The organism is Geodermatophilus chilensis (assembly GCF_002802985.1).
Lineage (GTDB): Bacteria > Actinomycetota > Actinomycetes > Mycobacteriales > Geodermatophilaceae > Geodermatophilus > Geodermatophilus chilensis.
In genome coordinates this window covers 1-56,870 of the sequence record NZ_NVPT01000003.1, presented here as the reverse complement: position 1 = coordinate 56,870, position 56,870 = coordinate 1, and the positions used below count along the sequence as shown (strand labels likewise).

The window sequence follows — 56,870 nt, the reverse complement described above, 5'->3', positions numbered from 1 at the left end:
GGCCAGGTCGTCGTCCGGTACCACAAGCGGCACCTGCCCAACTACGGCGTCTTCGACGAGGCCCGCTACTTCGTGCCCGGCACCGAGCTGCCGGTCGTGCGGCTGCACGGCGTGGACGTGGCGCTGACCGTGTGCGAGGACCTCTGGGTCGAGGGCGGGCCGTGCGGCGTCGCCGGGCAGGCCGGGGTCGACCTGGTGCTCTCCCCCAACGCCTCGCCCTACGAGCGGGCCAAGGACGACCTGCGGCTGCCGCTGGTCCGCCGCCGGGCGGCCGAGGCGCGGGCCACCGTCGTCTACTGCAACCAGGTCGGCGGCCAGGACGAGCTGGTCTTCGACGGCGACTCGATGGCCGTGTCCGCGGACGGCGAGCTGCTCGGCCGGGCGCCGCAGTTCGTCGAGCACCTGATGTGCGTGGACCTCTCGATCGACCCGTCGTCGGTGCCCGAGCGGCGCGAGGGCCGGATCGGGCCGATGACGGTGACCCGGCACGTGCTCTCCGAGGAGCCGGTGCCGGCGTTCGAGCCGCGGCCGGCGTCGGTGGCCGAGCCGCTGTCGGACCCCGAGGAGGTCTGGCGGGCGCTGGTGCTGGGCCTGCGGGACTTCATCGACAAGAACGGCATGCCCTCGGTGGTGCTGGGCCTCTCCGGCGGCATCGACTCCGCCGTGTGCGCCGCCCTCGCCGTCGACGCGCTGGGCGCCGACCGGGTGTACGGCGTCGGGCTGCCGTCGAAGTACTCCAGCGAGCACTCGCTGGCCGACGCCGAGGACCTCGCGCGGCGCACCGGGCTGCACTACTCCGTCGTCCCGATCGCGCCGATGGTCGACGCCTACCACTCGTCGGTGGAGCTCAGCGGGGTCGCCGCGGAGAACCTGCAGGCGCGTGTACGCGGCACACTGCTCATGGGGCTGTCCAACCAGCACGGGCACCTCGTGCTGACGACGGGCAACAAGAGCGAGATCGCCGTCGGCTACTCGACCCTCTACGGCGACTCGGCCGGCGGGTTCGCGCCGATCAAGGACGTGCCGAAGACGCTGGTCTGGGCGCTGGCCCGCTGGCGCAACGACTACGCCCGGGGCCGCGGCGAGACCGAGCCGATCCCGCAGAACTCGATCGACAAGCCGCCGTCGGCCGAGCTCGCCCCCGGCCAGGTCGACACCGACTCGCTGCCCTCCTACGAGGAGCTCGACGCGGTGGTCGCCGACTACGTCGACCGCGACCTCGGGATGGCCGAGCTGCTGGAGCGCGGCCACGACCCCGAGGTGGTGGCCCGGGTGCTGCGGCTGGTGGACGCCGCGGAGTTCAAGCGCCGGCAGTCCGCACCCGGCACCAAGATCAGCCTCAAGGCGTTCGGCCGCGACCGGCGCCTCCCGATCACCAACCGCTGGCGGGAGACCCTGCCCAGCGTCCGCGAAGGAGCGGCAGCGCACCCATGAGCGAACCGGTTCTCTACGGCGGGACGTCCACCGCCCGGGTGCGCGTGCACCACCTGCAACAGGCCAAGGAGCGCGGCGAGAAGTGGGCGATGCTCACCGCCTACGACACCTTCAGCGCGGCGATCTTCGAGGAGGCCGGCATCCCGGTGATGCTGGTCGGCGACTCCTCGGGCAACGTGGTCCTCGGGCACACCTCCACCGTCCCGGTGACCGTCGAGGACCTGCTGGTGATGACCAAGGCGGTCACCCGCTCGACCAAGCGCTCGCTCATCGTGGCCGACCTGCCGTTCGGCAGCTACGAGTCCGCGCCGCAGCAGGCGTTCGACACCGCCGTCCGGATGATGAAGGAGGGCGGCGCGCAGGCGGTCAAGCTCGAGGGCGGGGAGCGGGTCGCACCGCAGATCCGGCTGCTGCACGACTCCGGCATCCCGGTCATGGCGCACATCGGGTTCACGCCCCAGAGCGAGCACGCCCTCGGCGGCTTCCGGGTGCAGGGGCGCGGGGCCGGGGCGGAGAAGCTGCTCGCCGATGCGCATGCCGTCCAGGAGGCCGGGGCGTTCGCCGTCGTCCTGGAGATGGTGCCCGCGCCGCTCGCGGCCCAGGTGACGAAGGAGCTGGCCATCCCCACCGTCGGCATCGGCGCCGGGGCGGACTGCGACGCCCAGGTGCTGGTCTGGCCGGACATGGCCGGGCTGACCGGCGGCCGGGTGCCGCGCTTCGTCAAGAAGTACGCCGACCTGCGGGGTGAGCTGCTGCGGGCGGCACGCGAGTACGCCGACGAGGTCCGCGGCGGCGTCTTCCCCGGTCCCGAGCACTCTTTCGACTGATCGTCCTCCGGACGATCGACCGCGGCCAACGGCCGTCCCCCTGCCGCGTGGAGCCGCTTCGTCCCTCCTCGCGGAGGCCTCCGGCCCCCACTCGTCGGGACACCCGTCGAGTGGGACCCGGAGCTCGCTCAGACGTCGGTGACGCGGATGCCGGCGTGCGCCTTGTACCGGCGGTTGACCGACACCAGGTTGATGGTCAGCGCCTCGACCTGGCGGGCGTTGCGCAGCCGGCCGGCGTAGATGCCGCGCATGCCCGGCAGCCGGCCGGCCAGCGCCTGCACGGTGTCGGTGGCCTCGCGGACGTCGCCGACCACCATCACGTCGCCGTCCAGGGTGGGCCTGGAGAGGTCCTCGAGCAGCCGCGCCGACAGGTGGTGGAAGGCGCCGACCACGTGCGAGTCGGGCAGCAGCGCCGCGGCCTGCTGGGCCACCGAGCCCTCGGGGACGTCGAGCACGTAGGCACCGAGCTCGTCGAAGGCCATGGGGACGACGCAGTCGACGACGACCTTCCCGGCCAGCGGGGTGGCGAGCTCCGCGAGGGTGTCGGCGTGCCCGGCGTACGGGACGGCGACGATGACGACGTCGGCCGCCCCGGCGACGTCGACGTTGGAACCGCCGGTGACCGAGACCTCGACGTTCCCGGCCGCGGCGGTGGCGCGCTCGGCGACCTGCGCGGCGACCTCACCGGCCCGCTCGGCGTCCCGCGAGCCCAGCAGCACGCGCTGCCCGGCCGCCGCCAGCCGGACGGCCAGCCCGCGGCCCTGCGGACCGGTGCCGCCCAGCACGCCGACGACCAGCTCCTCCACCGAGCGTCCGTCCGACACGTCCCACCTCCTGCGCCGCCGGACCGCCCGGCGTCCCGCAGGGATCATGCCCGGGCGCGCAGGCGGCCCCGTCCCGAGGCTCGCCGCGAGCTTGCGAGCGGTGAGAGGGACGGGGTCCTTTTCAGTCGCCGTCCCGCCAGGCGCGGTCCTCGGCGGTCAGCCGCTCTTCCCGCTCGGCCACCGACTGCAGCGCGTGCTCGGCCTCCTCGCGGGTGGCGTACGGGCCCAGGCGGTGCCGCTCGGCGCAGCCGTCCCGGTCCTCCACGGTGTGGTGCTTGAGGCAGTAGAACCACGGCCCCTGCGCCATGTCGTCCTCCCGGTGCGTGGCCTTCCGACGTCCCGCCCGACGGTAGGCCCAGGTGGGCAGGACGAGACAGTGCAGGCCCCTACCGGGGCCGGGCCGGGCCCCCGCCGGGGCCGCGCCCGCCGAACCAGTAGATGACCTGCAGGTCGGTCATGGTGCAGCCGCTGTTGCAGTCGAACGTCGTCGGCGCCTCCTGGAGGCCGCCGTCCGGCCCCCGGTCGATCTGCCAGCCGACCGCCGCACGGTCGCCGCAGGTGGGGCAGTCCGTCCAGGTGATGCGTTCGTCGGGCACGCCCGTCCTCGCTCCGTACGGCCCCGCAGGGCTGTCCGGGACCGCAACCGGTCCCGGGCGGCTCAACGAGGGAGGCCACGGGAGGGTTGTGCGCTCCCGGCGTGTCGAGCGCGTGGCGGCCGCGGCCCCGGGTCAGACGTCGACCATCACCTGGTCGTGCCGGGCGTAGAAGGCGGTCATCTCCTCCGGGGAGAGGGTCCGGCCGCTGCGGCGCAGCTCGGCCATCTCGGCGAAGAACTGCTCGCGCGCGATGCCGGGTGCGAAGAGGACGAGGAAGTCGGCCGGCTCGTCGCCGTCGTTGCGGAAGCCGTGCACGCCGCGCTCGTGCACCAGCGCGAAGTCGCCGGCCGAGCACGGCCGCCAGGCGCCGTCGGCGTAGACGGTGAGTCGGCCGGACAGCACGTAGAACGACTCGGAGAACGTCTGGTGGACGTGCGGCGCGGCCCCGGGGCTGCGTGGCGCGAGGCGGTACTCGACCAGACCGAAGCGACCCGCCGTCTGCGAGCCGGGCGCGACCATGCGCAGCGCGCTGGTCGGTCCCGCTCCCACCATCGAGTGCTCGGCGAGGGAGCGGACGACGGCCGTGCCGGGCTCGGGGTGGGACACGGCCGCCACCCTGGCACCGACGTGCGAGGACGTCGACCCGTCCCGCCACTGGGACGTCCGGTGACGACCAGGCAACGGGACTCCCTGGGAGACCGCTGGGTGCGGCATGCTGCCCCCCGTGACGGGGTGGCGACGTGAGGGCACCGACACACGGCCGGGGGCGCTGGCGGCGGACCTCGCCGCCGGCCGCGGGGTGGAGCGGCAGGTGGCCGCCCTGACCCTCGCCGGGCTGCTGTTCCTCGGCGGGGCGATGGGGCTGGTCAACCTCTTCGTGGACGGCGTGCTGCGCGAGGGCGCCTCCAGCTCTGTGTACGGCGGCACGATGGCCCTGCTCGTGGCGCTGGGCGGCTGGCTGGCGGTGTTCCGGCGGGTCGGCCGGTGGGAGACCTTCGGCCTGGTGCTGCTCGGCGACCTCGTCTACGTGGTCGTCGCGATGTGCATCGAGGACCCGGTCCGCTACGCAACACCGCTCATGCTGCTGTTCCCGGCGTTCATCGCCGCCTGGTTCCTCGGCCCATGGATGCTCGCGGTCAACATGCTCGCCACCGTGCTGGCCTGCCTGCTGGCGATGTGGGGCAGCTACGACAGCCCGCTCGGGCTCGCCGTCCAGGTGGGCGTCAACTCCGGCGTGCTCAACGCGGCGTCCGCGGGCGTCTACGTGCTGCGCCGCCGGGTGCAGCGGCTGCTGGAGGCCACGCAGACGCTGTCCCACCAGGACCCGCTCACCGGGCTGGCCAACCGCCGCTTCCTGGTCGAGCAGGCCCCGCGGGTGTGGCGGCAGGCCCGCCGCGAGGGCTCGCGGGTGGCCGCGATGGTGCTGGACCTCGACCACTTCAAGCAGCTCAACGACGCCCACGGGCACGCCGCCGGCGACGCCGTGCTGCGGGCGGTGGCGTCGTCGCTGGCGGCCACGGTTCGGCCCACCGACGTGCTCGCGCGCACCGGCGGTGAGGAGATGATCGTGCTCGGCCTGGTCAGCGACCCGGCCGAGGCCCACCAGCTCGCCGAGCGGCTGCGCGCGGCGGTGCGGACCAGCCGCACGGACGACGGCCACTCGGTGACCGCGTCGATCGGCATCGCGCTGGCCCGGCCGGTGGACGGCGAGGAGGCCGCCGACGCGATGTGGCGGCTGGTCGACCGCGCCGACGGTGCCATGTACGAGGCCAAGCAGGCCGGCCGCGACCGGGTGGCCGCGGTGCTGCCGCGGCAGCGCTCGGGCCGGTTCGCCGACAGCAGCCCGCCGGCCGGCCGATCGAGCGCCTGAAAGAGGACCGCTCTCCCCCCGCCACTCGCATGCTCGCGGCGGGACCCTGCAGGGAGGCCGGCGGGACCCGGGACGAGGCCAGCGGCGGGGCCCTGCAGAGGGGCCGCACCGCTCGACCGGTGAGCACGCCGGTTCTCTGCTCCACTCTTCCCATGACGCTCGTCGCGCCGGACCCGACCCGGACGGTGCCGCTGCCGCTCCGCGAGCAGGCCGACGTCCGCGACCGATGGCTGACCCAGCGGCTGCTGGACCTGCTGCCCGGGCTGATGGACCGCGCCGGCATCGACCTGTGGCTGGTCGTCGGCCGCGAGTACAACGAGGACCCGGTGCTGGCCTCGCTGCTGCCGGCCACCTGGCTCTCGGCCCGCCGCCGCACGATCCTCGTGCTGCACCGCAGCGACGACGGCGTCACCCCGGCCGCGGTCTCCCGCTACCCGGTGGGCCAGTTCCTGCCCGCCTGGTCCCCCGAGGACGGCGGGCGGCCCCCGGCCGAGGAAACCCAGTGGGCCGAGGTGCGGCGCATCCTGGAGCAGGCCGCGCCGCGCCGGATCGGCATCGACGTCTCCGCCGACTTCGCCCTCGCCGACGGGCTGTCGCACACCGAGCACCGGCAGCTCACCGAGGCGCTGGGGCCGTGGGCCGACCGGCTGGTGTCGGCCGAGGAGCTGGTCGTCGGCTGGCTGGAGACGCGGCTGCCCGAGGAGATCGCCGTGCTCGACGGGCTCAACCACCGGGTGCGCGAGGTGATCGAGGAGGCCTTCTCCCCCGCCGTCCTGACCGCCGGCGTCTCCACCGCCACCGACCTGGCGTGGTGGATCCGCCAGCGGCTGGCCGACCTGGGCCTCGACCCGTGGTTCCACCCCGTGGTCGACGTGCAGCGCGCCGGGGTGGCGCCATTGCGCGAGCGGGGGGCGCTGCTGCCCGTGGTCCCCTACGACGTGCCGGTGGAGCCCGGCGACCTGGTGCACTGCGACGTCGGCCTGTCCAGCCTGGGCCTGAAGACCGACAACCAGCGCAACGGCTACGTGCTGCGCCGCGGCGAGACCGAGGCGCCGGCCGGGCTGCGCGATGCGCTGGCCGTGGGCAACCGGCTGCAGGACCTCACCACGGCCGAACTGGTGACCGGCCGCACCGGCAACGAGGTGCTGGCCGCGGCCCGCTGCGCCGCCGCGGCCGAGGGCATCGACGGCGACATCTACTCGCACCCGGTCGGCGTGCACGGCCACGGGGCGGGGCCGGCGATCGGCCGGTGGGACGACCAGGGCGGCGTCCCCGGTGCCGGTGACCGGGTGCTGCACCCCGACACCGTCTACGCCCTCGAGCTGTGCGTGCGGGTGCCGGTGCCCGAGTGGGGCGGCCAGCCGGTGCGCATGGCGCTGGAGGAGGGCGTGGCGCTCACCGACGACGGCGTGGCCTACCTGGGCGAGCGGCAGACCGAGCTGTTGCTCATCCCCGGCGCCGGATAGCCCGGAGCAGCAGCTCGCCCGGGCGGGCCACGGCGCCGGCGACCCGGGTGACCGGGCTGCTGGTGAGCACCTGGCCGGCGAAGGCGCCGCGCACCCGGCCGGGTCCGGGCGTCGGGGTGTCGAGGATGTCGGTGCCGTCGTCGGGCCGGTCGGTGGTCTGCAGCCGGCGACCGGTCACCGACAGCAGCGCGTCGGTGAGGGCCGGGCTGAACCGCTGCCCGGCGATGAAGCCCAGCGCGGCGTCGCCGACCGGCACCTCCCGTCGCGGGTGCACCGACGCCCGCACGACCGCCTCGGCGACCAGCTCCGGCGCGTACACCGGCGGGGGCGGCTTGGGCATCGAGCCGAGCTTGGTGCGGGCGTGCTCGAAGAACGGCGTGGCGATGCCGGCGGGCAGGATCTGGCACACCTCGACCGGCGACCCCTCCTCGGCCAGCTCCATCCGCAACGCGTCGTAGAAGGCGCGCAGCGCGAACTTGCTCGCCGAGTAGGGCGCGTGCAGCGGGACGGCCCGGTAGCCCTCCACCGAGCCGATGCCGATCAGCACACCGCCGCCGGCCCGCTCCAGCGCCGGGACGGCGGCCTGCGCGGCGGCCACGTGGCCGAGGTAGTTGACCTCGGTGACCCGGCGGAACTCGTCGAGGTCGATCTGCTTCACCGACCCCCAGATGCCCACCCCCGGCACGGTGACGAAGGTGTCGATCCGGCCGAAGCGCGCCTCGGCGGCGTCGACCAGCGCGCGCACGGCGGCCTGGTCGGTGATGTCGGTGGGGACGGCGACCGCCTCGGCGCCCTCCCGGGTGAGCTCCTCGACGAGCGTGCCGAGGGCCTCCTCACCGCGGGAGGCGACGACGATCCGGGTGCAGCCCTGCCGGGCGAACTCCAGCGCCGTCGCCCGCCCGATGCCGCTGGAGGCACCGAGGACGACGACGACCTGCTCGCTGACGGGACGTCGGGTGTCGGCCATGACGCATGGGCTACCCGCGACCCGCCGCAGCGGAACGCCACCGGCTCACTTCCGGCGCGCCTCGGCGGTGGCCCTGTCGTTGGCCTTCTGGATCGCGTCGACCAGCTCGTCCTTGTCCATCTTCGACCGGCCACTGATGTCCAGCCGCTTGGCGACGTCCATCAGGTGCTCCTTGGTGGCGTTGGCGTCGACGCCGCCCCTGGTCTCGCGGTCGGTGTCCCGGCCGCCCTCGGCCTGCGGGTCGCTCGGGCCCTTGTGGTCTTTCGGCTCCCAGTGGTCGCCGACCTTCTCGTGCGTGTGCTTGACCGCGGCCCACGCGACCTGGTTGGCGCGCTGCTCGTCGTCGTAGGAGTCCATCGCCGAGTCGTGGGTCTTGGCGAAGGTGCGCTGCGCCTTCTCGTCCGAGCGCTCCAGGGTGCTGGGGATCTCGCTCTTCTTCGCGTCCCCGCTCTTCGTCGTCTTCGGCATGCCGCTGCCCTACCCGGGATCAGCCGGTCAGGAACGGGACCAACGCCGCGACCAGCTCATCCGGGGCCTCCTCGGCCATGTGGTGGCCGCTGTCGACGCGACCCCCGCCACGCAGGTCGCTCGTCCAGTCCGCCCAGATCTGCAGCGGGTCGCCGTGCAGCTCCTCGAGGTCGTCGTGGGCCGACCAGAGCACCAGCGTCGGGCAGGCGACCCGCCGGCCGGCGGCCCGGTCGGCCTCCTCGGCGGCGCGGTCGACGGTGAGGCCGGCGCGGTAGTCCTCGAGCATGGCGTGCACCGTGGCGGGGTCGGCGATCGCGCGGCGGAAGTCGGCGTGGTTCTCCTCCCCCATGACCTCGGCCTTCCCGGATGCCAGCGCGCCGTACCAGGCGTCGGGGTCGGCGCCGATGGCCCGCTCGGGCTTGTCGGGCTGGGCGAAGAAGAACCAGTGCCACCAGGCGGCGGCGAACCGGGCGTCGGCGCGGTCGAGGTGCTCGACGATCGGGATGCAGTCGAGGACGGCGAGGTGCGTGACGGCACCGGGGTGGTCGAGGGCCGTGCGCAGCGCGACGTAGCTGCCGCGGTCGTGCCCGACGACGGCGAACCGCTCGTGCCCGAGGCCCCGCATCAGCGCGACCACGTCGCCGGCCATCGCGCGCTTGCAGTACGGCCCGTGGTCGTCGGTGGTCGGCGGCTTCGACGAGCGGCCGTAGCCGCGCAGGTCCGGGCAGACGACGGTGTGCCCGGCCGCCGCCAGCAGCGGCGCCACGCGATGCCAGGTGGTGTGCGTGCGCGGGTGCCCGTGCAGCAGCACCACCGGCGGGCCCGAGCCGCCCACCCGCACCCGGAGCTCGACGCCGTCGCCGACGTCGGCCCGTCGTTCCGCGAAGCCGGGGAAGAACGTCACCTCAGGAAGCGGGTCCAGTGGGCGCGCTCGCCGTCGGTCATGGCGCGGCTGGTGTCGGTGGCGAAGTCGAACAGCACCAGCACGACGTCGGCCCGGATGGCCACGGCGTCGTCCTGGACCAGCTCCTGCCGGACGGTGAGCGACTTCGTGCCCAGCCGGGTCACCCAGCTGCGCACGCACAGCCGTTCGCCGGTGCGGTAGTACAGCTGGCGGAGGTAGTCGACCTCGAGCCGCGCCAGGATGATCCCGCGGTCGCCCGGCCCGCCTGCGGTCATGGCGAGCCGGGCGTCCTCGATGAGGCTCAGGGCCCGGGCGTGGTTGACGTGGCCCAGTGAGTCCGGGTCCGACCAGCGCAGCTGGACCTCGTGCTCGTGGGCCGCACCGGGTCGGGCCGACGTGCTCAGGGCAGGTCCGCGGTGTCCTCGGAGCGCCGGTGCGCACCCTGGGCGTCGTCCGGGTCCGGGTGGATCGTGCGCTCCTCGGACTCGGCGAGGATGAGCTCGGCCGCCTTCTCCTCCAGGCCGGCGTCCTGCTCCTCGGGGAGCACCGGGTTCGACCGGGTCTCGACGTTGTGGTGGGTGACATTGGCCCAGGCCTCGGGGCTGGGCTCCTTCTGGGTCGTCATCTCAGAACCGCTGCTGCTCGGTGCCGATGCCCAGGGCGCGGGCGACGTCCTGCACGTTGTCGAACTGCTGGCCCGACGGCAGCCGGCGCAGGTCGGACAGCACGCGGTCGGGGGCGTTGGCCTCCTGCGCCTTGGCGACGAGGGTGTCGCGGTCGGCCGGCCACACCTCCTTGCCGAGGGCCTCGGCAAGCGCGGCGCGGTGCTCGACGTCGCCGGGCGACGTGCCGGGTGCGGTGGCGGGCTGGTGCGGGTCGGTCACGGGGTCTCCGATCGATCGGGGGTCGGGGTCACTGGGGGGTCGGCGTGGAGTCGTCGGTGTAGCGCAGGATCGCGGCGACCGGGATGTCACCGGGCATCGCCGAGCGGGGGACGACGACCATGCCGGCGTCACTGGCCACCGCGGCGGCGACGAGGGCGCGCTCGGCGGGCACCGAGTGCACCTGCTGCACGCCGAGTGCGTCCATGTCGCCCTGCTCGGTGCCGAGCAGCAGCGGGTCGGGGCCGACCAGCAGCTTTTCGTCGTCCGGCTGGTCGGCGAGCACCAGCGTCTCGACCTGGCTCTTGCGCAGCGCCTCGACGACCGGAGCGGTGCCGGTCACGGCCAGCCCGTGCGCGGCGGCGGCCTGCACCTTCTCGACGGTGTCGGCCTCTTCGTGCGCCTCGTGCTCGGCGACCAGCTCGGCGGCACGCCGGTCGACCGCCTCGCGGTCGGCGCCGGCCGCGCGGCCGCCCTCCTCCATCGTGACGACGAGGTCCTTCCAGGCGTCACCGGCCCGGTCGGCCAGGATGTTCCGGGCCCTGATGTCGCCGGCGACGAGCACGAAGCGCGGGGCGAACCGGCGGGCGTAGGAGGCGATGCGCTCGGCCACCCGGTCGGCGTTGTCCTCCCACTGGCCCTCGGCGCTGTTCTGCCAGTGGTCGTGGGCCCAGCCGCCGACCTTCACCTTGCGGATGTGCCAGGTCTCGCCCTTGACCGTCTCCTCCTCGGCGTCCTGCCCGGGCAGCCCGACGTAGGTGATGTCCCCGCCGGTGCGGTCGACGAGGACGACGACGTGCGGCACCCGGCCGGGCATCTGGCGCAGCACCGGCATCAGGTCCGGCGTGGGCGAGTACTCGGCGACCTCCTGGCGCGGCTGGTCGACCAGTGGCTGGTCCAGGACCACCGAGCCGTCGGCCGCCACGACGAGGGCCCGGCCGCGGAGCGTGGCGATCTCGCCGCCCTCGTTGGCCTCGAGCAGGCGGCTGCGGACGGCCTCGACGACGGCCTCCGGCGCGCCCTGGCCCTCGAGCCGCTCGGCGAGGGCACGGACGCGCAGCTCGAGCTCGGTGTCGGCGTTCTCGGTGGTGTGCGTGACGTCGGCGCACACCGTGGCGTAGGGCCCGGAGGCGCTGAAGACCGGCGCCAGGAAGGACACGTCCATGGGGGTGGGACCACTCCTCGATCGCTGGGGGCTGGGTGGCGGGGCCCGCAACCCGGGCTGACCCGCCTCCGCCGCCTACCCACCGACCGTGCCCTCACACCCCGGTGTCGATGGACCGCGGCAGGGGTAGGCGGTCGGGCATGACCGAGCACGACCGACTGCCGCTGCCCGACTACGACCACCTCCCCGTGGAGGGGCTGGCATCGCGGATCCGCACACTGGACGCCGCGGGCCTGCAGACGCTGCTGGAGTACGAGCGCGCGCACGCCGACCGGGTGCAGGTGGTGACGATCATGGAGAACCGCCTGGCCGCGCTGCGCGACGGCGCCCAGCCCTCCGGCGGCGACCCCGCGGCCCCGGCCGCCGACGACCCAACGCACGCCGCGGGCGGATCGAAGGTCTCCGAGGCGACGACCGGCCCGAAGATCAACCCGCCGTCCCAGGGCGACCCGACCAACCCGGCCCAGCCCCGCAGCGGCAGCTGACGCCACCCGCTCGGCGAGATCGGCGGTCTCGTGGCCATCAGCTGCTGATCGCCACGAGACCGCCGATCTCGCCACTGCTCACCCCCCGCTGAAGGCGTCGACGATGTCGAGGGCGGCCGGGCCCAGCAGCACGATGAACAGCGTCGGCAGGATGCACAGGATCAGCGGGAAGATCACCTTGACGGGGATCTGCATCGCCTTCTCCTCGGCCCGTTGCCGGCGCTTGAGCCGCATCTCGGCCGCCTGGGTGCGCAGCACGTCGGCGATCGAGACGCCGTACGCGTCGGCCTGCACCACCGCGCGGATGAACCGGCGCAGGTCGGGCACCGCCGTCCGCTCGGCCAGCGCCAGGTAGGCCTCGCGGCGGGGCTGGCCGACGGCGACGTCCTGCAGCGTGCGCACCAGCTCCTCGGCGAGCGGGCCGCGGCCGTTGCGCCCGGCCCGGGCCATCGCCGCCTCGAAGCCCAGCCCGGCCTCCACCGCGATCGTCATCTGGTCGAGGGTGTCGGCGAGCTCCAGCGCGATCGCCTGCTGCCGCTCCTGCCCGCGGCTGTACAGCAGCAGCTCCGGGACGACGTAGGCCACCCCGGTCACGACGACGGCCACGAGCACGGTCAGCGGGCCGGGGCTCGCCGACACCACCAGCACCCCGAGCGCCGCGGCGACCAGGGCGAGCACCAGCTTGGCCGCGACCAGCCGGGGCACCGGCCACTCCGCCGGGCGTCCCGCCGCGCCGGCCAGCCGGTTGAGCCGGGCGACCGTGCCGGCCGGGGTCAGGGCGCGGGCCAGCCGTGGCAGCAGGCGGGGCCGCGGGCGGGCGGGAGCCGCGCCGGGCAGCTCCAGGCCGCGGGTCAGGTTGGCCCGGGCGCGGGTGGCGGCGTCCTGCGGGCGGGCCAGCAGCGCCCACCCCAGCAGCGGGACGGCGAGGGCGACGGCCAGCACGGCCGCGAGCGCGGGGGTCGGTGGCATCAGAACCGGATCGCCACGGTCTTCTTGAGCCACAGCCCGCCGACGGTGAGCAGCACGACGACCGTCGCGATCATCAGGTAACCGGCGAGGCCCTCGGTGAAGCCGGCGAGGTAGGCCGGGTTGGTCACCGACAGGAACCCGACGATGCCGAACGGCAGGGCCATCAGCACGACCGCCGACAGCTTGCCCTCGGCCGACAGCGCCTTGACCTGGCGGCGGATCGCGTTGCGCTCGCGGATGGTGTGCCCGACGGTGTCGAGCACCTCGGCCAGGTTGCCGCCGACCTCGCGGTGGATGGCGATCGCCTGGGCGACCCAGCGGAAGTCGTCGCTGGCCACCCGGTCGGCCACCTCGTCGAGGGCGTCGCCGAGGTCGCGGCCGACCCGGGTCTCGTTGACGATGCGGGCGAACTCCTCCGCCGTCGGCGACGCCGCCTCGGTCGAGACCGCGTCGACCGCGCGCAGCAGGCTGTGCCCGGCGCGCAGGCTCGAGGCCATCAGCTGCAGCGAGTCGTCGAGCTGGTCGGCGAAGGCCGCCTGCCGCCGTCCGCGCCGGAGCCCCAGCGCCACCTTCGCGCCCAGCGGGACGAGCACCGTGAACAGCAGCGCGAGCAGCACCCCGCCGAGCAGGAGGCCGAGCCCGCCGAGGACGACGGCGCCCAGGCCCACCAGCAGGACGACGTCCGGCAGTGCCGTCGCCACGCCCGCCCGCTCCAGCGCGGCCGCGCCGCGGGCCACCAGCCCGCGCCGGGCGAGCACCCGCTCGACCGCGGCACCCGCGGCGGCCGACGCCCCGGCCAGCGCGGACGCCGGCGGGACCACCGTGGGGTCGAGCCGGGACAGCGGCACCGGCCGCGGCCCCGCCGGGACGACGACGAGGGCGAGCACCAGCAGCGCGCCGGTGACCGCGAGCAGGCCCGCGACGAGCAGCATCAGGCCCACCCCCGCCGCGGCTCGACGGTGCCGAAGACCCGCGGCGAGACCTGGATGCCCAGCTCGGCGAACCGGTCGGTGAACCGCGGCCGCACCCCGGTGGGCACCGGCTTGCCGAGGAAGCGGCCGGCGGCGTCCACCCCGGCGGAGTAGTCGAAGAGGAAGGCGTCCTGCAGGGTGACCGTCTCCCCCTCCATGCCCTGCACCTCGGTCACGTGGGTGACCCGGCGGGTGCCGTCGCGCAGCCGGGTCAGCTGGACGACGACGTCGACGGCCGAGGCGATCTGCTCCCGGATGGCCCGCAGGGGCAGGTCCATCCCGGCCATGAGCACGAGCGTCTCGAGGCGGGCGATCGCGTCGCGCGGGGAGTTGGCGTGCACCGTCGACAGCGACCCGTCGTGGCCGGTGTTCATCGCCTGCAGCATGTCCAGCGACTCCCCGCCGCGGCACTCCCCGACCACGATCCGGTCGGGGCGCATCCGCAGCGAGTTGCGCACCAGGTCGCGGATGGTGACCGCGCCCCGGCCCTCGATGTTGGGGGGCCGGGACTCCAGCCGGACGACGTGGTCCTGCTGCAGCTGCAGCTCGACGGCGTCCTCGATGGTGACGATCCGCTCGCCCTCGGGGATGAACGAGGAGAGCACGTTGAGCAGCGTCGTCTTCCCGGTGCCGGTGCCGCCGGAGACGATGATGTTGAGCCGGGCCTCGACGCAGGCGCGCAGCAGCTCGGCCATCTCCGGCGAGAGCGTGCCGAAGCCGATCAGGTCGTCGACGGTGAACGGGTCCTTGGCGAACTTGCGGATGGTCAGCGTCGATCCGCTGAAGGCCAGCGGCGGGATGATCGCGTTGACCCGGGAGCCGTCGGCCAGCCGGGCGTCGACCAGCGGCGAGGACTCGTCGACCCGCCGTCCCACCCGGGAGACGATCCGGTCGATCACCCGGCGCAGGTGCTCCTCGGAGGTGAACCGGGCGGCGGTGCGCACCAGCCGGCCGTCCTGCTCGACGTAGACCGCGTCCGGGCCGTTGCACATGATCTCGGTGACGCTCGGGTCGTCGAGCAGCCGCTGCAGCGGGCCGTAGCCGAGGACGTCGTCGGCCAGCTCGGCGGTCAGCCGCGCGCGCTCGTCGGCCGAGAGCGGGACCTTCTCCTCCTCGACGACCTCGTCGAGCTCGCCGAGGACGACGGCGCGCAGCTGCTCCTCCGACAGCGACGGGTCGTTCATCCGGTTGCCCATGCGCTCGAACAGCGCCTTGGCGACGCGGTCCTTGAGCTTGGCGAGCGCGTCGGTGGGTGGGGCCACGACCGCCGGCACCGGCCGCGGGGCCGGCAGGACCGCGGGGGCCTCCGGGGCGAGGGGCCGCCCCTGGGCCGCGGCGAGCCGGGAAGCGAGGTTCACGACGCCGCCCGGTGCACGAAGGCGGAGGTCACGACGCCGCCCGGTGCTTGGCGCGGTAGCGGCCCGGCCGCACGATCGGGGTGGCGGCGAACCGGGACACCAGCCGGCGCAGCTCCTTGACCACCGGGTCGCGGCGGCCCGAGGCGAGGATCGGCACGCCCTGGTTGGTCGACGGCGGCACCGCGGCCGAGCGGGGCAGGACGACGTCCACCCCGGTGCCGATCGCGGTCTCGACGTCGCGCACCGACAGCCCGCCCTTGGCGTCGGCGAGGTTCATGACCACGTGCCGGCCGGCCGGGATCATGCAGAGCTCGCGCAGCACGTCGAGCTCCTTGCGCAGCCCCCGGACGCCGGGGACGTCCATGCTGCTGAGCATCACCACGTCGGTGGCGCGGTCGAGGGCGGCCAGGGTCTGCTCCGACAGCCCCGGCGCGGTGTCGACGACGACGTAGCGGAACTCGCGGGCCAGCGAGGTGAGCAGCCGGCTGACGTCGGCAGCGGTGACGGTGTCGCCGGCCGCCGGGGACTCCGCGCCGCACACCGCGTACAGGCCGCTGGGGTGCTGGGTGAGGAAGGTCTTGAGGACCATCGTGTCCTCGGTTGCCGGGCCGTGGGCGACGTCGGGCAGCGCGTACTCGGGCACCAGTCCCAGCGCCGAGGCCACGTCGCCGAACTGGACGTCGAGGTCGACCAGCACCGTCGACTGGGGCGCGGCCGCGGTCAGGCCGATCGCCAGGTTGGTCGACACGGTGGTCTTGCCGACGCCGCCCTTCGGCGAGGCCACGGTGATGACCCGCCCGGTGTAGCGGGCGGTCTCCTCGACCGGGCGCAGCACCCGCCGCCGTCCGGCCGCGGCGGCGCCGGCGCGCTCGACGGCCTCCCGGATGGTGAGGACGTCGGCGGAGGGCGAGAGCAGGTCGCGGATGCCGGAGCGCATCGCCGCCTGCCACATCTGCGGCGAGGCCTCGGCCATGAGCACCACGGTGATCCCGGGGCTCTGCACGTCGAGTCGGGAGGCGAGCGTGAGCACCGCATCCGGCGCCGCGGCGGGCCCGATCAGCAGGACGTCGGGCAGCTCGCCGTCGACGAGCTGCTCGAACAGCCGCGCCGGGTCGGCGGGCAGCCGGCCGGCGGGCAGCACGTGCACGTCGCCGTCGGTCGCCTCCTTGACGCGCAGGACGAGCTCCTCGTCGGCTGCGCCGAGCACCACGCGGCTCATGAGTAGTCCTTCTCGTAGACGTTCTCGGGGGTGAGGACCTCGGTGCCGCCGGTGTCGACGCCCTCGGGCTCGAGGGAGAGCCAGACGGTGCCGTGCTCCATGCCGAAGACGACGGCCTCGGCCTGCTCGGGGCGCAGCCCGAGGGTGACCATGAGGCTGGCCGAGGGCGCGGCGCCGCCCGAGGACGCGGTGTCGGTCCCCTCGCCGTCCGCGACGGCGACCGGCGCACCCTGCACCTGGGTGACGAGGACGCGGCTCAGGAGCACATGCGTCCTGCCGTCGAGGGAGACGTGGACGCCGACGGTGTCCCCGGCGGCCAGCCGCCCGCCGACGGCGCGCTGCGGTTCGAGCAGGATGCTCACCTCCGCAGCCCCCTCGGGTGCGGCCACGGTGCCGGGGACGGTCAGGTCATCGGGCGCGGCGAACCGGGCGGCCAGCAGCTGCTCGCCCGGCTGCAGGTCGACGGTGGCGACCTGCCCGGCCAGCTCGCCGAGGTCGGTCACGACGCCGGGGACCGCGGCCTTGGCCGGCAGCCGCTCGGTGCGGACCAGTTCGGCCAGGTCCTCCCCCGGCGTCCCCTCGGCGACGGGCCGGTCGACCACCAGCACGTCCACGGTCTGCACCCCGGCCAGGGCACGGGCGTCGGCACCGCGCACGTAGGCCAGCAGGACCACGGCGCCGGTGGCGGCGAGGACCAGCGCCGCGAGGGCGGCGATCAGTCGGCGTCTCACGAGGGGCCCCTATCGGACGAGTCGGAGGACCCAGGCGCCCAGAGAGGGCGCACCGGGGCCGTAGGTGAAGGAGTCGCCGGCGTCGACGAAGCGGGTGAAGTAGCCGCGGATGCAGCGGTCCTCGCCCTTGCACGGCTGGCCGGAGTCGTACGGGCCGCCGAAGTGGTAGGCGGTGATCGTGAACGCCGCGTAGCCGTAGACGTGGTACCAGGCGCTGCTGCCGGTGCCGCCGACCTCGTCGAAGATCGGCAGCAGCACGGTCCGCCCGACGAGCGCGGCGACGTCGCCGGGCTGGCAGCCCTGCGAGGGGTTGTTGCCCGGCTCGGAGGTGAAGCGCCCGCCGATGCGGCTGGTGGCCCGGCAGGTGGTGCCGCCGTCGGTGGTCAGCCAGCCGAAGCCGCCGGGCACGAACATGTTGGACGGCCCGGTGCAGCCGGTGCCGGACTTCTTGGGCAGCTCGATGGTGCGCTCGGTGGTGGTCGAGGGCAGGCCGCCGCCGGTCTGGGCCGCGAACTCGCACCAGGAGAAGATCAGCGGCAGCATCGCCGTCCCCCCGGTGGGCGCACCCCAGGCGACCGTCGCGCTGGCCGCCACCTGCGTGGACTCGTGCCCGATGACCGGGGCGAACCAGTGCTCGGTGGGCGCGCTGCCGGTGACCGTGACGCGCAGCGGGTCGCCGGCGAGCACCGGCGGGGCTGCGGTGGCGCCGCCGAGGTTGGCGTCGACCAGGTCCTGCGCGGTGGCCCGCATGTCGCCGCAGGCGCCGCGGGCGCAGTCGCGGGCGACGGCGAGGGCCGCGGCATCGGCCGCCGTCTGCAGCCGGGCCTTGTCGGCGTAGAGGGCACCGATGTCGACGGCGATCGCGGTGAACCCCAGGATCGGCACCAGCAGCAGGGCCACGAGCACCGCGGAGGCGCCGTGCTCGCCGGCGAGCCGGCGGCGGAGGCGGGCGGTCAGCCGTTGCACCGCATGACCCCCGTCCCGGTCAGGTCGATGTCGGCGCCGAAGAAGTCGGTGAGGAAGGGCATCGGGTAGTCGACGGTCACGCGCACGTTGGTGGTGGTCGTGCTCGTCAGCGGGCAGGCGGCCGGCGTGACGGTGATCTGCGCGTCCGTGACCGCCGGGTCGAGGGTCGGGGCGGCCTCGCGGACCGCCCTGCGCGCCGCGGCCGGGTCGTTCTGCAGGGCCATGACCCGGGCGCCCTCGCGGGCCGCGGCGGACAGGGTGCCCTGCACCTGGAACGCGTGCCCGAACTCGGCGATGCCGAGCACCAGGACGAGCAGCAGCGGCACGATCATCGCGAACTCCACGGCGCTCGCGCCGTGCTCGTCCCGCAGTCGGGTGCGCACTCCTCCCCCACCTCCTCTCCCGCTGTCGTCGTCGCCGGGTGCGGCGCGGCGCAGCGGCCCCGGGGGGACGGGGCCGCTGCGCCGTGGGGTGGAGCGGAGATCAGGGGGTGGCGGTGCCGCCGAGCTTGGTGCCGATGGTGTCGAACAGCTTGTCGAGGTTCTCGCCGAGCAGGACGACCGCAGCGATGATCACGACGGCGATGAGGCCGACCATGAGGCCGTACTCGACGGCGGTCGCGCCCTTCTCCTCGCGCTTGAGGCGCGCCTCGGCGAAGGAGTAGAGCGTCACGATGGTGGCCAGCGGGTTGGTGAGCAGGTTCAGCACGGGGACTCCCTGGGGGACGGTGCCGGCCGGTCCGGGTCGGGGTGACCCGGCGTCGCGGCATCTCCAGGGGTGTCGTGTCGGCGGCTTGCCGGCTTGAGCCCCGTTCACCCCTTCGGCCGACACCGTCCACCCGACCGGGTGACGGCTCTCCCCGCGCGGTCACTCCGCGTCATCGCTGCCCTCCGGCGATCCCCGCGGGGATTGCCGGAGGGGTCAGGGGAGGAGCGCGGTGGCGCCGATCACCAGGGCGGCACCCGCGAGCATGGCGGGGCCGAACGGCAGCTCGCCCCGCAGCCCGATCCGCCGGGTCGCCAGCAGGACCAGGGCGACCAGGGCCTGGACGACGAAGCCGGCGAGCGCACCGAGGAGCACCGCTCCCCAGCCGAGCCAGCCCAGGTACAGGCCGAGGAGGGCGGCGAGCTTCACGTCGCCCATGCCCAGTCCGCCGGGCGAGACGAGCGCGAGCGCCAGGTAGACCGCGAACAGGGCCGCCGCGCCCAGCACCGCCCGCAGCAGCGCGTCCCACGCGCCGTCGGCGAGGGCCGGCACCAGCAGCAGCGCCGCCCCCGCGGCCAGCGCCGGCAGCACCACGCGATTGGGCAGCAGCCGGTGTTGCAGGTCGATCACGGCCAGCAGCACGCCGGCGACGGCGAGGAGCAGGAACGCCGCCAGCTCCCAGGTGAGCCCGGAGCGCAGCACGGTGAGGGCGGTCAGCAGCGCGGTTCCGCACTCGATCACCGGCGGCCGGACGGCGACCGGCCCCGGGCCCAGCAGCTCCCGGACACCGGCGTCCGCCGGCCAGGGGAAGCGGCCGGCGGCACGGTTGACGAGCACCCCCGCAACTGCCCCGAGCACCAGGGCGACGAGGGCGAGGGCTGCGAGCACGGAGCGACGATGGCACGGCGTCGGCCGCCGGCGCGGGACCGCCACCAGATCGGGGACGACGCGAACCGGCCGCCGGAGGCACCGCCGCCGTCCCCGGCCGGGTCAGGCGCCCTGCGCGGTCCGGACCGCATGTTCGAAGAGGTCGATGAAGGCGGCCTCGTCCAGCGGGTCGGAGTCCGCGCCGGTGCGCTGCAGGAACACCAGACGCTGGCCGTCCCTGGCCACGGCCAGCAGCGAGGGCACGGTGAGCTGCGTGCCGTCGGGTGCGGAGACCGCGGTGGTGAAGCGCAGCCCGTCGCTCGCGTCGCCCAGGTCCGGGACCTCGAAGGCGGCGAAGTCGATGGTGACCGACGTGCCGTCGGGGGCGTCGACGGTGACCTGCGGGCACCGTTCGACCAGCTGGTCGAACGCCGGTGCGGCGTCGCCGACCTGCTCGCTCTCGGCCAGCACCTCCACGGTGATGCCGTCCGGGGCGGTCGCCGACTGGGCGACGACGACGCCGAAGTCCTCGGGGGCGACCGTGGTGGCGCCCAGGCCCTCTCCACACTCGGGCGGCGTGACCGTGGCGCCCTCAGGCAGCCCGCCGGAGGCGCCGGTGGTCACCTGCCGGACGTCGACGGTGACCACGTTGGCCTCCGGCCCGAAGGCGTCGGTCGGCAGCAGTCCGGCGGCCAGTTCGTCCTCGGTGCTCAGCTCCTCGGCGGCCGCGCTGGACGAGGGGGCCGCGCTGGACGTCTCCGTGCTCGACGACGCGGCCGCGGCCTCACCGTCCGCCGGCTCGGCGCAGGCGGTGGCCGCGGCCAGAACGGCGAGTCCAGCGAGCGCGGTGGGCAGCAGGCGGCGCTTCGGAGGGGTCATGCGCCGGAAGCTAGGGGCGGCGGTCGGCGCTCGCGCTGAGTGACCGCCGCCGTCACCTGATCGGGTGACGACGGCTCGCCCGGGTCTCGTATCTCGTGGTGGGCTGGCGGATCAGCCGCCGGACAGCCCGGCGGGCGGGTTCGCGCCGTCGGAAGACGGCGGCTCGTCGACGGTCGTGTCCGCGGCGGCCGACACGGTGACCGTGTCGGCCGCCGCAGTGGCCGCGGGGTCGGCGGTGACGGTGCGGTCGGCAGGAGCCCCGAGGCCGGCGGGCGTGCGCCTCCCGCCGTCCATGCTCCCGATCAGCGTTCGAACGAACGTCGCGGCAAAACAGCATGACGATGAACCCGCAGGTCAGCGATCCAGGGCAGCGGACGGAGCGGGTCGGACGCAGACGGGTCAGATCCGCTGTTTCCGTTGGAGCGCGAGGAAGGCGAGCCAGCCGAAGGGGGCCGGCAGCCAGAACGTCGCCGTCCGGAAGGCGAGCACGGCGGTGAGCGCGGCGGTCACCGGCACACCCGTCGCCGTCAGGGCGCCGACGAGCGCGGCCTCGACGGCACCGAGCCCGCCGGGGGTGGGCGCCGCCGACCCGATCGTGGACGCCGCCAGGTAGACGACGACGAGCGTCGGCAGGGACAGCGACGCGGAGAAGGCGCGCAACGAGGCGTCGAGTGCCAGCACGTAGCCGCCGTTGAGCAGCAGGATGCCCAGCACCGCCGTCCCGACGCGGCGCGGCTGGGTGAGCGCGCTGAGCAGCTGGGGCAGCGTCTGGCGCAGCAGCGGCTCCACCCGGCGGTGCAGCAGCCGCCGGGTCGGCGGCAGCAGGCCCACGGCGACGAGCACCGCCGTCGCCACGAGCAGGACGACGAGCACCTCACCGCTGGGCAGCAGCGTCGGGCGGGACGCGGAGACACCGCTCACCCAGCTGCACACCAGCAGCACGACCACCGTGACCACGACGGTGACGACCTGGCTCACGGCGACGCTCGCCGCGGCGGTCGACAGCGGGACGCCGGAGCGCTGGAGGTAGCGGATGCCGAGCCCGACGTGGCCCACGGTCGGCGGGGTCACCAGCGTGACGAAGGCCGTCGCGACCTGCACCAGCGTCGTCCGGCCCAGGGGCAGGCCGACGGGCACGAAGGCCTGCAGGGCCAGCGCCGCCCCGACGTAGGTCACCGCCGAGCCGAGCACCGCGACCGCGAACCACTCCCAGCGGGCCGCGCTCAGCGTGCCGACGAGGCTGACCTCGGAGAGCTGGGAGGCCAGGACGTAGGCAGCGACCGTCGCCGCCAGCACCGTGAGGAGCGTCCGCGGCCGGACGCGCTCGAGCCGCGGCGCCGTGGCCGGAGCCGGGCCGGAGGGCCCGGCGAGGGCGGTGCGCAGGTCGCCGACGACGCCGGTCCGGCGCACCGCCTCGCGCAGCGGCGGGGGCAGCACCAGCGGCTGGGCCAGCGCCGCCAGCCGCGCCTCCGCCGCCGGCTCGGTCCCGTAGCCGGCCCGCAGCGCGGCCACCGCCGGCTCGACCCCGGCGTGCGCGGCCGCGGTCACCAGGAGCGCCACGAGGTCCAGCTCGCGCTGCAGCTCGCTGGCCGCCGGCTGCGCGGAGCGCCACCGGCTGAAGCCGACCCGGCCGTCCGGCAGCAGGACGACCGACCGCGGGCTGAGCGCGCCGTGGGCCACCCCGGCCCGGTGCACCCGCCGGAGTGCGGCGAACGCGGCCCGCAGCTCCCCCGGGACCTCGCCGTCCGCGTTCCCGAGCGGGGTGCCGGCGAGCGGCCGGGCCACCGACAGCAGCGCCGGTCCCGCGGACAGCAGCGTCACCACCCACGGGGCGGGGACGTCGGCCCCGCGGGCGATGCCGGCGCAGAGCGCCTCCCGCTCGAGCTGGCCGCGCAGGGTGAGGGCGGGCCGGCCGACGACCGACGACCGCAGCCGCACCAGCGACACCCCGCGGCGGGCCAGCGAGACGCCGCGGCGGTCGGGGTCGACGACGGTCACCTCGAGGTCCCCGCCGGGCGAGGTGGCGGCGTAGCGCAGGCTCTCCGCCGGATGCGGCAGCGCGCGCAGCTCGTCCACCGGGAGCCCGGCCGCGGCGAGCACCGCGCGGATCCGCCCCTCGTCCGGGCGGGCGGGCACGACGCCGACCACCACCCGGACGAGGAGGCCGGCCGTGAGCCCGGCGAGGACGGCGATCGCCCCGCTGAGCAGGGTGAGGCTGCCCAGCCCCAGCGCGCACAGCAGCGCCGCGCCGACGGCCAGCCGGGCGGGCGTCGTCCACCGCGGGCGCCGCTGCAGGTCGGCGCCGAGGAGCAGGCCGACGGCGGCGGCGATCGGGGTGACCGCCGCGTCCTCGGCCGGCCCCAGCAGGTCCTGCCGGCCCAGCAGCCACTCCGCGGCCTCGCCCGCGCCCACCGCCAGGACACAGGCGAGGCCGGCGGAGGTGACCGCGAAGCGGCGCCACCGGAACGCGTCGAGCAGGACGGCTCCGAGGACCCCGAGCACGGCGAGCGACGCGACCCCGTTGGCGATGGAGAGCAGGGTGCGCGGCAGCCCGCCCAGCACGGCGTCCGCCAGGTCGGTCCCGGGCGTGGGCACGTCGGGCGCCAGGAGGGCGAACAGGACGAGGAGCAGCAGCGCACCGGCCGCGAGCGCCAGCTCGACGCCGTCGGCGGGCCGGCGGACCCGGGTCCGCGGCCAGAACGACGTCCGCCGGTCCGCGCCCCCCTCCGTCACCCGGCCAGTATTCGCAGCTCCCGGCCGCGCCGCTGCGCCGGGTCGCGAGGCCATGCGGACGGCGGATGCGCTCTCAGCGGTGCGGGGCGGCCCGCTCGGGTGGGGCTCCCCGCCGGCCCTCCGCGCGGGACGGCGCCGCCCCCGCGGACCCGGTCAGCCCGGGCAGCCGCAGGCTGAGCAGCAGCGCGAGCAGCGGCAGCGGGAGGAGCGCGGCCACCGACCACACCAGGCCGTGCGCGTCGGCCAGCACCCCGAACAGCGGTGTCACGGCACCGCCGGCCGAGACGGCCAGGCCGAGGGTGACGCCGGAGGCCGTGCCGACCCGGTTCGGGAGCAGCTCCTGCCCGAGGGTGGTCTGCACGGAGAAGGGCAGGTAGAGCCCCACGCCGAGCAGGACGACGGCAGCGAGGGCCGCCGGCCAGGAGGGTGCGGCGACGAGCAGGACCAGACCGGGGACGGCGATCGCGTGGCCCAGCCGGATGGCCGGCACCCGGCCCCACCGGTCGGCGAGCCAGCCGCCGGCGAGCGTGCCGACCGCCCCGACGGCGAGGAACGTCGCGAGCGCCGCGGAGCCCGCGGGGGCGGGGACGCCGAAGCGGTCGATGACGTACAGCGCGACGAGGGACGACACCCCGAAGTAGAGGACCGAGCGGATCACCACCAGCCCGGTCAGCCAGCCGAACGACCGCCAGTCGTCGTCCCGCTGCTGCGCCCCGCCGGCTGCGGCGGTCGCGCGCGGGCGGGCGCGGGCCCGGCGGCCGAGAGCCAGCAGGACGGCGGCCGTGCCCAGGGCCGGAAGCGCCAGCAGGGGCGTCCCGGCCACGCCGTAGGCGAGCAGCACGGGCGTGACGACGACCGGGCCGAGGGCGAGACCGACGTTGCCGCCGACGGCGAACCAGCTCATCCCCCGCGCCGAGGCGCCGGCGGCCGCGCGGGCCGCCCGGGCCGCCCGGGTGGTAGGCGGCCACGCCGAGGCCGGAGAGCGCCACCGCCGCCCACGTCCACCAGTAGGAGTCGCCGACGCCGGCCAGTCCGATGCCGACCCCGGCGACCAGCAGGCCCAGCGGGACCAGCCACGGCAGGGGCCGGCGGTCGACCAGGACCCCGAAGGCCGGCTGGACCACCGAGGAGAGCACGGTGGCGGCCAGGGTGATGCCGGTGACGGCGGCGTAGGACCAGCCCCGCTCCAGCACCAGGAACGGCAGCAGCGCGGGCACCGCCCCCTGGTACAGGTCGTCCACGACGTGGCTGACGGTCAGCAGGGCGAGCCCGCGGCGGTCGACCACACGCCCGTCCGAGGCGGGTGGGCCGCCCCGGTGCTCGCTGCGCACCAGGGAACCGTGGCCGCGCACCCGGCCGGTCGTCAACCGGCGACGGGTCAGTGGGCGCCGGCGGCTGCGGCGTCCTCCGGCGCGTCGGTCAGCTGCCACGGCCGGACGACGGTCACGAGGACGACGATCGCGAGGACCAGCGCGGTGAGGATGACCGCGCCCATCGCCGCGGCGTCGTTGCCCAGCAGGCCGACCACCGGGGAGACCGCGGCGCCGACACCGAACTGCACCGCGCCGAGCAGCGCGGCCGCCGAGCCGGCCGACTCCCCGTGCCGGGACAGCGCCAGCGCCGGGGCGTTGGGCAGCGCCAGACCGGAGGCGAAGAGCATCGCCCACAGCGGGACGACGACCGCGACGAGCCCGCCGGTGCCGGTGACGGCGAGGACGAGCAGCGCCGCGCCGGAGACCGCCCCGGCCACGGTGCCGGTGACCAGCACCTGCGCCGGCGACCAGCGGCGCAGCGCCACCGGGTTGAGCTGGGTGGCCGCGATCAGCCAGAACGCGCCCGCGCCGAACAGCAGGCCGAACTCCTGCTCGTCGAGGCCGAACTGGCGCTGGAAGACGAACGAGGAGCCGGAGACGTAGCTGAACAGCCCGGCCATCGTCAGCCCGGCGACGAGCACCAGGCCGACGAACGTGCGGTCGCGCAGCAGCCCGCGGTAGGTCCGCAGTGTGCCTGCGACGCCGCGGGCGCTGCGCCGGGACGGCGGCAGCGTCTCGCGCAGGGCCACGGCACCGACGGCGAGCAGCAGCAGGCCGTAGACCGCGAGGACGGCGAAGATGCCGCGCCAGCTCGTGACCCGCAGCAGCTCCCCGCCGAGCGTGGGCGCCAGCACCGGCGCGGCACCGAGGACGAGGAACAGCCGGGACAGCATGGTGGCCGCCGCGCGCCCGGTGAACAGGTCGCGCACGACCGCCATCGCGACCACCGCGCCGGCCGCCGCCCCCACCCCCTGCAGGAGGCGGAGCACGCCGAGCACCTCGATGCTCGGGGCGACCAGCACGAGCGAGGACGCCACCACGTACAGCGCCGTGCCGGCCAGCAGCGGTCCGCGCCGCCCGAACGCGTCGGAGAGCGGGCCGAGGACCAGCTGGCCGATCGCCAGGCCGATCAGCGTCCCGGTGAGGGTCAGCTGGACCATCGCCGACGTCGTCCCCAGCTCGGCGGCGATGGTGGGCAGCGCCGGCAGGTACATGTCGATCGTCAGCGGCCCGATGGCGACGAAGGCGCCGAGCAGGAGCGCGAGCAGCGCCCGGTTGGGCGGCGGGGCCTCGGTCGTCGGGGTGAGCGTCGCGGTCGCGGCGCGGTCCTGCAGGTCGGTCACGGGCGTCCATTCATCGAGGCGGTGGTGCGGGCGGCCCACGCTGGCCAGACCTCAGGGGCCAAGGCGGCACCGGCGCCGTCCATTCCTGGACGTGGCGGACGCCGCTCAGACCCCCAGCGGCCCGCGGGTGGCGGCGACCGCCCGGCGGGTGTCCTCGAGGACCAGGTCGTGGTTGACCTGGGCCGCTGCGGCCGCACCCCCCGCCGCTGCCGCACCGACCTGCGCGGCCAGGTCCGTGACGTTGCCGGCGAGCCACACGCCGGGGACGGCGCTGCGCCCGGCCGCGTCGGCGACCAGGTGCTCCCCCATCCCCGACGGGTGCGGCACCGGGGTCAGGCCGAGGCCGGCGAGGAAGCCGGTGCGGGCGACCATCCGCGACTGGACGGCGACCGCCGCCCGCTGGACCAGCGTGCCGTCGGCCAGCCGCACGCCGGCGAGCCGGTCGTCGGCGACCTCGAGTCCGGTCACCTCGCCTCTCACCACCGGGACGCCGAGGGCGGCCAGCTGCTCGGCCTGCTCGCCGGAGGGCGCCGGCTGGGTGTGCGCGAAGAGCGTGACGTCGGCGCTGAGCTGCCGGAACAGCAGCACCTGGTGCACCGCCATCGGGCCGCAGGCCAGCACCCCGATGGCCTGGTCGCGGACCTCCCAGCCGTGGCAGTACGGGCAGTGCAGCACGTCCCGACCCCAGCGCTCGCGCAGCCCGGGGACGTCGGGCAGCTCGTCGACCAGCCCGGTCGTGACCAGCAGCCGGCGGGCGCGCACCGTCCGGCCGTCGGCCAGCCCGACGGTGAAACCGTCGCCGTCCCGGTCCGCGCCGACGACCTCGCCGTCGACGACGGAGCCGCCGTAGGAGCGGACCTCGGCCCGCCCGCGCTCCAGCAGCTCGCCCGGCGGCATGCCCTCGCGGGCCAGCAGGCCGTGCACCCCCGTCGCGGGCGCGTTCCGGGGTGCGCCCGCGTCGACCACCACCACCGACCGCCGCGAGCGCGCCAGCACCAGCGCCCCGTTCAGCCCCGCCGCACCTCCGCCGACCACCACGACGTCGTACTCGTCCACCAGCTCATCGGTCACCGTGACCACCTCCGCGGCGACTGTGCGACCCTGCCCGCCGCTGCAGCAAGGGAACTTGCCAATGTGGCAATCCAGGTCACGAGCGGCGCGACGGCCGGATGAGGACCCGTGGCGCTCGCAGGTGTCGCCCCCCAGGGGTTGCGCCACCCGCAGTCCCGCACACGAGACTGGACCGGCGCCGGACACCGCACCCGTGGTGCAGTGTGGTCCCGACCCGGTCGCCGAAACCGGCACCACCCGGCGCCCACCCGGAGGGAGGAACCGACCGTGGCCCGACTCGGCTTGGGGATGGCCGCGATCGGGCGTCCTGCCTACATCACCACGGGCCGGGACGCCGACCTGCCGTCCGACCGGTCGGTCGAGGCACTGGAGGAGCGCGCTCGGGAACTGCTCGACGCAGCTGGCTCCCTCGGCATCTCCTACGTGGACACGGCTCGCTCCTACGGGCTCGCGGAGGAGTTCCTGAGCCGCTGGCTGCCGGGCGTGGACCCGGCGCCCTTCGTCGCCAGCAAGTGGGGGTACGCGTACACCGGCGACTGGCGTCTCGATGCGCCGGAGCACGAGGTCAAGGACCACAGCCTGACGGCCTTCGAGCGCCAGTTCGCCGAGACGGCCGGGCTCCTGGGACGGTGGCTGCGGCTGTACCAGGTCCACTCGCTCACTCCGGGCAGTCCGCTGTGGAACGACCGGCCGCTGGTCGCCCGGCTCGCCGAGGTGGCCGGGACCGGCGTCGAGCTCGGCTTCTCCACCTCCGGGCCCGCTCAGGCGGACGCCGTACGGCGCGGCGTGGAGCTCGTGCACGACGGCGTCCGGTTGTTCACCAGCGTCCAGGCGACCTGGAACCCCCTCGAGCCGAGTGTCGGCCCGGCGCTCGCCGAGGCGCGGGAGGCCGGGATGCGCGTGGTGGTCAAGGAGGCACTCGCCAACGGTCGCCTCACCGAGCCGGGCTCCGTGCACGGCACCCGTCTAGAGGACACCGCTCGCCGTCACGGCGTCGGGACGGATGCGGTCGCGCTCGCCGCCGCGCTCGCCCAACCCTGGTGCGACGTGGTCCTGTGCGGCGCCGTCACCGTGCCGCAGCTGCGCAGCAACGCCGCCGCCCTCGACCTCGTCCGAGCCGTCGACCTCGAGGACCTGGTGACGCCTGACCCGCCCGAGCACTACTGGGCCATCCGGAGCCGGAGACGCTGGAGCTGACCGACGCGGCGCAGAGTCCTCCGACTCCCGCCCGCCGGTGTGGGAACGTTCGCGCATGGTGGACCGCGAGGACCTCGCAGTGCGGACCCTGGGCCCGTGCCGGATCGACTCCCCCCTCGCCGCGAGACTCCGTGCCCGGGAGACGACCCAGCACTCGGTCGTCGAGGAGGACCGGGTCCTCTTCGACGACACCATCGCGACGGCCCGCGCGCGAGGGGTCCCCCTGGAGGAGCTGCCGAGTCTCGAGCCCGGCGGTCCCCGCAAGAAGATCTACTTCGATCCTGCCAAGACGCGGGTCGGCATCGTCACCTGCGGCGGCCTGTGCCCCGGTCTCAACGACGTCATCCGCGGTCTCGTCCTGGAGTTGTCGAGGCACTACGGCGTGCGGCGCATCGTCGGTTTCCAGCGGGGGTTCCGCGGTTTCATCCCGAGCTACGGCGACGACGTCATCGACCTCACCCCCGAGGTCGTCATGCACATCGACGACGAGGGCGGCACCATCCTCGGCACCTCCCGCGGCCAGCAGGACCCGGAGGAGATCGTCGACGCCCTCGAACGGCTGAACATCAACATCCTGTTCGTGATCGGTGGGGACGGCACCATCCGCGGGGCCATGGACGTCGTCCGGGTCGTGAGCGAACGAGGGCTCAAGGTCGCGGTCGTGGGGATCCCCAAGACCATCGACAACGACATCCCCTTCATCGACCAGAGCTTCGGCTTCCAGACGGCGATGGCCGAGGCGACCAAGTCGATCCAGGCGGCCGGCGTCGAGGCGCGGTCCGCGCCCAACGGGATCGGCCTGGTGAAGCTCATGGGCCGCCACTCGGGGTTCATCGCCTGCTACGCGACCCTCGCCAAGGACGACGCGGACTACGTCCTCATCCCGGAGGTGCCGTTCGCGCTCAAGGGAGACGGCGGCTTCCTCGAGCACCTGCGCCGCCGCGTGGCCGCGCTCGGGCACGCCGTGGTCGTCGCCGCCGAGGGGGCCGGACAGGAACACGTGGAGGAAGAGGCGCCCGGCACGGACGCCTCCGGCAACGTCCGGTTCGGCGACATCGGGCGCCTGCTGCGCCGGCTGGTCACCGAGCACTTCGATGCGCACGGCATGGAGTGCAACGTCCGCTACTTCGACCCCAGCTACGCCATCCGCAGCGTCCCGGCCAACCCCTTCGACAGTGCCTACTGCCTCCGGCTGGCCCACGCCGCCGTGCACGCGGCGATGGCCGGGCGCACGGAGATCATCGTCGGCCGCCGTCGCCGCCGCTTCGTGCACATCCCCATGCCGCTGGCCGTCAGCAGCCGCAACCACGTCGACCCGCAGGGCGACCTGTGGATGTCCGTGCTGGAGGCCACCGGCCAGCCCGTGCGCTTCGAGTGAGCTCCGGGCCGGGCGGCTCCCGGTCGGCCGCCTGCCGCGGGGCGTCCGGCGAGGGCGGCCGCGCGGCGAGACGAGCCGGGTGGCTCAGGCGGTCGCTCCCCGCGCCACCCGCGGGGCGGTGCGGATGCACTCCTGGAGGTCGTCGAGCGTCACGTGGTCCCCGGGGCGGGCCCCACTGCGGTTGGCGAGCACCTCGATGGGTGGGCGGCCCGGGTCCCCGAGTTCCGAGACGACCAGCACGGCCTCGCTGAAGTCCTCGTCGCGGGTGTAGCCGTTCACCGTGATCAGGCAGGGCAGGCCGGCGCCGGTCGCCGAGAGCAGGCCGTTGCGGGAATCCTCGACGACCAGCGTGTCGGACGGGTCGGCGCCGAGGACGTCCAGCGTCAGCGTGTAGATGGCGGGGTCGGGCTTCTTGGCCGGGACGACGTCCCCCGCGAAGACTGGCACCCGCTCGGCCACCTCCGGTCCGACGGCGTTCACCAGGACGGCGTGCACCGACTCCTCCGCCGACGTGGAGGCCACCGCGACGGTCCAGCCGGCCGCCAGGGCCTCGGGGATGATCCGCGAGACGCCCGGCCGGGGCGGCAGCTCACCGTTGGCGACCATCCACTTGAAGTGGGCGGTCTTCGCCTTGTGCCAGGTCAGCAGGAGGTCCGCCCGCTCCTTCTCGTCCCCCGGGATGCCGGCGGCCTCGACGAAGCCGGGGTCCCGGAAGAGGCTGGCCATCCGCTCCTTGCCTCCACCGATCTTCAGCCGCCGCCCGTACTCCTCCTCGTCCCAGCGCACCGGGAGGCCGAACTGCTCGAACGTGGCGTTGAAGGCCGGCAGGTGCCCGTACCGCTCGGTGTCGGCGAGCACCCCGTCGCAGTCGAAGACGAGGGTGGGCATCAGGCCCTCCCGGAGCTGCCGAACAGGCGCATGTGCTCACGGGCCATCTGCGTGACCGCTGCAGTCTGGTGCCTGAACAGCGACGGCGGGTCCCACTTGCCCTTCTCCTCGGCGCCGCGCAGGAACTCGAGGGCGGACTTCATGTACGCCTCCTTCAGCGCCGTGGAGATGTTGACCTTGGCGCATCCCCGGGCGATGAGGTCCTGGAACTGCTCCTTCGACAGACCGGTACCGCCGTGCAGTGCCATGGGGACACCGGTGGCCTCGACGAGGTCGGTGACCCGCTGGTGGTCGAGCACCGGGGCCGACGTGTACTGGCCGTGCGCGTTGCCGATCGCGGGCGCGAAGCAGTCGACGCCAGTGCGCTTGATGAAGTCGACTGCCACCTCGAGGGACTGCTGTACCGAGGCCTCGTCCGAACCGATGTCGTCCTCGACGCCCTGGATCCCCTCGATCTCGCCCTCGACGTTCGCCCCGTACCGCCGCGCTTCCTGGACCACCTCCGTGGTCTGCCGCAGGTTCTCGGCGACGTCGAGCTCGTGCGCGTCGAACAGGACCGAGTTCCACCCACCTCCCAGGCAGGAGCTGATCACGCTGCGGTCGGGACAGTGGTCCAGGTGTAGCGAGACCGGGACGTCGACGTCGCGGGCCAGCGCGGTGAAGATGCCGTAGAGCTGGTCGCGGCCGTACATCTTCACCGTCTTCACCGACGTCTGGATGATCACCGGGGAGCGTTCCTCGACGGCGGCGGCGAGCACGGCCTGGATGCTCAGGTCGTCGACGATGTTGATCGCCGGCACGCCATACCGCTCGGCGAAGGCTCGGTCGAGCGTCTCCTTCAGCGACACCACGGGCACAGGGGTCCTCCTCGGGGTCGACGACGCCCGGCGTCCGGCACCGGGGTCCCCCGTCAGTCAACCCCTCGAGGGCCGCGCGTCCCATGGGGAGATCCCCCCAGGACTCATCCCCGGGTGGCCGGCCCCTCGACGAGCCATCCCCGCTCCAGCGCCCGGACGACGGCGGCCGTGCGGCAGGACGTGCCGGTCTTGCGCAGCACCGCCCCGACGTGCTTCTCGGCCGTCTTCGGCGAGATGAGGAGCGCGTCGGCGATCGCCCGATCGCTCATCCCCCGGCTCAGCAGTACGGCGACCTGCTGCTCCCGCGCGGTGAACGGGGAGGGCGTGGCGCCGGGACGATCCGGGCCGGTCGGCAGCAGCGACGCCGTGCTGCGCCCCTCCGCCAGGACGAGCTCGACGGCCCCGTCCGCGCCGTCGACCAGCTCCTGCCAGCCGACCGCCCGGTCGCCGGTGTCCTGCACCTCGAGACGGAGGGCGGCCTCGTCGCGGACGATGCGCACCTGCACCGGGTCCGCGGGCTCCTGTCCCGGCAGCGAGGCCCGCGCCACGAGGGAGGCCAGGCCGAGGGCGACCTCGGCGACCGAGGCACACGTCGGGTCCACGGCGCCCGCGCCCTGCGTCCGGAGCGCCGGCGGGTCCTCGGCCCGCCGGAACAGGTGGCTCATCGCCAGGTCCCGCCCGGCGGCCGTGACGATGCCGGGCGCGACCACCTGGGTCACCACCTCGAGCTGGTCGACCTCGTCGGTGGTGAAGGACCGGGGGGTGCCTGCGAAGACCACGTTGGCCCCGATCACGTCACCCCGCCACCAGATCGGGATGGCCGCGACCGCGCCGTCGCGGGCCCGGCTGCCCGGCAGCAGGTGCCCGATCGCGACGTCGCGGTAGCTCGCCAGCACGATCGGCCGCTGGCTGGCCATGACCCGCCCGGTGACGCCCTCGTCCAGGGGGAAGCTCTGACCCAGACGGCAGGCCGTACCGCGCTCGGCGACCTTGGTGTAGCGCCCCGCAGCGGGGTCGACGATCGAGATGCTGCTGCCGACCGATCCGGTCAGGGTGCAACTGGCCGTCATGAGCCTGCGCAGGAGGGGGACCAGCCGGGCGTCCTCGTACAGGTCACGCGCGTACGCGGAGAGGGCGCTGGACAGGTCCCCCCGCCGCACCATGCCCGCGGTCTCAGGCATGGGGACACCGTAGGAACTCGGACACTCGCTGGCAATGTCCTCGTCACCGGCTCGGAACATCCCCGGTCCCGTCCCGCCGACCCCGATGGCCACGTCCTCGTCACAGCCCCAGCCCCGCCACGACCTCCCGGACCGTCTCCGGGTCCCCTCCGCCGTCGTGCCACCAGGCCGCGCAGACCGCGCGCAGGCCGTCGAGGCCCGCTCCCGCCCCGACCAGGGCGATCCCCGTCCCGGTCGTGGTGCAGATCCAGCCGCCGCAGCTCCACCCGCCGGCCTCGTGGCGGTGCACCGGGGGGTGTCCCCGCATGAGGCCGTCCCACAGGTCCGCACAGACGTACGAGGGACGGTGCACCGGTTGGGCCAGGACCAGGTCGACGGGCGTCGTCACGCCCGTGAGCACCAGCAGGCTGGCGACACCGGCCCGGTTCGCCCCCTCGATGTCGGTGTCGAGCCGGTCGCCGACGACCAGCGGCTCGCGGCTGCCCGTGCGGCGCACGGCCTCGAGGTGCAGCGGCGTCTGTGGCTTGCCCGCAGCGACCGGCCGGCGCCCCGTCGCCTGCGCGATGACCTCCACCAGCGCACCGTTGCCCGGAGCCAGTCCCCGGGCGGTGGGCACGGTGACGTCCAGGTTGCTGGCGATCCACGGCACGCCGGCACGGACGGCGTAGGTGCCCTCGGCGAGCAGCCGCCAGCCGACGTCCGGGGAGAAGCCCTGCACCACCGCTGCGGGGTGGTCCGAGGCCTGCCGCACGGGGCGCAGCCCGCGCTCCACCAGCGCCGCGTCCAGCCCCTCCCCGCCGACGACGAGGACGGCCGCGCCCGGTGCCACGGCCTCGGCGACCAGGGTGGCCGCCGCCTGCGCCGAGGTGACGACGTCTCCGGGTGCCGCGGCGATGCCCAGTGCGGTCAGGTGGGCGGCCACGGTCTCCGGCGTGCGGGAGGCGTTGTTGGTCACGAACGCCACGCGCAGCCCGGCCGCCCGGGCGGCGGCCACGGCCTCCGGCGCGCCGGCGACCGCGTGCGGCCCGACGTAGAGGACACCGTCGAGATCCAACAGGACGCCGTCGTGGCACTCCACCAGCGGCCGCGGGCTCCCCTCGACCAGGGGCCGGACCGGCCCCCGCGGGCCGCGGCTGCGGCCGAGGACGGCCGGGCCGTCCCCGGCCGCGTCTGCCGGTGGACGGATCAACCGCGCACCTGGTCGGCGATCGTCCGCACGATGTGGGCGAGGGACGTCGCGCCGGCGTCGGCATGACCGATGCTGCGCTCGGCCAGCGGCCGGGCCCGGCCGATCCGCGGCCGCATGGGGGCCGTCGCCTGCGCGGCCGACTCCGCGGCGTCCGCGGCCCTCCGCCAGGCCTCGGCGATCGACGCGCCGCCCTGTACCTCGGCCTCGAGGGCCTCCACGCAGGGGATGAGGGCGTCGAGCATCGTCTTGTCACCGGGTTCGGCCTTGCCGATCCGCCGCAGGGCGTCCAGCGCCGCACGGGCGGCGCGCACCTGCGCTGCGGCGTCCACGGGCTGGTCGTCCCCGAGCGCCTGGCCGGCGGCCGCGAGCATGGCTCCCCACAGTGCCCCGGACGTGCCCCCGGCCTGCGCGGACCACTCCTCGCCGGCCCCCGCCAGCACGGTCCGGGCGCCGGCCCCCTGCTCGGCGAGTTCACGCGCCGCAGCCAGCCCGTTCTCCGCTCCCCGGACCATGCCGACCCCGTGGTCGCCGTCGCCGGCGAAGGCATCGAGCTCGCCGAGCTCCTGCTGATGCTCCCGCAGGGTGACCAGCACGGCCTCCAGCCCGGCGGCGATGTGCCGCGCCGCGTCCTGGGACTCGGGGCTGCCCGGCTCGGTGACCGTGATCCGGGGGGCCTCGGTGGAGAGCTGCGAGTCGTCGATGAAGCGCGGAGCCTCCATCGTGCCGCGGCGGATCGCGGGGGTGTCGACCGGCGCGTTCCAGAGCCGCTCGATCTCGTCGTCGGTCCACGTGAGCGTCAGGGAGACACCGCCCATGTCCAGCGAGGTGGTCAGCTCACCGACCTCGCAGTCGACCACCTCGACGCCGGCCTGGCGCAGCAGCCTCTCGACGGCGCCATAGGTGACGAACAGTTCCTCGTAGGTCGTCGAGCCGAGTCCGTTGAGCAGCGCGATGACCCGGTTGCCCACGTTCTCCGGCTTGTCCTTGAGCAGCCCCTCGACCAGGACCTGCGCGACCTGGTCAGCGCTCTTGAGGTCGGCGTCGTAGATGCCCGGCTCGCCGTGGACGCCGAGGCCGACCCCCATCTTGCCGGGCGCCACGGTGAACAGCGGCCCGTCCGCGCCGGGGAGCGTACAGCCGGAGAAGGCCACCCCCAGCGTGCGCGTGCGGTGGTTCACGTGGTCGAAGACCGCGATGACCTCGTCGAGCGAGCGGCCCTCCTCGCAGGCGGCTCCGGTCACCTTGAACACGGTCACCCACCCGCAGATGCCACGGCGCTTGTGCGCCTCCTCGGGCGGCGCGGAGGCGATGTCGTCGGTGACCACCGCGATGCGCGCGTCGATCCCCTCGGCCTTCAGCAGCTCCGTCGCCTCCCCGAAGTGCAGGACGTCGCCGGCGTAGTTGCCGAAGGCGATGAGGACCCCGCCGCCGTGGTGGGCGGCCCGGCCGACGCTGACCGCCTGGGCGGCCGAGGGCGAGGAGAAGATGTTGCCGAACACGACGCCGTCGGCCATGCCCTGACCGACCCACCCGCCGAAGGCCGGGTGGTGGCCGGTGCCCCCGCCGACGATCATGGCGACCTTGCCCGGCCTGCTCTCGGTGGCCCGGACCGCTCCACCGAAGACCTTCCGGACGTAGCGCTTGTTGGCGGCGAGGAACCCGTCGGCGAGTTCCCTCGGGAAGTCGCTGGGGTCGTTCACGAGGAATGTCATCGCGCTGCCTTCCAGGGTTGCCGGGACTGGGCTGTTGCTGTGGTGGCTGTCACCGCGTCAGACGAGCAGCCGGATCGGGTTCTCCACGAGCTCGCGGAACCGCGCGAGCCACTGGGCGGCCAGAGCGCCGTCGACGGGCCGGTGGTCAGCGGAGAGCACCACCGTGATGAACTGGCCGAACCCCACTCCCCCGTCGTCGAGCTGGATCGGGCGGGAGGTGACGGCGCCGACGGCGAGGATCCCGACCTGCGGCGGGTTGATGATCGCGGCGAACTCCTCGACGCCGTACATGCCGAGGTTGGAGATCGCCAGCGATCCCCCCTCGAGCTCCTGTTGCTTGAGCGTGCCGGCGGCGGCGCGGGCGGCGAGGTCCTTGACCGTGGCCGAGATATCGGACAGCGACCGGCTCTGCGCCGACCGGACGACGGGGGTGACCAGACCCCGCTCGCTGGCCACCGCCACGGCGATGTCGACCGACTCGAAGCGCCGGACGGCGTCGGGGGTCCACACGACGTTCATGTCGGGGACCGCGACCATGGCCCGGGCGGCCGCCTTGACGAAGAAGTCGTTGATGGTGATCTTGACGCCGCCCTCGTCGTTGACCCGCCGGCGCAGGTCCAGCAGCGCGTCCACCCGGCAGGCCGCCGTGAGGTAGAAGTGCGGCACCTGCTGCTTGCTGGCCGTGAGTGCCGCGGCCACGGCCCGGCGGAACCGGGAGTGCGGGATCTCGGTGTACGCGGCGCCTGCCACGGCCGCCGCCGGTGCACCTGCCGGAGCAGGCGTCTGCTCGGCGGCCCCATCCCCCGAGGCCGGAGTCCCCACCACCTCGAGGGGAGGAGCTGTCGCGGCGGCCCCTCGCTTGCTCAGGGCCGCCTCGACATCACGGCGCCGGATCCGGCCGCCGGGCCCGGTGCCCTCGAGGTCCTCGAGCCGCAGGTCGGCTTGCGTTGCCAGCCGGCGGGCGAGGGGGCTGGCGAAGACGCGCCCGTGCCCGTCCCCGTTGCCGCTCACCACCGCATCCGCGGTGTGCTCGATGAGCGCTTCCTTGGCTCCCGGCACCAGGGCGTCCTGGGACCGCTCCTCGTCCGCGCCCTCGAGCGGACCGGAGATCTGCGGCCCCAGCCCGACGTTCCCGAGGATCGCCTGCTCGTCCTGCACCTCCTCACCGGGCTGGACGAAGACGGCGATGGGCCCGCCGATGGGCACCATCTCCCCGGCGGAGGCCAGGGTCTTGAAAAGAACGGCGTCCTCCTCGGCCTCCAGTTCCACCACGGCCTTGTCGGTCTCGACGCTGGCGATGACGTCGCCGCGCTTGACCGTCGCACCGGGCTCGACCGCCCAGTCGAGGAGCGCGGCCTCCGTCGCGTCGGCGGAGACGCCCGGCATTCTGAGAACGGTTGCCACGTGACCTAGCCCTCCGGCAGTCGGCTGGGGTTCGGGACGGCGGTCCCGCTCACTTGGTCATGGCGGTCAGCGCGGCCACGATGTCCTCCGTCTGGCCGAGCGCCGCGCGCTCCAGGACCTTGCTGACGCTCGGCGAGGCCTCGCCGCCGTGCACCCGCTGCACCGGCTGGTCCAGCCAGTCGAAGTAGCGTCGCTGGATCTCGTCGGCGATCCAGGTCCCGTAGGACGTGCCGATCGCCCCCTGCTCGACGACGAGGACGTTGTTCGTCTTCTGGATGCTGGCCTCGATAGCCGGCCAGTCGAGGCTCCCCCGGTCGAGCCAGCGCAGGTCGATGACGTCGGCGTCGACGCCCGCCTGTTCCACAGCGTCCAGGCACCGCGGGACCATCGAGAGGTACGAGATGACCGTGACCTGCTCCCCCTCCCTCCGCAGCGCGGACCGGCCCACGGGCAGGCAGTAGTCCAGGTCCTCCTCCGGGACGGTGCCCATCGAGGAGTACAGGTCCGCGTCGTGCTCGAGGACCGCCACCGGGTCGTCGCACGCCAGTGCGGTGTTGATCAGCCCGATGTAGTCGTACGGGTTCGACGGCGCGATGATCCGGAACCCCGGAGCGGTGGCCATGATGCCCGCCGGGTCCATCGAGTGCTGCGAACCGTAGCCGGTCCCCGTCCCGATCTTCATCCGCAGCACGTAGGGGACGGGGCTGTCGCCACCGAACATGTGCCGCATCTTGGCGACCTGGTTGAACAGCTGGTCGGCCGCGACCCAGATGAAGTCGGCGTACATGAGCTCGGCCACCGGGCGGTACCGCCCGTCGAGCGCGATGCCCCCGGCCAGGCCCACGAAGGCGTTCTCGGCGATGGGCGTGCCGAGGACCCGGTCGGGGAAGGCCGCCTTGAGCCCGCGGGTGGCGCCGCGCGGGCCGCCCTTGAGCTTGTGGACGTCCTCGCCCATCACGACGATCCGCTCGTCGGTCTCCATCCGCCGGTGCATGACGTCGGCGATCACGTCGATGAACTTCCGCTCCTTCGTGGCGCCCTGGTATTCGGTGGCTTCCATGTACCGGAGACCGGACAGCTCGGAGAGGTCACCGCGCACCCCGACGTCCGCGAACGCGGGGTCGGGCAGCAGGTCGCGCTTGTAGCGGTTGGAGCCCGGCTTGCCGTCCGGGTCCGGCTCCAGGAAGGAGCCGGAGATGTCCTTCATCACCTGCTTCGACTTCGACCAGAGCCCGGCGACGTCGTCCTCGCTGAGCAGGCCTCGGCGGACCAGGGTGGCGGCCACCCGGATGAGCGGGTCCCGCTCCCGGTAGCCGCGCTCCTCGTCCTTGGTGCGGTAGCCGAAGGCGCTCCCCGGGAAAGGCCCGTTCTGGTGGAAGTAGCGGTAGACGTCGGCCTCGATGAGGGTCGGCCCGCCTCCGGCGCGCATGTGCGCCACGGCTTCCTCCATGGCGAGGTGGACGGCCAGCGGGTCCATCCCGTCCACCCGCCAGCTGGGGATGGCGAAGCCGAGCCCTCGCGCCGAGAGCCGCGGTTCCCCCGTCGCCTCCTCGGGCGTCGTGGAGACGGCGTAGTGGTTGTTTTCGATGAAGAAGCAGACCGGGACCTTCCAGGCGCCGGCCAGGTTGAAGATTTCCAAGGCCGAGCCGATGTTGATGGCCCCGTCGCCGAAGTACGTGACCGACACGGCGTCCGTGCCGGCGTGCTTGTCCGACCACGCGAACCCGGCCGCCTGCGGGACGTGGCCGCCGACGATGGCGTTCGTCCCCATCGCCCCGGCCTCCTCCCACTGGAGGTGCATGGAGCCGCCCCGGCCTCGGCAGTAGCCCGACGCCAGGCCGCAGATCTCGGCGAGGGACCGTTCCAGGACCTCGCGGACGGCGGGCGAGAAGTCCGCGGCGGGGTCCAGTCCGTCCGGCGCCACGTGGCCGAGGGTCTTGGCGAGGAACTGGTGGTGCCCGCGGTGCGAGCCGGTGACCTGGTCGTCCGACCGCAGCGACAGGCAGGACCCGACCGCGCCACCCTCCTGCCCGATGCTCGAGTGGGCGGGACCGTGGATGAGTCCCTGGCTGGCGAGGTCGAGCACCTCTTCCTCGAAGGCTCGGATGAGGTAGAGCTGCACGAGCATCGTCTTGAGCCGGTCGCCTGGGAATTCGTCCCAGTCCTCGTCGGTCGACGACAGCTCGACCCACTCGGCCGCCGGTGCGAGGGGGATGACCTTGGGCATTCGACTTCCTGATCCTCTGACGGGCGCTCCATGGCGCCGGGTGAGTTCTGGTATGGAAGGCGTCGACCGGCCCGCGAGGGAGTGGGCGCCGACCGCTGCGAAGAGGTCCGTGACCCGAGCCCTGGTCCAGTCCCATGCGTCGGCCAAGGACGGGCCCCGAGGGCCTGGGTCAGTACACGGCCTGGCCGGAAACGGCATCGAAGAAGTAGAGCTTTTCCGGCTTGTAGCCTAGGAACACCGGGGCGTTCATGTCCTCGTTGGAGATCGTCCCGAGCTCGGTGCGGACCAGGATCCGGTCGTCACCCACCCGGACGTCCACGATTTCCACGTCACCCAGTGGCTGGACCGCGTAGATGCGTCCGGCGATGGGGTGCTGGGGATCCCGGACCGAGGACAGGGTCAGCGCCTCCGGGCGGACCCCGATCTGGACCTTGTTGTCGGTCAACCGGGCACTGGACAGCGCCGCCGCCTGCTGGGCCGGGATCGTGATGGTGTACTCCGGCGCGCGGGCGACGAGGCCGCCGTCGGCGGCCTGCACCTCGGCGTTGAGGATGTTCATGGGCGGGTCCCCGACGAAGGTGGCCACCCACACGTTGGTCGGACGGTTGAAGACCTCGTGGGGAGTGCCGACCTGCTGCAGCACCCCCTCCCGCATGATCGCCATGCGGTCGGCCATCGACATGCCCTCGAGCTGGTCGTGGGTGACGTAGACCGTCGTGGTGCCGAGGGTCTTCTGGATGTGCTTGAGCTCGCCGCGCATCCGGGCCCGCAGCTTGGCGTCCAGGTGCGCGATCGGTTCGTCGAACAGGAAGGCCTGGGGCTCGCGCACCAGGACCCGCCCGATGGCGACGCGCTGCTTCTGGCCGCCCGACAGCTGCGACGGGCGCCGGTTCAGGAGTCGCTCGATCTCCAGGATCCGCGCCGTCTCGCGCACCCGCCGGTCGATCTCGTCCTTCGACAGCTTGCGCAGCCGCAACGGGTTGGCCATGTTCTCGAAGACGGTCTTCGTCGGGTACAGCGCGTAGGACTCGAAGACCATGGCGATGTCGCGGTGCCTCGGCTCGAGGTCGTTGATGCGCCGGTCGTCGAGCAGGATGTCGCCGTCGGAGATGAACTCCAGGCCGGCGATCATGCGCAGCGACGAGGACTTGCCGCATCCCGACGGGCCCAGGAGGCACAGGAACTCCCCGTCGGCGACGGCGAGGTTGAGGTCCTTGACCGCCTCGACCTGGTCGTAGCGCTTCCAGACTCCGTTGAACGTCAGCGATGCCATGAGAACTCCTCGACCGGACGCCCGGAGGCGGGTGGGGTGCTGGGACGTGGGGACGACGAGAGTCGTGCCACGAGGTGCCGTGTCATGAGGTCAGCGGCCCGTCTCACTGCTTGACCGCGCCCATGGTCAGGCCCTGGACCATGTACTTCCGGATCACGATGCCGAGCAGCAGCATCGGCGCGACCGTGACCACGCCGGCAGCCATGATCTGGCCCCACTCGATGCCGCTGGCCGACTTCAGCCCCTGGGTCGCGACCGGGAGTGTCTTGGCCGCCTCGCCGCCCATGACGGCGGCGAAGATGAAGTCGTTCCAGGCCAGCAGGATGCAGAGGACGACGACCGCGGCCAGCCCGGGGGCGACCAGCGGGATGATCTTCCACAGGGCCTGCCACCGGGAGTGCCCGTCCACCATGTAGGCCTCCTCGATCTCGTAGGACACCGAGTCGAAGAAGCCCTTCAGGATCCAGATGGCGAACGGCAGGTTGAACACCGTGTAGGCGAGGATCAGCGCCGGCAGGGTGTTCAGCAGGGCGAAGTTCTTGAAGATCGCGTAGAGCGGCACCGTGACGGCGACGACCGGCGCCATGCGCGTGGAGATGATCCAGAAGTACAGATCGCGCTTGCCCCGGAACCGGCCACGGGAGATGGCGTAGGCGGCGGTCGTCCCGAACACCACCGAGATCACCGCCGAGGCGACCGCGGCCACCACGCTGTTGGTGAAGTACCGCTCGAACTCCCCCTGGGCGAACAGGCCGCGGTAGTGCTCCGTGGTGGGGCTGAAGACGAACAGCTGGGAGACGGCCCCGCCCCAGTCGCCTTCCGGGGGCAGGGCGAAGGCCGCGTCCGAGGCTTTGAACGAGGACGTGATCATGATGTAGAAGGGCACCAGGGTCCAGATCACGTACAGACCGAGGAACGCCGTGATGACGACCCCGGCGATCCGGCTGCCACGACCCCGGACCACCTGGTCCCTGGCGTCGACCGCGGGTCCCGGGAGGAGGTCGTCGCCCCGGACGTCGGCCCGGTCGTCCTGGACCTGCGTCACGTCGTCCCGGGTACCCGTGCGCGGGTTCGTCGTCATCAGACCAGCTCCTCGTCCTTCTTCGACGGTCGGGGCTCCCGCTCCTCGAACCGGTTGACCACGAGCTTCCCGAACAAGATCGTCACGAGCAGGAGCGTGAGCGCGATCGAGGCCCCGTAGCCGAGCTCGAAGAACGAGAACGACTGCTCGTAGAGGTAGAGCGGGAGGACCTTCGTGCTGTTGGCCGGGCCACCGCCCGTGAGGGCGATGAAGTGGTCGATGATGCGGATGTTGTCCATGAATCGCAGCAGGATCGCGATCATGAGCGATCCCTTGATGCTGGGCAGGGCGACCTGGAAGAAGCTCCGCACCGGCCCGGCGCCGTCCATCCAGCTGGCCTCGAGCTGGTCCTGGGGCACCAGCTTGAGGCCCGACAGGACGATGAGCGCGACCAGCGGGGTCCACTCCCACACGTCCACCGCGACGATCGCCCAGAGAGCGGTGTCCGCGCTGCCGAGGATCGTCCCCTCGTCCAGCAGCCCGACACTGCGCAGCCCCCAGAAGTACCAGCCGAAGGTGCCGTTGTAGAGGTACTGCCAGAGCAGGCCGGCGACGACCGGCGCCATCATCATCGGCATCAGCAGGACGGTGATCAGCAGCTTCTCGTGCTTGGAGCGGTTCAGGAGGATGGCGAGGAGGGTCCCCAGGCCGACCTCCAGCACCATGCTCACCACGGAGTACCTGGCGAGCACTCCCCAGCTGGCCCAGTACTGGGAGTCGGTGAACATCCGCTGCCAGTTGTCCAGCCCGACGAATTCGCTCGGTGCGCCGGGCGCCAGGCCCACCGCGTGGAACGACATGTAGATGAGCCAGACGAACGGGTAGATGCTCAGCAGCGCCAGGAGGATGACCGCCGGCAGCAGGAGCGGCGCGAGGTACCTGCGGGCACGCGGTGTGTTGGGCCTGGGCGTGCCGAGCACCGCCCCGGGTGTTGCTGTGTCAACGGCCATGCTGGTTCTCTCCTGCGTTCGCCTGGGCGTCGCCGGCCAGGGGGCCCGGCCGGGGCACGCCGATCACGCCCCGTGCAGCTCGTCGGTCCGGGACTGGATCACCTTCGCGGTGGCCTCGGGGTCGGAGTTCCCCGCGCACATCGCCTGGATCTCGTTGGCCACGATGGTCACGTACTGGTTGAACTTCGGGATCTTCGGGCCGAGGACCGCGTTGGGGTCGGCCATGCCCACCGTGACCGCGGGGAACGTGAGGGCGTTCGGGTACTGGGAGGGCCCGACGCGACCGGTGTCCCCCGTGCCGTACGGCTGCCCCTGCGCCTGCTCGACCTCCGGGCGGTCCCCCACCGCCAGGCGGGTCGGCGTCCCGCCCGAGATCTTGAGGTTTTCCGCCTGGTTCTCCACGTTGGTCGCCCACACGGCGAACATGTACGCGGCGCGCTTCTGGTCCTCGGACGCCGCCGCGTTGATCGAGATGCCCCCGATGCCGCAGTTGGTGCCGTTGACCAGTTCGCCGTTGCCCGCGAGGTACTGGCGGTCGCCCTTGGGGCAGACGTCGTAGGCCGTCCGCCCGCCGCCACCGGCGTTGGCCGGGTCCTCGAACGACGCGGCGAACTCGTGGTACTGCGTCAGCATCGCGATCTTGCCGGCGTTGTACGCGTCCGCCACCTCGACCGTCCCGAGGGACAGGGCGTCCGGCGTCGACTGGTCGAACAGCGCCTTGTACAGCTCCAGGCCACGGATCGACTGGTCGTCGCCCCAGCGGGTCGCCCCGGGGTCCTTGGACCCCTGGACGTCGTCGATGTCGAACTCCCGCCACTGCCCGTGCGAGTACAGCATCCGCTGAACGTCGAGCTGGGTGGTCCAGGCGAACTGCCCCAGGTGCAGGCCCATCCCGTAGGGGACGGTCGGGTCGGAGGCGTTCAGCCGGTTGAAGAACGTGGCGAAGTCCAGGACGTTCTTCCAGGTCGTGTCCGGGCCGTACTGCATGGGATAGCCGAACTCGGACTGGAACTGGCCCGCGTACTGCTCAAAGAGGTCGCGCCGGTAGCAGAAGACGGCGTCCGCGGCGTCGTACGGGAGGCTGATCAACCGGTCGCTGTACGCGTAGCTGGCCACGTCGAGGTAGTTGGGGTACCACGTGCCCTCGTCGTAGCCCCCGTCGGCCTGGGGAAGCGAGTCGTCCTCCATGTAGGGCCTCAGGTCCTCCAGGTAATCCGCGAGCACCGAGGTGACCGGCTTGTCCTGGGCGTAGATGAGGTCGTAGGTGGTTCCGCCCGACCGGAGGTCCAGCTCGGCCTTCTGCAACATGACCGGCAGGTCCTGCTGCAGGATCTCGACGTCGATGCCGGTCAGGTTCTTGAAGTCACCACGGTCGACGAGCTGCTTGATCCCCGTGGACGGCGGCGTGTTCTCCGTGACGAAGGTCAGCTTGAACCCGTCGTACTGCCGCCACTTCTCCGCCTCGTTGGCGAAGGTCCGGTTGGCCCGGCTGCTGCCCTCGCCGCCGCCGCAGCCGGCGAGCAGCAGGGCGGAGCCGGCCAGGCCACCCAGGAACCGGCGGCGCGACAGCCCCCGGGAGGGGGGCAGCTGCAGCTCAGACATCGTTGTCTCCTTCTCGGACAATGGGGGTGCGGAGCGGGCCAGGCGGCCACGGCGGCGTGGCCGAGGAGGGGTGCCGCCAGCGCGGGCGGCCGGAGGGGCGGATTCAGGGCGCCGGAGCAGGGGACGCGGGGGCGCTGCTGCCGAGCAGGGTCTCGGCCGCGTACTTGGGGTGGAACAGCCGCGTCTTGCCGGTCTTCTTGGCCTCGTTGTCGTAGACGGTCCCCTGGGGCGCGGAGACGACCTCGAGCTGCTGACCCCAGGGAGCCATGAAGTAGCACCAGGTGAGGCCGAGGTTGGGTCCCTCGGTGTAGGCGGTCGGCTCGCCGAGGACCTCGACGCCGTTCTCCCTCAGGAAGGCGATGGCGGCGTCGATGTCCTCCACGTAGAAGGCCAGGTGGTGCCCGCCGATGTCGCTGTTCTTCGGCGGGGTCCGGTTCTGGTCGGGCGCCTCGTACTCGAAGACCTCGAGGTTCGTGCCGTTGCCCAGCCGCAGGTAGCGGAACTCCTTGATGACCGCCCGCGGGTGGACCCGCAGGTGCTCCTGCATCCAGTCGTCGTCGTCGTGACGGAAGTCCGTCGCGGCCGTGTAGAGCGTCTCGGCGCCGAGGATGCGCTCGAAGAAGTCACATGCCTCGTTGATGTCCGGCACGGTGAAGCCGATGTGCTCCATCCCGCACATGCCCGGCACTGGCATCGTCCGACCTCCGCTTCCGATACGCGGTGAGCTGCGTGGACCGAGTCGGGGTCGCGCCGCCCGGAAGTCGGCTGTGACCCCTGTCACTCGCTGGCAGGACGGTAATTTCGGACCGATCGCGGGCCTATGGGGAGAACCCCCCATAGGGCGGCGGAAGCGCAGGCCCGCGACGCACGGCGCGGCCGGGGCACCGTCCGGCGCCGGACGGCGGATCGCCTCCCGGGGTGGGGCGCGCGCTCAGGCGACGGGGTCGTCGGGACCGTGGGGGCGCAGGCGGAGCTGACGCGCGCCTTCCTCGAGGACCACGCGCCCGACCGTGTCGGGGGTGTCCGCACCCGCGCGCAGGAAGCGGCCCGACCAGTCGTCCAGCTCCCCGGCGGCTATCGCACAGACCAGCTCGACCACCCGCTCCGGGGGTGTCCAGGCGGTGTGGCCCTCCCACTTCGGCATGGAGTCGGTCATCTCGGTGCGCACGAGGCCGGGCGCGACGTTGAAGGCGTGGACGCCGGTGCCCAGCAGCGAGGCGGCCAGCGCCTCGGTCAGCCGGATGAGACCCGTCTTGCCGACCGAGTAGGCCGAGTACTCGGGAACCGCCCGGGCGCCCATCCCGCTGGCCAGGTTGACGACCCGGCCTCGGCCGCGTCGGACCATGGCCGGCACCACGGCTCCAATCAGCAGCTGTGGTCCCCGGATGTGGCTCGCCACGACGGCCCACCACTGCTCCCGGTCGGCGGCCCAGACGGGGACCTCCGCGGCGTCCACGAGGCCGGCGTTGTTGACCAGCAGGTCCACCGGCCCGAGCTGCTCGACCACCCGGGCGACGGCGGCGTCGACCGCCGCGGCGTCGGTGACGTCAGCGGCCACCGCGAGGACCGGGCGCCCCGTTGCGCCGGCGATCTCGTCCACCGCCGCCGTCAGCCGCTCCGCCCCCCGGGCCAGGCCGGCGACCGCGGCGCCGCGATCGGCGAGGGCGTGCGCGAGCTGCCGGCCGATGCCGGTCGACGCCCCCGTCACCAGGGCCACCTGTCCGGCCAGTGACGCGTCAGCCATCGCCTGCACCTCTCTGCGGGGACCGCGACCGGCCGCGGCTCACGAGGGCCCCTGGTACTCGAGCACGTACAGGCCCGCGTTGTAGTCGGTGACGTACATGACCCCGTCCGGGTCGACGAAGACGTCGCAGCTCTGGATGACGCGGGGGCGGCCCGGCCGGGTGTCGAACAGCCGCGTCGGCGGAGGCGGCACGAACGCGGCGACCTCGCGCGGCGCGAAGGGATCGACGAGGTCGAAGACGCGGACCCCGGCGTTCTGGTACGTGGCGAACACGAGCCGCTCGCTGACGAAGCTGCCCGGCCGGTTCTCGTGGAGGTTGTGCGGCCCGAAGTGCCCGCCCTTGGCGCAGTAGTCCACCTCGGACGGGGTCGGCAGGGTGGCGATGCTGATCGGGTTGGCGGGCACCCGGACGTCGAAGACCCAGGTGTACTTCACCTGGTCGGCGCAGTTGTCGGCGATCCCCTCATCGGCCACGACCAGCAGGTCCCGTCCCGGCAGCGGGAGCGCCGTGTGCGTGCCGCCGCCGAAGGGAGGGCACCAGTTGCGGTGCACCAGGAGCTCGGGGCGGGTGGGGTCGGAGACGTCGTGCACCGTGAGGCCACCGTCCCGCCAGCAGCCGTAGGCCAGATCCCCGGCGACGATCGCGTGGTGCAGCCCGTAGCGGTGGTCCGCCGGCCACGCCGGGCGTTCCCCGCCGGCCAGGTGCATGCCGGGCAGCCAGGACGTCCCGGCCACGCGCGGCCGGACCGGGTCGGCCATGTCGATGGTGACGAGGACGTAGTCGGTGAACCCGTGCAGGAGCGCTGAGGCGTAGGCCCAGCGGCCGCCGACGTACCAGATCCGGTGCAGACCGAAGCCCTCGACCGACAGCGAGCCGATCCGGCGAGGAGCCGCGGAGTCGCTGAGGTCGTAGACCCGCAGGCCCGCGGAGTACTCGGCCGCAGGGTGCTCGGCCAGCACCTCGCCGACAGACCGGCCGTAGTAGGCCGACTCGTCAGCGAAGGCCGCCGCCGCGAACAGGTCGACGGCGTCGACCACGAGCAACAGCCCGTCGGCGACCTGCAGGTGGAGGTTCCCGTCCCGGGCGCGGCCGCGAGGTAGCCGACGGCGGAGGGATCTCGCGGCTTCCGGACGTCGAGGACCGTGACGCCGCTGGAGAACATGTGGCCGACGTAGGCGTGGCCGGCGTGGACCATGACCTGCACGCCGTCTCCTCGGCCGCCCTGGTCGCTGTGGCCGAGGAAGCCGATGGCGTGGGCGAAGTCCGGGACGCTCCTGCTGCCGCTGCCCGGCGACGCTCCTCGCACGGCGGCGATCCTGCCCACGGGGCGCGGTCCGCACGCTGGGGGATCTCCCCCATGTCCAGAGCACACGGGCCGGCGTTGACTTCCTCGCACACCCGGTGGGGACGGCCGGTTGGGGGGCCGGGTCACCCCGGGTCCCGATCGGGCCATGTCCCTCCAGCCACGGAGATCGCCATGACGGACTTCCAGCGAGGCCGGGTCGCGGCCAACGGCATCGAGTTCGAGTACCTGGAGGCGGGCGACGGCCCACTCGCGCTCTGCATGCACGGGTTCCCGGACACGCCGTTCACCTACCGCCACCTGCTGCCGTCCCTCGCGGACGCCGGCTTCCGGGCGGTCGCCCCCTTCGTCCGCGGGTTCGCGCCGACGCAGCTGCCCCCCTTGCGCCACCACGTGCACACCAGCGTGATGGTGGCCGACCAGATCGCCCTGGCCGAGGCGCTCGGCGGCGGCTCCGACGCGCTGCTCGTCGCCCACGACTGGGGCGCGGTGGGCGCGTGGGGGGCTCTCAGCCGGGCACCGCACCTGTGGGGCCGGGCAGTGATCATCAACATCCCGCCGTTCGAGGTGTTCGGCGAGAACCTCTCCACGTACCCGCAGATCAAGCGGAGCTTCTACTTCTGGTACTTCCAGATGCAGCGGGTCATCGAGGACCGGATCCGCCAGGACGACTTCGCCTTCATCCGGGACATCTGGGGCGACTGGTCACCCGGTTACGACGCTGGCGAGGACATGGTCCACATCCGGGAGGCCCTGGCCCAGCCGGAGCACCTGCACGCCGCCCTGGGCTACTACTGGGGGCAGTTCGACCCGACCCGGTTCGGGTCGCCGGAGTGGGTCGCGGAGCAGGCGGCGGCCTGGGGCGGCTCGGTCCCGCAGCCGACGCTGTACCTGCACGGGACCACGGACGGCTGCCACGGGGTCAGCAAGGACCAGATCGAGCGGGTGCCGGGCTACGCCGGCGCGGGCTCGGAGTCCGAGCTCATCGAGGGCGTCGGGCACTTCATGCTCGTGGAGCGCCCGGAGGAGATCAACCGCAGGATCGTCGACTGGCTCGACCGCACGAAGAAGTGACGGAGGTCAGCAGCGACCTAGCGAGTCCGACGGGGACGCCGGGACCCGAGCGGGAGGCCGCCGTCCGGTGATCATCGGCGCGGGCCTGAAGATGTACCTCGGCCACTGGGAGACGGTGGACTGGCTCGACGAGGTGGCGCAGGTTGCCGAACGGCACCCCGGTCTCCGCCGGGGTGCGGTCGAGCTGTTCGTCCTCCCCACCTTCCCCACGCTGGTGCACGCGGTACGCAGGCTGTCCCGCCTGGGCGTCGGCGTGGGGGCCCAGGACCTCTTCTGGGAGGACCGCGGCCCCTACACCGGGGAGGTGAGCGGAGCGGAGCTCGCCGAGCTCGGGTGCCGGTTCGTCGAGGTCGGTCACCTCGAACGCCGCAGGCACTTCGGGGAGACCGACGAGGTCGTCGCGGCGAAGACGGCGGCCGCGTTCCGCAACCGCCTGACCCCGGTGATCTGCGTCGGGGAGAGCCGTCCCATGGCCCCCGACGACGCGGCGCGCGAGTGCACCCGCCAGCTGGATGCGGTCCTCCGGGACAGTCGCCGGGACGGCACGGTGCGGTCGGCCGTCGTGGCCTACGAGCCGCACTGGGCCATCGGCGCGGCAGCGGCCGCGGATGCCGACCACATCCGGACGGTGTGTACACGGCTGAGGTCCGTGGTCCGGGCCGAGAGCGCGATGGCCGGGAGCCGGGTCGTCTACGGAGGCAGCGCCGGGACTGGGCTCCTGACGGAACTCGGAGGCGCTGCCGACGGGCTCTTCCTGGGACGCGCGTCCCACGACCCCGACGTCCTGGAGGCGGTCCTCGACGAGGCGACCGCGCTGGCTCCACGGTGACCTCCCGGTTCCGGGGGCGACGGGACGAACAGCCACGGAGGCCTGACGCTCGCCGGATCGGACGCGACCGGAGCTCAGCACACCGGCGCGCGCGGACGGCCCGCTCGGTCGCGCCGATGACCGGCCCCCTGCCACCCTCGGACCGTGGTGCCGACCTCGCCGACGGCCCCCGTGGCCGCTCCCACCCGACCGTGGCGGTGGTTCGCGGTCTACGTCGGTGGGCTGCTGGCTTGCGTTGTTCCCTACGTGGTCGGGGTGCTCCTCCCCTACTACGTCAACGGCCTGCACCGGCTGCCACTGGCCGAGGTCGCCAGTGGCAGGCACGACCCCAAGCTGCTGTGGCCGTCCTACACCGGGTGCGGCGGCCTGGTGGACCTGCTCGGCGTCCTCGGTCTGGCGACCGCCCCCATGGGCCTGCTCGCGGGTGTGGTCGTCGGCGCCCTGGTGCCGGTCCGGGCGGTCGCGTCCGCGCGCAGCCGCCTGCGGGCCGCTCCTGCCATGGTCCTGGCCACCGTCGCCGTGGCCGTCGCCTGCGCGGCAGGGCTGTGGTGGTTCCTCGGGGAGACCAGCACCGCGCTGGTCACGTGGCGGATGGACTGACGGGACGCCCGGGTCAGCGGCGCTGTCGCCGGCGACGGATGGCGAGCACGACCAGGACGTCGACCACGAAGGACAGCAGGAACAGCGCGCCCGCCCAGCCCCAGTGGCCCGCGACCGCGAGGACCACGCAGGCGGTGACGACGGCGATCCCGTATCCGGTGAGCCAGGCCGAGGCAGTTGGCTCGATGGCCACGGCCTGGCTCAGGTGCCGCAGAAGGTCCGGTAGGGACCGGTGCCGCCCGGTGCCGGGGCCGCGTAGCGCTCGAGGCCCGGCCGCTCCTCGTAGGGGCTGGCCAGCACCTCGAGCAGCCGCTGCAGCGGGGCCAGGTCGCCGGCGGTCGCGGCCTCCAGGGCCTCCTCGACGAGGTGGTTGCGGGGGATGTAGACGGGGTTGGCCCGGTCCATCGCCCCGGCGTCCGGACCGAGGGCACGCCACCGCTCGAGCCAGGCGTCGAACCGCGCGAGGTCCAGGACGACGAGGCGCGCGGGCTCGGCGTCCCCGCGGGCCGCGGTGCCCAGCGCACGGAAGAACGACGTCAGGTCGACGCGGGCCTCCTGCATGAGGGCGAGCAGGTCCTCGACGAGCGCCGTGGCGACCTCGTCGTCCAGGCCCTCCGGCAGGCCGAGCTTGGCGCGCATGCCCGCCGTCCAGGCGGCGTTGTACCGCGGGCGGAACCCCTCGAGTGCGGTCACCGCGAGGGCGACCGCCTCCTCCTGGTCGTCGGCGAACAGCGGCAGCAGCGCCTCGGCGAACCGGGCAAGGTTCCACTCGGCCACGATCGGCTGGTTGCCGTAGGCGTAGCGCCCGCCGGTGTCGATCGAGCTGAAGACCGTGGCGGGGTCGAAGGCGTCCAGGAACGCGCAGGGCCCGTAGTCGATGGTCTCGCCGGAGATCGTCGTGTTGTCGGTGTTCATGACGCCGTGCACGAAGCCGACCAGCATCCACTGGGCGACCAGCGCGGCCTGGGCGGCGACCACGGCCTCGAACAGCGCGAGGTACGGGTTCTCGGCCTCCGCCGAGGCGGGGTGGTGCCGGGCGATGGCGTGGTCGGCGAGGCGGCGGAGCAGGTCGACGTCCCCCGTCGCGCGGGCGTACTGGAAGCTGCCGACCCGCAGGTGGCTGCTCGCGACCCGCGCCAGGACGGCGCCCGGCAGCAGGGTCTCGCGGGCCACGGGGCGGCCGGTCGCGACGACGGCGAGCGAGCGCGTGGTCGGGATGCCCAGGGCGTGCATCGCCTCGCTGACGACGTACTCGCGCAGCATCGGGCCGACGGCGGCCAGCCCGTCGCCGCCGCGGGAGAACGGCGTACGCCCGGAGCCCTTGAGGTGCAGGTCGCGCACCCGGCCCTCGCCGTCGGTCAGCTCCCCGAGCAGCAGCGCCCGGCCGTCGCCGAGCCTCGGGACGAAGCCGCCGAACTGGTGCCCGGCGTAGGCCTGCGCGACCGGCTTCGCGCCTTCGGGCACGGCGGTGCCGACCAGCAGGCGCACGCCCTCGGGGCTGCGCAGGGTCTCCGGGTCGAGGCGGAGTTCGGTGGCCAGCGCGTCGTTCAGCACGAGGAGCCGCGGGTCGGGCGCCTCGTCGGCCTGCCACGGGACCGCCATCTCCGGCAGCTCGCGGGCGAAGCGGTCGTCGAAGGAGGTGGTGGATGCGGGCGCGACACTCACAGGGTCCACAGCGCGTCCGCGGCCGTCGCTGTTCCCGGACCGCCGGCGGGTCCCGCTGCAACGCCTATAGTCCTGGCCGCCTCCACGAGGCGACGCCGGGGACTCCCGTCGAGCAGCACGGCGTCCGCGGTCCCTGGCGTGATGTGCAGCCCGACCAGCGAGCAGATGCGGGAGGCGACGTGCCGCGCTCGATCACCTCGCTGATGCGGACCACCGCCTGGCTGATGCTGTCGCTCGGGACGGTCTACGCGGTCACTCTCGTGCCCGGGGTCCGCCAGGCGCCGGGCTACCAGCCGGCCCTCGACTGGTGGCTCAACATGACCGTCGACGGCCTCGTCATCCTCGTCGTCCTGCTCCGCGTCGTGGCCGACCGCAGGGATCGGGTGGCCTGGCTCGTCATGGCCCTGGGCCTCCTCGCCGCGTTCGCCGGCAGCACCACGTACTTCGCGTACTACCAGCACCTCGACCCGATCCCGAGCCCCTCGTGGGCCGACGCGGGGTGGTTGCTCTTCTACACCCTGCTGGCGATCGGGCTGGTCCTGAGGTTGCGCACCCGGGCCCGCAGCATGCCGTTCAGCCTCTCGCTGGACGGGCTGATCGCGGGCCTGACGGCCGCGGCCCTGGCCGAGGCCTACGTCATCGGAGCGGCCGTGCCCCTCGGGGAGGACGGCGTCGCGACGCTGAACACGGCGTACCCGATCGCCGACCTGCTCCTCCTGGCCCTGGCGGTAGCCGCCCTCGCCGTGCTCGGGACGGGCGCCGGCTGGTCCTGGTGGCTGCTGTGCGCGTCGTTCGTGACGTTCTTCGTGACCGACGCGATCTACGCGGGCCTGGTGGCGGACGGCGCCTACGTCGGCGGTGAGCCGATCGACCTGGGCTGGCTGCTGGCTCGGCTGCTGCTGGCCGGCGCAGCGCTGGCGTCACTGCGCTCGACGGAGTCGCGGACGGTGGACCTGGAGGGGGTCACCGTCCTGGTCCTACCCGGCGTCTGCGGCCTCGCCGTCCTCGGGCTGCTGTTCCACGGCAGCCTGTCCGGGATCAGCCCGGTGGCCGCGGTCCTCGCACTGGCCGCCGGGGTGCTCATGGTCGGGCGGACGGCGCTGACGTTCCGGGAGCTGCGGGCGCTCACCGAGGCCCGCCAGCGCGCGCTGAGCGAACGCCTCGTCGAGGCCCAGGACGACGAGCGGGCCCGCATCGCCGCCGACGTCCACGACGACTCCGTCCAGGCGCTGGCCGCCGTGGACCTGCGCCTGGGCGCCCTGCGGAACCGGTTGCGCGCGCGGGCGCCGGAGGAGGTCGCCGGGGTCGAGACCGTGATGGACGCCGTCCACGGCGCGAGCCTGCGGCTGCGCCACCTCCTCTTCGAGCTGGAGACGCCGGTCCTCGACGCGTCACTGATCGACGGGCTGCGGGACGCGGCGGCCCAGGTGTTCGAGGACAGCGACGTCGCGTGGTCGGTCGAGGAACGCGGGCGGGATCCCCTCCCGCAGCAGGTGCGGGTGTCCGCGTACCGGATCGCCCGCGAGGCGCTGGCCAACGCCCTGAAGCACGCACGGGCCCGGCACGTCACCGTCACCGTCGACGCGACCGGGCGCGGCGTGGAGGTGCACGTCGTGGACGACGGCAGAGGAGTGGACGCCACCGCGTCGGCGCGCTCGGGACGCCGGCACTCCGGTGTGGTGGCGATGCGTGACCGCGCGCTGGCGTCGGGCGGGTGGTGGCGGTCCACGCCCGGCCCGCGCGGTGTCGGCACGGCCGTGTCGTTCTTCCTCCCCCTGCCCGGCGCGGGAGGCGCGGGCGCGCCGCCAGCGGGGCTCCGGCTAGTGGGCGAGCACCCGGCGGACGAGGTCGGCCGCGCCGGGCACGCCCACGACGAGGTGGCCCTGCACGCACCGGCGCAGCAGCACGGGCAGGTCGCCGGCGACGGTGCCCTTGAGCAGGTAGGCGGATCCGCCGGCGGCCAGCACGCGCGTCCACGTCGCCGGATCCGCTTGCGCTGACAACCCGGCGACGACCGGCCGGTGGGGCAGCGCGACCAGCCGCCGGACCAGGTCCGGGCCGCCCCCGGGCATCCGCACGTCGGTCAGGACCAGTGCCGCGCGGTGCTCGCGAGCGGCCGCCACCGCGTCGTCGCCGGTGGCCGCCTCCCCCACGACGTGGAAGTCCGGCTCCTGTCCCAGCAGCCCGGCCACGGCGGATCCGACGCGGGGGTCGTCGTCAGCGATGACGACGGTGATCTCGCCGCGGACTCGGGTGGCCACGAGAGCACGTTGACCCATGCCGCACCCGTTGTCGTGATGCGCGCGCACCGCCCGTGTAGTGCACCGGTACCAGTCCCCACCCGACGCGAATCGTGTCAGACTCGGAAGGTGAGTGGGCCCGGCACCCCAGGCGGGTCCTCCCCCGCCGTGGTCCGGGTCCTGCTCGTGGACGACCACCAGATGCTCGCCGCCAGCCTCGCCCAGGCCCTGCAGTCCGAGCCGGACCTGCGGGTCGTCGGGCAGGGGACGTCGATCAGCGAGGCGCGGGACCTGATGGCCTCGACCGCGCCCGACGTCGTCCTGCTGGACCACCGGCTGCCCGACGGCGACGGCGTGGCGGCGATCGCCGGGCTGCACGCCATCCGGCCCTCCGCCAAGATCGTCGTGCTCACCGCCACGACCTCCGACCGCGTCCTCGTCGCCGCCATGGAGGCCGGTGCGGCCGGGTTCATCGCCAAGACGCAGCGGCTGGACGACGTGGTCGGCGGCGTGCGCGCGGCGGCCCAGGGCGAGTCCGTGCTCAGCGCCAAGCTCATCACCCGGCTGCTGCCCCGCCTGCGCCGGCAGAGCGGCGGCAGCGGGGCCGAGCTGACCGAGCGGGAGCGCGAGATCCTCGACCTGCTCGCGCGGGGGCTGTCCAACGCCGACATCGCCCAGCAGCTGACGATCAGCGTGCACACCGTCCGGAACCACGTGGCGAACCTCTCGGCCAAGCTCGGTGCGCACTCCAAGCTCGAGGTCCTGTCGATCGCCGTCCGGGAGGGCCTGGTCGACCGCATCTGACCGCCGGCCAGCGTCCCGGCCCAGGACGCCGACGCTAGTACGTCCGTACCAGTCGGTTGGCACGGGCGCATCTGGTCGCGGGAACGCTGCCGCCACAGGCTGGGAGGGGCCGGTGCGCAACCGCGCGCCGGGTCGCCACCGGCACAGGAGACGTCACGTGGGCGAGGCACAGCAGGGGGCAGAGGAGCCGGTCGCGGCCGAGCACGACGCCGGGCACCCGGCACCCGTCTCTGCCGCACACGACGGAGCGACCGCGCTGTTCTCCTGCTCGCTGTCGGGCACGGTGCTGACGGCCGGCGCGGCGCTCGCCCGGCTGTCGGGCCGGCCCCTCGGCGAGCTGTCCGGCGTCCCGGCGCTCGAGCTGCTGCACCCGACCTCCCACGCCCTGCTCCGGTACGTCCTGCGGACGGCGCGCGGCGGCGCGGCGTCCGGGTCCGCCACCTTCCGGCTCGAGCACCCCGACGGCTCGCTCGTCGACGTGCCCACGTCCTGGTCGGTGCTGGCCGGCGGGAGCGTGGACTCCACCCAGCTGGTGTTCGTCCACGCCGACGGGGCGGCCGCGGACCTGACCTACGGCCCCCGGCCGGCCCGGCAGCTGCAGGCCACCGCGCTCCAGCACGCCTCGCAGCAGCAGCCGGACCGCCCACGGCTCCACGACCGACTGGCGTGCGCCCTGGCGCGAGCCGAGCGCTCCACCGCCGTCCTGGTCGTCGACCTGGACGACTTCCGGATGGTCAACGCCTCGCGCGGGCACGAGGTCGGCGACCGGCTGCTGGCCGCGGTCGGTGCGCGCCTGCGGGCGGCCGTGCCCGGCCACCAGGCCGTCGCCCGCTGCGGTGACGACGAGTTCGCGGTGGTCTGCGAGGACACCGACGAGGAGGCGGCGCTCGCGCTGGCCCGCCGTCTCCTGGACGCGGTGTCCGAGCCCTTCGGCACCGGCGACGCCACCGTGGACCCCACGGCCTCCATCGGCGTCGCCGTCGCGCCGGCCACGCAGCCGGTCGCGGCGACGGACCTGCTGCGCCACGCCGACACGGCCGTGCACGCCGGCAAGGGCGCCGGCCACGGCCGGGTGCACGTCTACGAGCCGACGCTGCACGATGACCTGGCAGACCGGTACGCGCTGGCCACCGACCTCCGGGCGGCGCTGGCCGACGGAGCCCTCCACCTCGAGTACCAGCCGATCGTGGACCTGCGCTCGGGAGCCGTCGTCGGCGTGGAGGCCCTGGCCCGCTGGACCCACCCGGAGCGCGGCCCGGTGTCGCCCGACAGCTTCGTCCCCGCCGCGGAGCTCAGCGGGCTGGCCCCCGAGCTCGACCGGTGGGCCCTCCAGCGGGCGCTGCACGACACGGCCCGTCTCCGCCGGGCGGGCGTCGTCCCCGCGGACGCCTACGTCGCCGTCAACCTGTCGGCCGCCAGCCTGACCGGCACCGCGGTCCTCGACGACCTGGTCCGCTGGACCGAGGAGTCCGGCGTGCCCGCCACCCAGGTGGTCCTCGAGGTCACCGAGACGGCGATCATGCAGGACACCGGTGCCGCGGTGGAGCTGCTGCGCGGCCTCCGCGCGCACGGCGTCCGGGTCGCGCTGGACGACTTCGGTACGGGGTACAGCTCGCTGGCCTACCTGCGGGACCTCCCCGTTTCCGCGCTGAAGATCGACCGCAGCTTCATCGCGGACATCGCGGAGCAGCGGGACGCCCTGGCCATCGTCGGGTGGATCGTCGACCTCGCCCGGGCGGTGGGGGTCGCCGTCGTCGCCGAGGGGGTGGGGACCAGCGAGCAGGTGGCGCTGCTGCAGGGGCTCGGCTGCGGCGCCGCGCAGGGCTGGCTCTGGGGTCCGGCCGCCCCCCTGCCCGCACTGCTGCGCAGGCGCACGTGGCCGGGTCCGCGCGGTACGACGGCGGCCCCCGTCGCCCCGCTCAGGACGACGAAGCGCGACGCCGGCGTCTCGCACAGCGTCCAGCGGCTGCTCGAGCTGCACCAGAACGGCGCGTCCACCACCACCATCGCGGCCACGCTGAACGCCGAGAGACTGCAGACCCCGACGGGGGTGCGCTGGCACGGGGCCAGCGTCGCCCGCGTCCTCGCCCACCGGATCCGCCGGTGCGCCGGACCGCCGGACGCCGCCCCGAGCCCGAGGCGCCTGGCCTGGCGCTGAGTCAGCCGGCCGTCCACCGTCGTGATCGTCGCCGGCCATCGGCGAGCCGACGTCCGGGTCGGCCGGGGACGACGGACGAGTCTGTCTGTACGCCGGGGATTGTCACTGCGTGATTGACCGTCGTTGGCTCGCACGAGAAGCAGCCGCTCACGGTTGACCGACCCCGCTGATGACGGTTCGGGAGGCTCACGACGCCGAGTCCCGCCGCTCTGAGTGAGGACCCCCGGGCTGGTCGAGCCCGCAGCTCCAGTACGCCACCGGACGCGAACACCCACCGCCGAGCTCAGCGCTCAGACTTCTGGTGAGACAACCTCACTGGTGCCCCTTGCCCTGACCCCATGACCCTGGACAGACCGGTTGTGGCGCCTTGGGTAGAGACCGTGGCGTCGGTCGTGACGGTGAGCAGCGTCCTGACCCCCGGGCGGGGTCGGCGTGCATGGGAACTCCCGCGAGCCTTGACCGCGGCGGTGTACCCCGTTTGGGTGACCTCCTCGGCACCCG

Annotated in this window: 55 protein-coding genes and 2 pseudogenes (1 of these 57 running past the window's edge); 13 read left to right on the top strand and 44 right to left on the bottom strand. The window is 73.9% G+C overall.

The window, feature by feature from the left end; genetic code table 11:
- A protein-coding gene (locus CNO22_RS01120; RefSeq protein ID WP_100497519.1) for an NAD+ synthase crosses the window boundary here: on the top strand, positions 1–1,434 show its 3' portion. Its footprint begins 402 nt before the window's first position; only the last 1,434 of its 1,836 coding nucleotides appear in the window; the start codon falls outside the window, past its left edge; it ends in the stop codon at positions 1,432–1,434.
- Positions 1,431–2,261: a 3-methyl-2-oxobutanoate hydroxymethyltransferase gene (gene panB / locus CNO22_RS01115; RefSeq protein ID WP_100497518.1), complete on the top strand. Its 831-nt coding sequence runs from the start codon at positions 1,431–1,433 to the stop codon at positions 2,259–2,261. The genes CNO22_RS01120 and panB overlap by 4 nt, the downstream gene beginning before the upstream one ends.
- 128 nt (positions 2,262–2,389) lie before the next feature.
- Here panB and npdG read toward each other — a convergent pair whose 3' ends face one another.
- The 4 genes from npdG to CNO22_RS01095 all read right to left on the bottom strand — a co-directional run bounded on the left by npdG (position 2,390) and on the right by CNO22_RS01095 (position 4,287).
- The gene (npdG, locus tag CNO22_RS01110) at positions 2,390–3,085 is read right to left on the bottom strand and encodes an NADPH-dependent F420 reductase (protein ID WP_100497517.1); all 696 of its coding nucleotides are present in this window, start codon (positions 3,083–3,085) and stop codon (positions 2,390–2,392) included.
- Between the two features lie 121 nt (positions 3,086–3,206).
- The gene (locus CNO22_RS01105; protein WP_100497516.1) at positions 3,207–3,392 is read right to left on the bottom strand and encodes a hypothetical protein; all 186 of its coding nucleotides are present in this window, start codon (positions 3,390–3,392) and stop codon (positions 3,207–3,209) included.
- A gap of 79 nt (positions 3,393–3,471) precedes the next feature.
- On the bottom strand, positions 3,472–3,681 hold the full coding sequence (locus tag CNO22_RS01100; RefSeq protein WP_100497515.1) for a hypothetical protein: 210 nt from the start codon (positions 3,679–3,681) through the stop codon (positions 3,472–3,474).
- A 132-nt stretch (positions 3,682–3,813) separates the two neighbouring features.
- Positions 3,814–4,287, bottom strand: a complete 474-nt coding sequence (locus CNO22_RS01095) for a cupin domain-containing protein (RefSeq protein ID WP_100497530.1) — start codon at positions 4,285–4,287, stop codon at positions 3,814–3,816.
- 118 nt (positions 4,288–4,405) lie between these two features.
- On the opposite strand from CNO22_RS01095, the gene CNO22_RS01090 reads away from it, so the two are divergent.
- Both CNO22_RS01090 and CNO22_RS01085 read left to right on the top strand, forming a co-directional pair.
- On the top strand, positions 4,406–5,551 hold the full coding sequence (locus tag CNO22_RS01090; RefSeq protein WP_232806704.1) for a GGDEF domain-containing protein: 1,146 nt from the start codon (positions 4,406–4,408) through the stop codon (positions 5,549–5,551).
- 152 nt (positions 5,552–5,703) lie between these two features.
- Complete coding sequence (locus CNO22_RS01085; protein WP_100497513.1) at positions 5,704–7,017, top strand: M24 family metallopeptidase; 1,314 nt, start codon at positions 5,704–5,706, stop codon at positions 7,015–7,017.
- Here the strand turns inward: CNO22_RS01085 and CNO22_RS01080 are convergent.
- From CNO22_RS01080 to CNO22_RS01050, 7 genes are read right to left on the bottom strand one after another with little or no spacing between them, the layout of a single operon-like run.
- Positions 6,998–7,984, bottom strand: coding sequence for an SDR family oxidoreductase (locus CNO22_RS01080; RefSeq protein ID WP_100497512.1), 987 nt, complete (start codon positions 7,982–7,984; stop codon positions 6,998–7,000). The two genes, CNO22_RS01085 and CNO22_RS01080, sit on opposite strands and share 20 nt — an antisense overlap.
- Before the next feature lie 45 nt (positions 7,985–8,029).
- Positions 8,030–8,452 (bottom strand): ChaB family protein, encoded by a 423-nt coding sequence (locus CNO22_RS01075; RefSeq protein ID WP_100497511.1) that lies wholly within the window; start codon positions 8,450–8,452, stop codon positions 8,030–8,032.
- A 19-nt stretch (positions 8,453–8,471) separates the two neighbouring features.
- Positions 8,472–9,356 (bottom strand): alpha/beta fold hydrolase, encoded by an 885-nt coding sequence (locus tag CNO22_RS01070; protein ID WP_100497510.1) that lies wholly within the window; start codon positions 9,354–9,356, stop codon positions 8,472–8,474.
- Positions 9,353–9,712 (bottom strand): acyl-CoA thioesterase, encoded by a 360-nt coding sequence (locus tag CNO22_RS01065; RefSeq protein ID WP_269799562.1) that lies wholly within the window; start codon positions 9,710–9,712, stop codon positions 9,353–9,355. The genes CNO22_RS01070 and CNO22_RS01065 overlap by 4 nt, the downstream gene beginning before the upstream one ends.
- Positions 9,713–9,756: 44 nt before the next feature.
- Positions 9,757–9,981 (bottom strand): hypothetical protein, encoded by a 225-nt coding sequence (locus CNO22_RS01060; protein WP_100497508.1) that lies wholly within the window; start codon positions 9,979–9,981, stop codon positions 9,757–9,759.
- Between the two features lies 1 nt (position 9,982).
- Positions 9,983–10,240 carry a DUF2795 domain-containing protein gene (locus tag CNO22_RS01055; protein WP_100497507.1) on the bottom strand — a complete coding sequence of 86 codons (258 nt, stop codon included), beginning with the start codon at positions 10,238–10,240 and terminating at the stop codon, positions 9,983–9,985.
- A 28-nt stretch (positions 10,241–10,268) separates the two neighbouring features.
- Positions 10,269–11,402, bottom strand: coding sequence for a baeRF2 domain-containing protein (locus CNO22_RS01050; RefSeq protein WP_100497506.1), 1,134 nt, complete (start codon positions 11,400–11,402; stop codon positions 10,269–10,271).
- Between the two features lie 140 nt (positions 11,403–11,542).
- Here CNO22_RS01050 and CNO22_RS01045 point away from each other — a divergent pair, with 140 nt between their 5' ends.
- Positions 11,543–11,887 (top strand): hypothetical protein, encoded by a 345-nt coding sequence (locus CNO22_RS01045; protein ID WP_100497505.1) that lies wholly within the window; start codon positions 11,543–11,545, stop codon positions 11,885–11,887.
- Between the two features lie 78 nt (positions 11,888–11,965).
- Here CNO22_RS01045 and CNO22_RS01040 read toward each other — a convergent pair whose 3' ends face one another.
- The 16 genes and pseudogenes from CNO22_RS01040 to CNO22_RS00970 all read right to left on the bottom strand — a co-directional run bounded on the left by CNO22_RS01040 (position 11,966) and on the right by CNO22_RS00970 (position 27,012).
- Entirely contained in the window at positions 11,966–12,856 is an 891-nt protein-coding gene (locus tag CNO22_RS01040; protein ID WP_100497504.1) for a type II secretion system F family protein, read from the bottom strand.
- Positions 12,856–13,788, bottom strand: coding sequence for a type II secretion system F family protein (locus CNO22_RS01035; protein ID WP_100497529.1), 933 nt, complete (start codon positions 13,786–13,788; stop codon positions 12,856–12,858). The genes CNO22_RS01040 and CNO22_RS01035 overlap by 1 nt, the downstream gene beginning before the upstream one ends.
- Positions 13,788–15,185 carry a CpaF family protein gene (locus tag CNO22_RS01030; protein WP_100497503.1) on the bottom strand — a complete coding sequence of 466 codons (1,398 nt, stop codon included), beginning with the start codon at positions 15,183–15,185 and terminating at the stop codon, positions 13,788–13,790. Before CNO22_RS01030 ends, CNO22_RS01035 begins: the two co-directional genes overlap by 1 nt.
- 28 nt (positions 15,186–15,213) lie before the next feature.
- Positions 15,214–16,404 carry an AAA family ATPase gene (locus tag CNO22_RS01025; protein ID WP_100497502.1) on the bottom strand — a complete coding sequence of 397 codons (1,191 nt, stop codon included), beginning with the start codon at positions 16,402–16,404 and terminating at the stop codon, positions 15,214–15,216.
- A complete protein-coding gene (cpaB, locus tag CNO22_RS01020) occupies positions 16,401–17,135 on the bottom strand; it encodes a Flp pilus assembly protein CpaB (RefSeq protein ID WP_100497501.1) in 735 nt (244 codons plus the stop codon). The genes CNO22_RS01025 and cpaB overlap by 4 nt, the downstream gene beginning before the upstream one ends.
- Positions 17,136–17,144: 9 nt before the next feature.
- Positions 17,145–18,101: a pilus assembly protein TadG-related protein gene (locus CNO22_RS01015; RefSeq protein WP_232806703.1), complete on the bottom strand. Its 957-nt coding sequence runs from the start codon at positions 18,099–18,101 to the stop codon at positions 17,145–17,147.
- Positions 18,089–18,484: a TadE/TadG family type IV pilus assembly protein gene (locus CNO22_RS01010; protein WP_100497500.1), complete on the bottom strand. Its 396-nt coding sequence runs from the start codon at positions 18,482–18,484 to the stop codon at positions 18,089–18,091. The genes CNO22_RS01015 and CNO22_RS01010 overlap by 13 nt, the downstream gene beginning before the upstream one ends.
- Before the next feature lie 100 nt (positions 18,485–18,584).
- Positions 18,585–18,809 (bottom strand): Flp family type IVb pilin, encoded by a 225-nt coding sequence (locus CNO22_RS01005; protein ID WP_100497499.1) that lies wholly within the window; start codon positions 18,807–18,809, stop codon positions 18,585–18,587.
- 213 nt (positions 18,810–19,022) lie between these two features.
- Positions 19,023–19,694, bottom strand: a complete 672-nt coding sequence (locus tag CNO22_RS01000) for a prepilin peptidase (RefSeq protein ID WP_100497498.1) — start codon at positions 19,692–19,694, stop codon at positions 19,023–19,025.
- A gap of 102 nt (positions 19,695–19,796) precedes the next feature.
- Complete coding sequence (locus tag CNO22_RS00995) at positions 19,797–20,552, bottom strand: hypothetical protein (RefSeq protein WP_100497497.1); 756 nt, start codon at positions 20,550–20,552, stop codon at positions 19,797–19,799.
- Between the two features lie 111 nt (positions 20,553–20,663).
- On the bottom strand, positions 20,664–20,846 hold the full coding sequence (locus CNO22_RS00990) for a hypothetical protein (RefSeq protein ID WP_100497496.1): 183 nt from the start codon (positions 20,844–20,846) through the stop codon (positions 20,664–20,666).
- Positions 20,847–20,951: 105 nt separating this feature from the next.
- A complete protein-coding gene (locus CNO22_RS00985; RefSeq protein WP_100497495.1) occupies positions 20,952–23,285 on the bottom strand; it encodes a lysylphosphatidylglycerol synthase transmembrane domain-containing protein in 2,334 nt (777 codons plus the stop codon).
- Between the two features lie 73 nt (positions 23,286–23,358).
- Entirely contained in the window at positions 23,359–24,189 is an 831-nt protein-coding gene (locus CNO22_RS28710) for an MFS transporter (protein WP_232806702.1), read from the bottom strand.
- Positions 24,190–24,295: 106 nt separating this feature from the next.
- A pseudogene (locus CNO22_RS30020) lies at positions 24,296–24,478 on the bottom strand (MFS transporter); the annotation flags it as partial.
- Between the two features lie 185 nt (positions 24,479–24,663).
- Positions 24,664–25,941: a multidrug effflux MFS transporter gene (locus tag CNO22_RS00975; protein ID WP_232806701.1), complete on the bottom strand. Its 1,278-nt coding sequence runs from the start codon at positions 25,939–25,941 to the stop codon at positions 24,664–24,666.
- A gap of 105 nt (positions 25,942–26,046) precedes the next feature.
- On the bottom strand, positions 26,047–27,012 hold the full coding sequence (locus tag CNO22_RS00970; RefSeq protein WP_100497527.1) for an NAD(P)/FAD-dependent oxidoreductase: 966 nt from the start codon (positions 27,010–27,012) through the stop codon (positions 26,047–26,049).
- Positions 27,013–27,279: 267 nt separating this feature from the next.
- Here CNO22_RS00970 and CNO22_RS00965 point away from each other — a divergent pair, with 267 nt between their 5' ends.
- Both CNO22_RS00965 and CNO22_RS00960 read left to right on the top strand, forming a co-directional pair.
- Positions 27,280–28,209 carry an aldo/keto reductase gene (locus tag CNO22_RS00965; protein ID WP_232806700.1) on the top strand — a complete coding sequence of 310 codons (930 nt, stop codon included), beginning with the start codon at positions 27,280–27,282 and terminating at the stop codon, positions 28,207–28,209.
- 55 nt (positions 28,210–28,264) lie between these two features.
- Positions 28,265–29,587 (top strand): ATP-dependent 6-phosphofructokinase, encoded by a 1,323-nt coding sequence (locus CNO22_RS00960; RefSeq protein WP_100497492.1) that lies wholly within the window; start codon positions 28,265–28,267, stop codon positions 29,585–29,587.
- A gap of 84 nt (positions 29,588–29,671) precedes the next feature.
- Here the strand turns inward: CNO22_RS00960 and CNO22_RS00955 are convergent, their stop codons facing one another.
- The 14 genes from CNO22_RS00955 to CNO22_RS00890 form a co-directional block, all read right to left on the bottom strand.
- Entirely contained in the window at positions 29,672–30,475 is an 804-nt protein-coding gene (locus CNO22_RS00955) for an HAD-IA family hydrolase (RefSeq protein ID WP_100497491.1), read from the bottom strand.
- Positions 30,475–31,326, bottom strand: coding sequence for a class II fructose-bisphosphate aldolase (locus tag CNO22_RS00950; protein WP_198588025.1), 852 nt, complete (start codon positions 31,324–31,326; stop codon positions 30,475–30,477). The genes CNO22_RS00955 and CNO22_RS00950 overlap by 1 nt, the downstream gene beginning before the upstream one ends.
- A 110-nt stretch (positions 31,327–31,436) precedes the next feature.
- Positions 31,437–32,513 carry a GAF domain-containing protein gene (locus tag CNO22_RS00945; protein WP_198588024.1) on the bottom strand — a complete coding sequence of 359 codons (1,077 nt, stop codon included), beginning with the start codon at positions 32,511–32,513 and terminating at the stop codon, positions 31,437–31,439.
- Between the two features lie 100 nt (positions 32,514–32,613).
- Entirely contained in the window at positions 32,614–33,702 is a 1,089-nt protein-coding gene (locus CNO22_RS00940; protein WP_232806699.1) for an HAD-IIA family hydrolase, read from the bottom strand.
- Positions 33,699–35,414 (bottom strand): dihydroxyacetone kinase family protein, encoded by a 1,716-nt coding sequence (locus CNO22_RS00935; protein ID WP_100497488.1) that lies wholly within the window; start codon positions 35,412–35,414, stop codon positions 33,699–33,701. Before CNO22_RS00935 ends, CNO22_RS00940 begins: the two co-directional genes overlap by 4 nt.
- 57 nt (positions 35,415–35,471) lie before the next feature.
- Positions 35,472–36,800: a 2-oxo acid dehydrogenase subunit E2 gene (locus tag CNO22_RS00930; RefSeq protein WP_198588023.1), complete on the bottom strand. Its 1,329-nt coding sequence runs from the start codon at positions 36,798–36,800 to the stop codon at positions 35,472–35,474.
- A 67-nt stretch (positions 36,801–36,867) separates the two neighbouring features.
- Positions 36,868–39,045, bottom strand: coding sequence for an alpha-ketoacid dehydrogenase subunit alpha/beta (locus CNO22_RS00925; RefSeq protein ID WP_100497486.1), 2,178 nt, complete (start codon positions 39,043–39,045; stop codon positions 36,868–36,870).
- 169 nt (positions 39,046–39,214) lie between these two features.
- Positions 39,215–40,318 (bottom strand): ABC transporter ATP-binding protein, encoded by a 1,104-nt coding sequence (locus CNO22_RS00920; protein ID WP_100497485.1) that lies wholly within the window; start codon positions 40,316–40,318, stop codon positions 39,215–39,217.
- Between the two features lie 103 nt (positions 40,319–40,421).
- The gene (locus tag CNO22_RS00915) at positions 40,422–41,399 is read right to left on the bottom strand and encodes a carbohydrate ABC transporter permease (protein WP_100497484.1); all 978 of its coding nucleotides are present in this window, start codon (positions 41,397–41,399) and stop codon (positions 40,422–40,424) included.
- Positions 41,399–42,349, bottom strand: coding sequence for a carbohydrate ABC transporter permease (locus CNO22_RS00910; protein ID WP_100497483.1), 951 nt, complete (start codon positions 42,347–42,349; stop codon positions 41,399–41,401). Before CNO22_RS00910 ends, CNO22_RS00915 begins: the two co-directional genes overlap by 1 nt.
- A gap of 63 nt (positions 42,350–42,412) precedes the next feature.
- Positions 42,413–43,951 (bottom strand): extracellular solute-binding protein, encoded by a 1,539-nt coding sequence (locus CNO22_RS00905; protein ID WP_100497482.1) that lies wholly within the window; start codon positions 43,949–43,951, stop codon positions 42,413–42,415.
- 103 nt (positions 43,952–44,054) lie between these two features.
- Positions 44,055–44,645 (bottom strand): VOC family protein, encoded by a 591-nt coding sequence (locus CNO22_RS00900; protein ID WP_100497481.1) that lies wholly within the window; start codon positions 44,643–44,645, stop codon positions 44,055–44,057.
- 237 nt (positions 44,646–44,882) lie between these two features.
- Entirely contained in the window at positions 44,883–45,695 is an 813-nt protein-coding gene (locus tag CNO22_RS00895; RefSeq protein ID WP_100497480.1) for an SDR family NAD(P)-dependent oxidoreductase, read from the bottom strand.
- A gap of 39 nt (positions 45,696–45,734) precedes the next feature.
- Positions 45,735–46,733 (bottom strand): LVIVD repeat-containing protein, encoded by a 999-nt coding sequence (locus CNO22_RS00890; RefSeq protein ID WP_198588022.1) that lies wholly within the window; start codon positions 46,731–46,733, stop codon positions 45,735–45,737.
- A 440-nt stretch (positions 46,734–47,173) separates the two neighbouring features.
- Between CNO22_RS00890 and CNO22_RS00885 the strand changes: the two genes are divergently transcribed.
- The 3 genes from CNO22_RS00885 (at position 47,174) to CNO22_RS00875 (ending at position 49,502) form a co-directional block, all read left to right on the top strand.
- Entirely contained in the window at positions 47,174–48,073 is a 900-nt protein-coding gene (locus tag CNO22_RS00885; RefSeq protein WP_100497479.1) for an alpha/beta fold hydrolase, read from the top strand.
- A 67-nt stretch (positions 48,074–48,140) separates the two neighbouring features.
- The gene (locus CNO22_RS00880) at positions 48,141–48,902 is read left to right on the top strand and encodes a triose-phosphate isomerase family protein (protein ID WP_198588021.1); all 762 of its coding nucleotides are present in this window, start codon (positions 48,141–48,143) and stop codon (positions 48,900–48,902) included.
- Between the two features lie 144 nt (positions 48,903–49,046).
- Complete coding sequence (locus CNO22_RS00875) at positions 49,047–49,502, top strand: hypothetical protein (protein WP_100497478.1); 456 nt, start codon at positions 49,047–49,049, stop codon at positions 49,500–49,502.
- A gap of 13 nt (positions 49,503–49,515) precedes the next feature.
- Here the strand turns inward: CNO22_RS00875 and CNO22_RS00870 are convergent, their stop codons facing one another.
- Positions 49,516–49,695: a hypothetical protein gene (locus tag CNO22_RS00870; RefSeq protein ID WP_100497477.1), complete on the bottom strand. Its 180-nt coding sequence runs from the start codon at positions 49,693–49,695 to the stop codon at positions 49,516–49,518.
- Positions 49,696–49,703: 8 nt separating this feature from the next.
- Positions 49,704–51,176 (bottom strand): protein adenylyltransferase SelO, encoded by a 1,473-nt coding sequence (locus CNO22_RS00865; protein ID WP_232806698.1) that lies wholly within the window; start codon positions 51,174–51,176, stop codon positions 49,704–49,706.
- Here CNO22_RS00865 and CNO22_RS29910 point away from each other — a divergent pair.
- Positions 51,149–52,936 (top strand): annotated as a pseudogene (locus CNO22_RS29910) (sensor histidine kinase); the annotation flags it as partial. The gene CNO22_RS00865 and the pseudogene CNO22_RS29910 overlap by 28 nt on opposite strands.
- 51 nt (positions 52,937–52,987) lie before the next feature.
- Here CNO22_RS29910 and CNO22_RS28700 read toward each other — a convergent pair.
- On the bottom strand, positions 52,988–53,428 hold the full coding sequence (locus CNO22_RS28700) for a response regulator (RefSeq protein ID WP_157936733.1): 441 nt from the start codon (positions 53,426–53,428) through the stop codon (positions 52,988–52,990).
- Between the two features lie 108 nt (positions 53,429–53,536).
- Here CNO22_RS28700 and CNO22_RS00850 point away from each other — a divergent pair, with 108 nt between their 5' ends.
- Together CNO22_RS00850 and CNO22_RS00845 are read left to right on the top strand one after the other, a co-directional pair.
- Positions 53,537–54,211, top strand: coding sequence for a response regulator (locus CNO22_RS00850; protein ID WP_198588020.1), 675 nt, complete (start codon positions 53,537–53,539; stop codon positions 54,209–54,211).
- 157 nt (positions 54,212–54,368) lie between these two features.
- Positions 54,369–56,369: a GGDEF domain-containing phosphodiesterase gene (locus tag CNO22_RS00845; RefSeq protein WP_198588019.1), complete on the top strand. Its 2,001-nt coding sequence runs from the start codon at positions 54,369–54,371 to the stop codon at positions 56,367–56,369.
- Positions 56,370–56,870 lie beyond the last annotated feature (501 nt).

Coding starts and splice junctions, on each gene's coding strand:
- panB (WP_100497518.1), top strand. CDS start 1,431: ATGAGCGAACCGGTTCTCTACGGCGGGACGTCCACCGCCCGGGTGCGC.
- CNO22_RS01105 (WP_100497516.1), bottom strand. CDS start 3,392: ATGGCGCAGGGGCCGTGGTTCTACTGCCTCAAGCACCACACCGTGGAG.
- CNO22_RS01085 (WP_100497513.1), top strand. CDS start 5,704: ATGACGCTCGTCGCGCCGGACCCGACCCGGACGGTGCCGCTGCCGCTC.
- CNO22_RS01080 (WP_100497512.1), bottom strand. CDS start 7,984: ATGGCCGACACCCGACGTCCCGTCAGCGAGCAGGTCGTCGTCGTCCTC.
- CNO22_RS01075 (WP_100497511.1), bottom strand. CDS start 8,452: ATGCCGAAGACGACGAAGAGCGGGGACGCGAAGAAGAGCGAGATCCCC.
- CNO22_RS01060 (WP_100497508.1), bottom strand. CDS start 9,981: ATGACGACCCAGAAGGAGCCCAGCCCCGAGGCCTGGGCCAATGTCACC.
- CNO22_RS01050 (WP_100497506.1), bottom strand. CDS start 11,402: ATGGACGTGTCCTTCCTGGCGCCGGTCTTCAGCGCCTCCGGGCCCTAC.
- CNO22_RS01045 (WP_100497505.1), top strand. CDS start 11,543: ATGACCGAGCACGACCGACTGCCGCTGCCCGACTACGACCACCTCCCC.
- CNO22_RS01040 (WP_100497504.1), bottom strand. CDS start 12,856: ATGCCACCGACCCCCGCGCTCGCGGCCGTGCTGGCCGTCGCCCTCGCC.
- CNO22_RS01035 (WP_100497529.1), bottom strand. CDS start 13,788: ATGCTGCTCGTCGCGGGCCTGCTCGCGGTCACCGGCGCGCTGCTGGTG.
- CNO22_RS01025 (WP_100497502.1), bottom strand. CDS start 16,404: ATGAGCCGCGTGGTGCTCGGCGCAGCCGACGAGGAGCTCGTCCTGCGC.
- CNO22_RS00995 (WP_100497497.1), bottom strand. CDS start 20,552: ATGACCCCTCCGAAGCGCCGCCTGCTGCCCACCGCGCTCGCTGGACTC.
- CNO22_RS00990 (WP_100497496.1), bottom strand. CDS start 20,846: ATGGACGGCGGGAGGCGCACGCCCGCCGGCCTCGGGGCTCCTGCCGAC.
- CNO22_RS28710 (WP_232806702.1), bottom strand. CDS start 24,189: ATGAGCTGGTTCGCCGTCGGCGGCAACGTCGGTCTCGCCCTCGGCCCG.
- CNO22_RS00960 (WP_100497492.1), top strand. CDS start 28,265: ATGGTGGACCGCGAGGACCTCGCAGTGCGGACCCTGGGCCCGTGCCGG.
- CNO22_RS00955 (WP_100497491.1), bottom strand. CDS start 30,475: ATGCCCACCCTCGTCTTCGACTGCGACGGGGTGCTCGCCGACACCGAG.
- CNO22_RS00945 (WP_198588024.1), bottom strand. CDS start 32,513: ATGCCTGAGACCGCGGGCATGGTGCGGCGGGGGGACCTGTCCAGCGCC.
- CNO22_RS00935 (WP_100497488.1), bottom strand. CDS start 35,414: ATGACATTCCTCGTGAACGACCCCAGCGACTTCCCGAGGGAACTCGCC.
- CNO22_RS00930 (WP_198588023.1), bottom strand. CDS start 36,800: ATGCCGGGCGTCTCCGCCGACGCGACGGAGGCCGCGCTCCTCGACTGG.
- CNO22_RS00925 (WP_100497486.1), bottom strand. CDS start 39,045: ATGCCCAAGGTCATCCCCCTCGCACCGGCGGCCGAGTGGGTCGAGCTG.
- CNO22_RS00920 (WP_100497485.1), bottom strand. CDS start 40,318: ATGGCATCGCTGACGTTCAACGGAGTCTGGAAGCGCTACGACCAGGTC.
- CNO22_RS00915 (WP_100497484.1), bottom strand. CDS start 41,399: ATGACGACGAACCCGCGCACGGGTACCCGGGACGACGTGACGCAGGTC.
- CNO22_RS00910 (WP_100497483.1), bottom strand. CDS start 42,349: ATGGCCGTTGACACAGCAACACCCGGGGCGGTGCTCGGCACGCCCAGG.
- CNO22_RS00905 (WP_100497482.1), bottom strand. CDS start 43,951: ATGTCTGAGCTGCAGCTGCCCCCCTCCCGGGGGCTGTCGCGCCGCCGG.
- CNO22_RS00900 (WP_100497481.1), bottom strand. CDS start 44,645: ATGCCAGTGCCGGGCATGTGCGGGATGGAGCACATCGGCTTCACCGTG.
- CNO22_RS00895 (WP_100497480.1), bottom strand. CDS start 45,695: ATGGCTGACGCGTCACTGGCCGGACAGGTGGCCCTGGTGACGGGGGCG.
- CNO22_RS00885 (WP_100497479.1), top strand. CDS start 47,174: ATGACGGACTTCCAGCGAGGCCGGGTCGCGGCCAACGGCATCGAGTTC.